This window comes from Paenibacillus sp. FSL H7-689 (genome assembly GCF_000517905.1).
Classification (GTDB): Bacteria; Bacillota; Bacilli; order Paenibacillales; family Paenibacillaceae; genus Paenibacillus; species Paenibacillus amylolyticus.
In genome coordinates this window covers 1-57,671 of record NZ_ASPU01000057.1, presented here as the reverse complement: position 1 = coordinate 57,671, position 57,671 = coordinate 1, and the positions used below count along the sequence as shown (strand labels likewise).

The 57,671-nt window shown below is 43.1% G+C and carries 55 protein-coding genes, 1 pseudogene and 1 riboswitch (1 of these 57 running past the window's edge); of the genes and pseudogenes, 37 read left to right on the top strand and 19 right to left on the bottom strand.

Features of this window, described 5'->3' with window-relative positions:
- Positions 1-951, top strand: the 3' portion of a protein-coding gene (locus C170_RS25265) for a glycoside hydrolase family 13 protein (protein ID WP_036615435.1). Its footprint begins 717 nt before the window's first position; 951 of the gene's 1,668 nt are visible here — the last part of the coding sequence; the start codon falls outside the window, past its left edge; the stop codon is at positions 949-951.
- Between the two features lie 97 nt (positions 952-1,048).
- Here C170_RS25265 and C170_RS25260 read toward each other — a convergent pair whose 3' ends face one another.
- The 4 genes from C170_RS25260 to C170_RS25245 form a co-directional block, all read right to left on the bottom strand.
- A complete protein-coding gene (locus C170_RS25260; RefSeq protein ID WP_036615433.1) occupies positions 1,049-1,330 on the bottom strand; it encodes a GNAT family N-acetyltransferase in 282 nt (93 codons plus the stop codon).
- Positions 1,323-1,574, bottom strand: coding sequence for a (4Fe-4S)-binding protein (locus tag C170_RS25255; RefSeq protein ID WP_036616061.1), 252 nt, complete (start codon positions 1,572-1,574; stop codon positions 1,323-1,325). Before C170_RS25255 ends, C170_RS25260 begins: the two co-directional genes overlap by 8 nt.
- Positions 1,575-1,844: 270 nt before the next feature.
- A complete protein-coding gene (locus tag C170_RS25250) occupies positions 1,845-3,599 on the bottom strand; it encodes a methyl-accepting chemotaxis protein (protein WP_036615431.1) in 1,755 nt (584 codons plus the stop codon).
- 242 nt (positions 3,600-3,841) lie between these two features.
- Entirely contained in the window at positions 3,842-4,681 is an 840-nt protein-coding gene (locus C170_RS25245) for an alpha/beta fold hydrolase (protein WP_036615429.1), read from the bottom strand.
- Positions 4,682-4,832: 151 nt separating this feature from the next.
- On the opposite strand from C170_RS25245, the gene C170_RS25240 reads away from it, so the two are divergent.
- Complete coding sequence (locus C170_RS25240) at positions 4,833-5,696, top strand: LysR family transcriptional regulator (protein ID WP_081746048.1); 864 nt, start codon at positions 4,833-4,835, stop codon at positions 5,694-5,696.
- A gap of 18 nt (positions 5,697-5,714) precedes the next feature.
- On the opposite strand, the gene C170_RS25235 is transcribed toward C170_RS25240, so the two are convergent.
- Positions 5,715-6,119: a VOC family protein gene (locus tag C170_RS25235; RefSeq protein ID WP_036615426.1), complete on the bottom strand. Its 405-nt coding sequence runs from the start codon at positions 6,117-6,119 to the stop codon at positions 5,715-5,717.
- A 307-nt stretch (positions 6,120-6,426) separates the two neighbouring features.
- On the opposite strand from C170_RS25235, the gene C170_RS25230 reads away from it, so the two are divergent.
- Complete coding sequence (locus C170_RS25230) at positions 6,427-8,166, top strand: ABC-F family ATP-binding cassette domain-containing protein (RefSeq protein ID WP_036615424.1); 1,740 nt, start codon at positions 6,427-6,429, stop codon at positions 8,164-8,166.
- Positions 8,167-8,236: 70 nt separating this feature from the next.
- Here C170_RS25230 and C170_RS25225 read toward each other — a convergent pair whose 3' ends face one another.
- On the bottom strand, positions 8,237-8,623 hold the full coding sequence (locus tag C170_RS25225) for a hypothetical protein (RefSeq protein ID WP_036615422.1): 387 nt from the start codon (positions 8,621-8,623) through the stop codon (positions 8,237-8,239).
- 335 nt (positions 8,624-8,958) lie between these two features.
- On the opposite strand from C170_RS25225, the gene C170_RS25220 reads away from it, so the two are divergent.
- The 5 genes from C170_RS25220 (at position 8,959) to tenA (ending at position 17,350) form a co-directional block, all read left to right on the top strand.
- Positions 8,959-10,917 carry a beta-glucoside-specific PTS transporter subunit IIABC gene (locus C170_RS25220; protein ID WP_036615420.1) on the top strand — a complete coding sequence of 653 codons (1,959 nt, stop codon included), beginning with the start codon at positions 8,959-8,961 and terminating at the stop codon, positions 10,915-10,917.
- Positions 10,918-10,989: 72 nt separating this feature from the next.
- Positions 10,990-12,432 carry a glycoside hydrolase family 1 protein gene (locus C170_RS25215; protein ID WP_036615418.1) on the top strand — a complete coding sequence of 481 codons (1,443 nt, stop codon included), beginning with the start codon at positions 10,990-10,992 and terminating at the stop codon, positions 12,430-12,432.
- Positions 12,433-12,449: 17 nt separating this feature from the next.
- The gene (locus C170_RS25210; RefSeq protein WP_036616055.1) at positions 12,450-13,301 is read left to right on the top strand and encodes a PRD domain-containing protein; all 852 of its coding nucleotides are present in this window, start codon (positions 12,450-12,452) and stop codon (positions 13,299-13,301) included.
- Positions 13,302-13,597: 296 nt separating this feature from the next.
- Positions 13,598-16,270 carry an endo-1,4-beta-xylanase gene (locus tag C170_RS25205; RefSeq protein ID WP_036615417.1) on the top strand — a complete coding sequence of 891 codons (2,673 nt, stop codon included), beginning with the start codon at positions 13,598-13,600 and terminating at the stop codon, positions 16,268-16,270.
- A gap of 206 nt (positions 16,271-16,476) precedes the next feature.
- A riboswitch (TPP riboswitch) is annotated at positions 16,477-16,574 on the top strand.
- Positions 16,575-16,687: 113 nt separating this feature from the next.
- The gene (gene tenA / locus C170_RS25200) at positions 16,688-17,350 is read left to right on the top strand and encodes a thiaminase II (RefSeq protein ID WP_051447394.1); all 663 of its coding nucleotides are present in this window, start codon (positions 16,688-16,690) and stop codon (positions 17,348-17,350) included.
- A 210-nt stretch (positions 17,351-17,560) separates the two neighbouring features.
- Here the strand turns inward: tenA and C170_RS25195 are convergent, their stop codons facing one another.
- The 5 genes from C170_RS25195 to C170_RS25175 are packed head-to-tail and all read right to left on the bottom strand — an operon-like array spanning position 17,561 to position 19,874.
- Positions 17,561-17,857 (bottom strand): spore coat protein, encoded by a 297-nt coding sequence (locus C170_RS25195; protein WP_036615415.1) that lies wholly within the window; start codon positions 17,855-17,857, stop codon positions 17,561-17,563.
- 11 nt (positions 17,858-17,868) lie between these two features.
- Entirely contained in the window at positions 17,869-18,069 is a 201-nt protein-coding gene (locus C170_RS25190; protein ID WP_036615413.1) for a hypothetical protein, read from the bottom strand.
- A 31-nt stretch (positions 18,070-18,100) separates the two neighbouring features.
- Complete coding sequence (locus C170_RS25185) at positions 18,101-19,237, bottom strand: zinc-dependent alcohol dehydrogenase (protein ID WP_036615410.1); 1,137 nt, start codon at positions 19,235-19,237, stop codon at positions 18,101-18,103.
- Positions 19,234-19,620 (bottom strand): spore coat protein, encoded by a 387-nt coding sequence (locus tag C170_RS25180; RefSeq protein ID WP_036615408.1) that lies wholly within the window; start codon positions 19,618-19,620, stop codon positions 19,234-19,236. Before C170_RS25180 ends, C170_RS25185 begins: the two co-directional genes overlap by 4 nt.
- A gap of 11 nt (positions 19,621-19,631) precedes the next feature.
- Entirely contained in the window at positions 19,632-19,874 is a 243-nt protein-coding gene (locus C170_RS25175; RefSeq protein ID WP_036615405.1) for a hypothetical protein, read from the bottom strand.
- 188 nt (positions 19,875-20,062) lie between these two features.
- Here C170_RS25175 and C170_RS25170 point away from each other — a divergent pair, with 188 nt between their 5' ends.
- The 5 genes from C170_RS25170 (at position 20,063) to C170_RS25150 (ending at position 25,700) form a co-directional block, all read left to right on the top strand.
- On the top strand, positions 20,063-20,347 hold the full coding sequence (locus C170_RS25170; protein WP_036615403.1) for a hypothetical protein: 285 nt from the start codon (positions 20,063-20,065) through the stop codon (positions 20,345-20,347).
- Positions 20,348-20,600: 253 nt separating this feature from the next.
- Positions 20,601-21,686 carry an L-dopachrome tautomerase-related protein gene (locus C170_RS25165; RefSeq protein ID WP_174806471.1) on the top strand — a complete coding sequence of 362 codons (1,086 nt, stop codon included), beginning with the start codon at positions 20,601-20,603 and terminating at the stop codon, positions 21,684-21,686.
- Positions 21,687-22,030: 344 nt separating this feature from the next.
- The gene (locus tag C170_RS25160) at positions 22,031-23,491 is read left to right on the top strand and encodes a spore germination protein (protein WP_036615397.1); all 1,461 of its coding nucleotides are present in this window, start codon (positions 22,031-22,033) and stop codon (positions 23,489-23,491) included.
- Positions 23,488-24,603 (top strand): GerAB/ArcD/ProY family transporter, encoded by a 1,116-nt coding sequence (locus tag C170_RS25155; protein ID WP_036615394.1) that lies wholly within the window; start codon positions 23,488-23,490, stop codon positions 24,601-24,603. Before C170_RS25160 ends, C170_RS25155 begins: the two co-directional genes overlap by 4 nt.
- Before the next feature lie 2 nt (positions 24,604-24,605).
- The gene (locus C170_RS25150) at positions 24,606-25,700 is read left to right on the top strand and encodes a Ger(x)C family spore germination protein (protein ID WP_036615391.1); all 1,095 of its coding nucleotides are present in this window, start codon (positions 24,606-24,608) and stop codon (positions 25,698-25,700) included.
- Between the two features lie 118 nt (positions 25,701-25,818).
- Here the strand turns inward: C170_RS25150 and C170_RS25145 are convergent, their stop codons facing one another.
- Together C170_RS25145 and C170_RS25140 are read right to left on the bottom strand one after the other, a co-directional pair.
- Positions 25,819-26,160 carry a nuclear transport factor 2 family protein gene (locus C170_RS25145; RefSeq protein ID WP_036615388.1) on the bottom strand — a complete coding sequence of 114 codons (342 nt, stop codon included), beginning with the start codon at positions 26,158-26,160 and terminating at the stop codon, positions 25,819-25,821.
- 28 nt (positions 26,161-26,188) lie between these two features.
- Entirely contained in the window at positions 26,189-26,983 is a 795-nt protein-coding gene (locus C170_RS25140) for an SDR family oxidoreductase (protein WP_036615385.1), read from the bottom strand.
- Between the two features lie 176 nt (positions 26,984-27,159).
- Here C170_RS25140 and C170_RS25135 point away from each other — a divergent pair, with 176 nt between their 5' ends.
- From C170_RS25135 to C170_RS25125, 4 genes are all read left to right on the top strand, one after another.
- Entirely contained in the window at positions 27,160-28,041 is an 882-nt protein-coding gene (locus C170_RS25135; protein WP_036615383.1) for a LysR family transcriptional regulator, read from the top strand.
- A gap of 226 nt (positions 28,042-28,267) precedes the next feature.
- Positions 28,268-28,414, top strand: a complete 147-nt coding sequence (locus C170_RS31205) for a hypothetical protein (RefSeq protein ID WP_200868520.1) — start codon at positions 28,268-28,270, stop codon at positions 28,412-28,414.
- Positions 28,415-28,809: 395 nt separating this feature from the next.
- On the top strand, positions 28,810-30,402 hold the full coding sequence (locus tag C170_RS25130; RefSeq protein WP_081746047.1) for a glycoside hydrolase family 32 protein: 1,593 nt from the start codon (positions 28,810-28,812) through the stop codon (positions 30,400-30,402).
- 66 nt (positions 30,403-30,468) lie between these two features.
- Entirely contained in the window at positions 30,469-34,272 is a 3,804-nt protein-coding gene (locus C170_RS25125; RefSeq protein WP_051447393.1) for a GH32 C-terminal domain-containing protein, read from the top strand.
- A 136-nt stretch (positions 34,273-34,408) separates the two neighbouring features.
- Here C170_RS25125 and C170_RS25120 read toward each other — a convergent pair whose 3' ends face one another.
- Positions 34,409-36,067, bottom strand: a complete 1,659-nt coding sequence (locus C170_RS25120) for a PucR family transcriptional regulator (RefSeq protein ID WP_036615380.1) — start codon at positions 36,065-36,067, stop codon at positions 34,409-34,411.
- Between the two features lie 202 nt (positions 36,068-36,269).
- Between C170_RS25120 and C170_RS25115 the strand changes: the two genes are divergently transcribed.
- From C170_RS25115 to C170_RS25090, 6 genes are all read left to right on the top strand, one after another.
- Positions 36,270-37,529, top strand: a complete 1,260-nt coding sequence (locus tag C170_RS25115; RefSeq protein ID WP_051447392.1) for an amidohydrolase family protein — start codon at positions 36,270-36,272, stop codon at positions 37,527-37,529.
- A 23-nt stretch (positions 37,530-37,552) separates the two neighbouring features.
- Entirely contained in the window at positions 37,553-38,773 is a 1,221-nt protein-coding gene (locus C170_RS25110; RefSeq protein ID WP_036615378.1) for an amidohydrolase family protein, read from the top strand.
- A 333-nt stretch (positions 38,774-39,106) separates the two neighbouring features.
- Positions 39,107-40,039, top strand: a complete 933-nt coding sequence (locus C170_RS25105; protein ID WP_036615375.1) for an ABC transporter permease — start codon at positions 39,107-39,109, stop codon at positions 40,037-40,039.
- A 17-nt stretch (positions 40,040-40,056) separates the two neighbouring features.
- The gene (locus tag C170_RS25100) at positions 40,057-40,938 is read left to right on the top strand and encodes a carbohydrate ABC transporter permease (RefSeq protein ID WP_036615373.1); all 882 of its coding nucleotides are present in this window, start codon (positions 40,057-40,059) and stop codon (positions 40,936-40,938) included.
- Positions 40,939-40,994: 56 nt separating this feature from the next.
- On the top strand, positions 40,995-42,488 hold the full coding sequence (locus C170_RS25095) for an ABC transporter substrate-binding protein (protein WP_051447391.1): 1,494 nt from the start codon (positions 40,995-40,997) through the stop codon (positions 42,486-42,488).
- A gap of 16 nt (positions 42,489-42,504) precedes the next feature.
- Complete coding sequence (locus C170_RS25090) at positions 42,505-43,467, top strand: amidohydrolase family protein (protein WP_036615371.1); 963 nt, start codon at positions 42,505-42,507, stop codon at positions 43,465-43,467.
- A gap of 736 nt (positions 43,468-44,203) precedes the next feature.
- Here C170_RS25090 and C170_RS25085 read toward each other — a convergent pair.
- On the bottom strand, positions 44,204-44,584 hold the full coding sequence (locus C170_RS25085; RefSeq protein WP_051447390.1) for a hypothetical protein: 381 nt from the start codon (positions 44,582-44,584) through the stop codon (positions 44,204-44,206).
- 367 nt (positions 44,585-44,951) lie between these two features.
- On the opposite strand from C170_RS25085, the gene C170_RS31200 reads away from it, so the two are divergent.
- From C170_RS31200 to C170_RS31195, 7 genes are all read left to right on the top strand, one after another.
- On the top strand, positions 44,952-45,101 hold the full coding sequence (locus tag C170_RS31200; protein WP_179086457.1) for a hypothetical protein: 150 nt from the start codon (positions 44,952-44,954) through the stop codon (positions 45,099-45,101).
- Between the two features lie 578 nt (positions 45,102-45,679).
- A complete protein-coding gene (locus tag C170_RS30945) occupies positions 45,680-45,847 on the top strand; it encodes a hypothetical protein (protein WP_155985137.1) in 168 nt (55 codons plus the stop codon).
- Between the two features lie 21 nt (positions 45,848-45,868).
- Positions 45,869-46,393, top strand: a complete 525-nt coding sequence (locus tag C170_RS25080) for a DUF3841 domain-containing protein (RefSeq protein ID WP_036615368.1) — start codon at positions 45,869-45,871, stop codon at positions 46,391-46,393.
- A gap of 329 nt (positions 46,394-46,722) precedes the next feature.
- Positions 46,723-47,205 (top strand): MarR family transcriptional regulator, encoded by a 483-nt coding sequence (locus C170_RS25075; RefSeq protein WP_017688279.1) that lies wholly within the window; start codon positions 46,723-46,725, stop codon positions 47,203-47,205.
- Positions 47,206-47,225: 20 nt separating this feature from the next.
- On the top strand, positions 47,226-47,801 hold the full coding sequence (locus C170_RS25070; protein ID WP_036615365.1) for a nitroreductase family protein: 576 nt from the start codon (positions 47,226-47,228) through the stop codon (positions 47,799-47,801).
- A gap of 17 nt (positions 47,802-47,818) precedes the next feature.
- A complete protein-coding gene (locus tag C170_RS25065) occupies positions 47,819-48,304 on the top strand; it encodes a nitroreductase family protein (protein WP_036615363.1) in 486 nt (161 codons plus the stop codon).
- Positions 48,305-48,488: 184 nt separating this feature from the next.
- A complete protein-coding gene (locus C170_RS31195) occupies positions 48,489-48,635 on the top strand; it encodes a hypothetical protein (RefSeq protein WP_179087923.1) in 147 nt (48 codons plus the stop codon).
- A 506-nt stretch (positions 48,636-49,141) separates the two neighbouring features.
- On the opposite strand, the gene C170_RS25060 is transcribed toward C170_RS31195, so the two are convergent.
- The gene (locus C170_RS25060; RefSeq protein ID WP_036615361.1) at positions 49,142-50,086 is read right to left on the bottom strand and encodes an NAD(P)-dependent oxidoreductase; all 945 of its coding nucleotides are present in this window, start codon (positions 50,084-50,086) and stop codon (positions 49,142-49,144) included.
- A 177-nt stretch (positions 50,087-50,263) separates the two neighbouring features.
- Here C170_RS25060 and C170_RS25055 point away from each other — a divergent pair.
- Positions 50,264-50,566, top strand: a pseudogene (locus C170_RS25055) (MFS transporter); the annotation flags it as partial.
- 52 nt (positions 50,567-50,618) lie between these two features.
- Here the strand turns inward: C170_RS25055 and C170_RS25050 are convergent.
- From C170_RS25050 to C170_RS25040, 3 genes are all read right to left on the bottom strand, one after another.
- The gene (locus tag C170_RS25050; RefSeq protein WP_036615358.1) at positions 50,619-52,175 is read right to left on the bottom strand and encodes a glycine betaine uptake BCCT transporter; all 1,557 of its coding nucleotides are present in this window, start codon (positions 52,173-52,175) and stop codon (positions 50,619-50,621) included.
- A gap of 260 nt (positions 52,176-52,435) precedes the next feature.
- Positions 52,436-52,861 (bottom strand): MarR family winged helix-turn-helix transcriptional regulator, encoded by a 426-nt coding sequence (locus C170_RS25045; RefSeq protein ID WP_036615356.1) that lies wholly within the window; start codon positions 52,859-52,861, stop codon positions 52,436-52,438.
- Between the two features lie 132 nt (positions 52,862-52,993).
- Positions 52,994-53,632 carry a nitroreductase family protein gene (locus C170_RS25040; protein WP_036615355.1) on the bottom strand — a complete coding sequence of 213 codons (639 nt, stop codon included), beginning with the start codon at positions 53,630-53,632 and terminating at the stop codon, positions 52,994-52,996.
- Between the two features lie 285 nt (positions 53,633-53,917).
- Between C170_RS25040 and C170_RS25035 the strand changes: the two genes are divergently transcribed.
- The 6 genes from C170_RS25035 to C170_RS31545 all read left to right on the top strand — a co-directional run.
- Positions 53,918-54,853 carry an NADP-dependent oxidoreductase gene (locus C170_RS25035; RefSeq protein WP_036615353.1) on the top strand — a complete coding sequence of 312 codons (936 nt, stop codon included), beginning with the start codon at positions 53,918-53,920 and terminating at the stop codon, positions 54,851-54,853.
- A 240-nt stretch (positions 54,854-55,093) separates the two neighbouring features.
- A complete protein-coding gene (locus tag C170_RS30940; protein ID WP_155985136.1) occupies positions 55,094-55,246 on the top strand; it encodes a hypothetical protein in 153 nt (50 codons plus the stop codon).
- 24 nt (positions 55,247-55,270) lie between these two features.
- Positions 55,271-55,396 (top strand): hypothetical protein, encoded by a 126-nt coding sequence (locus C170_RS31550; protein ID WP_268748595.1) that lies wholly within the window; start codon positions 55,271-55,273, stop codon positions 55,394-55,396.
- The gene (locus tag C170_RS25030) at positions 55,389-55,922 is read left to right on the top strand and encodes a DUF1572 family protein (protein WP_036615351.1); all 534 of its coding nucleotides are present in this window, start codon (positions 55,389-55,391) and stop codon (positions 55,920-55,922) included. Before C170_RS31550 ends, C170_RS25030 begins: the two co-directional genes overlap by 8 nt.
- An 88-nt stretch (positions 55,923-56,010) precedes the next feature.
- The gene (locus C170_RS25025) at positions 56,011-56,295 is read left to right on the top strand and encodes a sensor histidine kinase (RefSeq protein WP_036615349.1); all 285 of its coding nucleotides are present in this window, start codon (positions 56,011-56,013) and stop codon (positions 56,293-56,295) included.
- 242 nt (positions 56,296-56,537) lie between these two features.
- Positions 56,538-57,671 (top strand): beta strand repeat-containing protein (locus C170_RS31545; RefSeq protein ID WP_036615346.1); only part of this gene is annotated, 1,134 nt, incomplete at its 3' end.

Here is a 57,671-nt window from a genome sequence, read left to right as displayed (position 1 = left end):
GAAATGAAAGAGAATACATTATCCAGATATGACGTCGTGACTGTTGGGGAAGCGAATGGAGTTAAGGTGGAGGACCAAGAAGATCTGCTGGATTGGATCTGTGAAGTCAGAGGGAAATTTAATATGGTCTTTCAATTCGAACACCTGGACCTTTGGAAAAACAGTACAGACAGGCAACTGGATGTTCCCAAATTGAAAAACGTCTTGACCAAGTGGCAAAAATCACTGGAAGGCGTAGGCTGGAATGCTTTATTTATTGAAAATCACGATCAGCCTCGTAAAGTTTCATCTTGGGGAAATGATACGGAGTATTGGTATGAAAGTGCCACAGCACTTGGAGCCATGTACTTTTTCATGCAAGGAACCCCTTTTATATATCAGGGGCAAGAGATAGGCATGACAAACGTAGCTTATCCTTCCATAGCGGATTATAACGACATAGCCGACCGGAATTTATATCAGATCAAACGCGATGAGGGGATGTCGCATGAGGAGATCATGAACATCATCTGGGCTTCGAGTCGCGATAATTCCAGAACGCCGATGCAATGGTCTTCGGCCAAAGAGGCCGGGTTTACCAGCGGTGCGCCATGGCTAAAAGTGAATGACAATTACGTCCATATTAATGTAGAGAAACAACTCCAGGAACCAGGTTCCATCCTTCACTTTTATAAACAAATGATTCAGCTGCGAAAAGAGCATGATACATTGACTTATGGTATCTATGAGCTTCTGATGCCGGATCATCCGAGTGTATATGCATATACACGTACACTGGCAGATCAACAGGTGCTGGTAGTAATCAATCTTTCTGAACACATGGTGGAGCTTGAGGAAGATGAGCTTGGCCTCGACTTCTCAGAGATCTGGCTTACCAACTATGAGAATGGCATGCTGCCACTGATGTTGCGACCGTTTGAAACCATTGTTGGATTAAGCGTTAAAGTTTAAGTAGGATACGTAAAAAGGCGCCTATATCATGGTTTGAATGATATAGGCGCCTTTTATTGTTGTGTAATCACATGAAAATCAACTGCGACTATTAGTTTTATTGATGGAGAACATCCGCGTATTCAGAGATACGTTCGAAACGTCCCTTGGCAAACGGACATAGAGGTAAAATCTTAATACCGTTTTCCCGCGCGTATTCCACCATAGCTTTGATAAGTTCATCGCCAAGCCCTTGTCCTCGGTAAGCATTTTCCACCAAAGTGTGATCAATGATGTATAGCTCTGGACTCGAGATTACATAGGTCATCACCGCAGCAATGTCACCGTTATCTTGAATAAGAAATCTTTTATTGGCAGGTTCATGTTCTACGTTATGCATGTTCATCCTCTTTCTTTGTTGAATATTCACCGTCCAGAAGCTTATACGTCAATGCTCCGCTTGGACATGTGTCAATATGCCGGGCAATGGCCTCCGAAGTGTCACCATCAGGATCAACCCAAGGACGCTTGCTTAAATCAAAAACAGCAGGAAGGCCCTTTACACAAATACCGGAATGAATGCAAACATCCGAGTTAAACATAACCTCGATATCTTTACCGTAATATAATTTCTCTTTAACCATAATGCATTCACATCTTTCACTGTTGAGTTTGAGTTTGTTTACAGATCGATATCCCAGGCATCCATGGTAAGTCATGTCTGGCAGGCTCTTAATGTTCGAATTATAAATGAGGAATCATTATTAAGTCAACGTGATGAATCTCCTAATTCGTTGGTGGAAGCTGCTGATCAGAACCCTGAGTCCTCCGAAAAATTAACGCTCCAAGAAAGTTATGTTTCCGGCGGCGATTCTAACTTGTCATCTAACAACACCCTTAGCAAGATTGGGAACTTATTTAGTGACTTCGATCTGAAATTGATCGGAATATGATTTTAGGTTGCCTGCAAGACCAGCGAGTTCCCCGGAGATGTTCGACAGTTCGTTTGCCGATCGCTGCTGCTCCACAGCACTAGCCGTGACTTCTTCGGCCATGGCTGAAGTTTCCTCGGTTGCGGAAGCAATATAACTGAGATTCTGTTCCAACTCCTGACGAATAGAGTGCATGTCCATCGTCCGGCTGTCTAAACTCTGAGCCAACTCATGCACTTCGGTCGATAAGCGGCTAACCTGTCCAAATGCCTGGAGACAATCAGCGATCTGTTTCTCCTGTTCCTTAACAGCTACCATATTTGCATCAAAATGACTGCCCATCCGATGTATCTCTTGAACAAATGAACCCAGGATCTCATCAATCTCTTGGATCGAACGTTCGGATTGTTGAGCGAGCTGTCCCATTTCACCTGCAACGACTGCAAAGCCTTTACCCGCTTCTCCAGCTCGGGCAGCTTCAATTGAAGCATTCAGGGATAGAATTTGAGTTTGTTTTAAAATGTTGTGAATTTGACCGCTAATAGAGGAAGCGAGTTCGGATTGAGTCGTCAGAGACCTGGAAATATCCTGTTGATGCTCAACACGCTTGGCATTCTCTCTGCCCTTCTCAAGCAGAACCTCATGTTCACGTGTAACTTGTACTTGAACAGAAGATAGCTGCTCTGAAGTATAAGTAAACTGTTTCACATATGAACCTACTTCATCCATTATTTTGCCCAGATTCTCTGAATGCTGGACGGAGTGTTCTGTCTCTTCAGCCTGTTTCATTGAACCTATGGCAATCTCCTCAATCGCTCTGGAAAGTTCTTCGCTCTGACGCTGGTTTGTCTGAGCGGTTTCCGAAATATCTTTTGATGACTGCTGTAATGTATTTGAACCTTGCTGTATTCCCATCAGAATGTTCGTCAATTGGGCAACCATGATGTTAATCAAATCACTAATGTCACCGAGTTGATCATTGGACATGTGTGTGGATACGACTTTGAGATTCCCATCAGCAACCTGCTCGAGACTTGACTTAATATCGCGTACTTGTCTAAGAATACCTCGTACTACGAATAACATCATGACCAAAGAAAGAATCAGTACAACCACAAAAATCGGGATAATGGTCTGATAAGCATTATTCACAGATGTCGCGGAGACTTGATTCACTGCTCCAGCAGAAATATCAATGCCCAGATAGCCAATGACAGCACCTTGCGAATCCTTGATTGGTGTAAAGGAGGACAATAGCTGTCCCCAAGTTGGATCATCTACAATGCCTGTTGTGACGACTTCACCGCGTAACAAGCGTTCCTGAATCTGGGGATTGAATTCCATTGCAGTGCCGTAAGGACTATATTCCGTATCGTCCCAATTCGCTCCATCTACGGTGTAGATCCACCCGTCCGAAGTTTTGTTATACATATAAACATACAAGGCTCCCGATTGAAGCCTAACTTTAACGAGTTCGTCCCTAAGACTTTTATATTCGTTGCTCTCCTCTGAAGCAGGAGAAGATAATGTCTTAATTAATTCCGACTCCTGACCTAGTTGAGAGGCGGTATTCACAGCCAGCTGCTGATTGTTATGCTGCATGGTCATTAATGATGCATTTTCACTGGAGTCGATGGTTGCCCATATGATTAGACCGCCCATGGCCAGTAGCGGAACCAGAATAATCAAATACAGTTTGAACCTTAAATCCATCTTTTTTTTGCGAGTCTGTTTCACGTACGGTTCCCCCTTGGATGTAATAAAGTAAATATGGCTATTCGTATAACCCCATACTATTTATCGTAATATTGAAGGGGGAAATGAAGACTAATCCTAAATTTGTATATACATATACGCAGATTATAAACTAACAGTATGCAAGGACACCTTGCCATTAACCAAAAAAAGGCTCCACCAGCTTTATGCCAGTGGAGCGCTTAATTTTTCTCTTAGAGATTCTGTTCAATATACAAACCTACTCACGGATGTTTATTGCAGAAACGGTCGATATAATCTGAACATTGCCCCGGTTCATCTTCCATGACAAAATGACCAGCTTTGGGAATGACATGTAGGCAGGCATGGGGAATATCCTGGACAAGCCTCTTTGCGTACATGAGGGGCTGCCATTCATCTTCTTCACCCCATAGAATTTGAACAGGGACCTTCAGCTTGGGTAAATCTGTTCCATAGGATTCAGTATATTTTGCATTATAGTGAGCTACCTGATGGGAGAAAAAAGAGGCTTTGCCCAATGAACCTGCATGGGGTTCCAGATACGCATCAAGTGTATCGCCAGTCATAAGCTCTTTATTATACACTGCCATGGGTAATTGTTTCTTTAGCATGATATCAAAATCTGCACGGGGCATTTGTTCAACCTGTTCAAGCTGTTCTTCAATAATTTTCTTCCAGGTTGGTGAGGGCCACGAATCATAGCTGGGCATGTTGAGTAACGTAAGCGATTGTACACGCTCAGGCTGTTCCAAGGCTAGTTGGACTCCAACAATTCCACCCAGATCGTGGGCTGCAACATGTAAACGATCCATTCCAAGTTCGTCTAAAAGCTGACTGAACAGCGTATATTGTGCTGCCACAGAAGTATCTGCTTCGAGTGGTCTTTCGGATGCTCCATATCCCAGAAGGTCATGTACGTAGACTTTATACCCTTTTTGAACCAGCGCGGGTATTACTTTTCTCCATTCATAGCTATAAGAGGGTGTTCCGTGAAGGAGCCATATGGGAGAGCCTTCTCCGTATTGCTCATAAGCGATTCGATATCCATTGATCAAGATGGATGACGTTGCTGCTGTTTGCATAGTGATTACTCCCTTCCATAAACGTTTGAGATTAAAAATGAAATGGGCTCTTAATGAGCTACATTGAATATAAACGATTGCTTTCCATTAGTGAAATTGATAGTTTATATGTAAACGATCAGTTTTAATGATGTTAAAAAGAAGGGAGCCAATGATGGAAATACGTCATTTGGTCACATTTATTACAATTGTGGAACACGAGGGATTTACCAAAGCTGCTGAACATCTTGGATACGCGCAATCTACAATTACATTGCATATTAAGGCGTTGGAAGAGGAGATTAACTACCCTTTATTTGATCGAATTGGTAAGCGGGTTATTTTAACAGAGACTGGGAAAAAATTGTTGCCACATGCCCAAAAAATGCTTGATCTGTATCATATGATTAAGGAAGTGACTGCTGCACAAGGTGAATTAACGGGTAATATCGTGATCAGTATTGGGGAAACGTTATTGATCTATCGTTTTCCTCCTATTATTGAAGAGTTCAAAAAATTGCATCCTCATGTCAACATCGAGTGGCACCAATTAGATTCCGTACATTATACAGAGAATTTGATGCAAGGCAAAAGTGATATTTCCTTCATGTTGGGGACAGAGGTTCATGATCCCAATCTGTACAGTGAGAAATTGGCTGAGGAGCCCATGATGTTGCTGTACCCCAATTCATTTGAGCTACAACGGGACATTGTACGAAGCAATTTACTTTTTACCGAAAGAGGTTGCGGTTATCGCACATTGTTTGAACAATGCATTGAAGAGTATCAGATTGGGATTACTTCCAATATTGAATTCTGGAGTATTGAAGCTGTGAAACAGTCGATATTGAGCGGTATGGGCATATCCTTGTTACCTCGAATTACGGTAGAGAAGGAGCTGAAGGAAGAAAAACTTTCAGGTCAGCAGTACAAACAAAATCTAGCTACGCAGTTGCTGTATCCCAAAAACAAGTGGATCTCTCCCCAAGTAGAAGCATTTATTGAGATCGTTAGAAAGCATGCCTCCCTTTGGTAAGCTCATTTCAACTGTCCTTTATAACCTACCACTGAACCGTTGGATTGCTTCCTCGGTCACCGGCGTGAAGAGATTAACCAGATTACCGTCAGGATCGCGAAAAAGCACAGCACGATTCCCCCAGAGCATTGTGGTAGGTTCCTTTACCCACTCATCAACAAACGGCTTCAAGCGCTCGTATTCGGCATCAACATCGTGGACGTGGAACTCAATAATGACAGTACGATTGTTGGCCGCCACAGCGGAACCAGCGCCAAACAGTTGCACCGTTTGGGAGTGGCCGATCGCTAGAGTGCACGATGGCATAACGAGTTCGGCAAAGACAGGTGCAGGGCGTTCTGCTGAAACACCCGTAATTTTCTCATAGAACTCGACAAGACGATCCACGTCATCAGTAATGATACGCACAGAAGCAAAATTCACGAGATATCATCCTTCCTATAATAAGTAATACATTTTGGATCAAAAACACTTCGCATTTACTTTTACTCCTTTACAATTGCTTACTCCAACTATACAAATACACTACTGACAACAGTATGTCAGTAGTGTTTTACGAAGAAACCACCGTCCACTAGCCATCATTCTATAGAACGTATTAGAGTTTCAAAGTGAGGGTAAGTGCTAAAAATCGATTGTACTTGGTGGTAAACAGTGTTACTCTAAAAGTCTGTGTTCGACAATATATTTAATATTAGCCACCAATTTAGTTGTAAAGAAAGGTAACACTATGATAAAAGTTGAAAACCTATCCTTCTCATTTCCACAAAAGGAACTATATAAAAACATTTCATTTACGTTTGAAGAGGCACAACATTGTGCTTTTATCGGAACAAGCGGCAGTGGAAAAAGTACATTGATCGATATCCTGATGGATCCGGAACGATATTTGTTCGAGGGCAAGTTAGAGATAGACCCCGATTGCAGAATCGGGTATGTGAGTCAGTTTTTGCAAGTAGACAAAACAAAAGAAATGACCGTTTTTGAATATATCGCAGAAGAATTCATCAAGATACAAGATGAAATTACAGCGATTTATGCGGAGATGGCCACCACATCGGATATGGATTCCCTGATGGAAAAGCTTCAATTGGCTTTGGATGCATTCGAGGCGATGGATGGGGATAATTACGAAAAAAACATCAATAAACAGTTAAACCTTGCCAACCTCATGAAGCTCAAAGATCTTAGTATATCCGCCGTAAGCGGCGGGGAATTCAAACTTATTCAAGTGATGAAGGAAATGCTGAATCGTCCAGACTTCATGATTATGGACGAACCTGATGTATTTTTAGACTTTGAAAACCTGAACGCGCTTAAAAAATTGATTAACACACACAAGGGAATGTTGCTGGTCGTTACGCACAACCGATATCTGTTGAACCATTGTTTCAACAAAATCATACACCTAGAAAACACAGAGCTCCAAGAGTTTGACGGGCGATATATCGATTACAACTTCTCACTGCTTCAGTCTAAGATCGAACTGCAAGAAATCGCAGTTGCTGAAGCTGAGGAAATTGAGAGATACGATCACATCATCGACAATCTTAGAGAGATCGCCACATATAATTCCGAAGCCTCCAGAGGCAGAGCGTTAAAAGCCAGAGTCAAGTTTCAAGAGAGATTGGAAGCACGTCGAATAAAAGAGCCATTTGTCGATATCAAACAGCCGAATATCCGTTTTGGAATCGATAAGGAAATGGAAGACACCGTTGTGGTTAACGTCAATAACTATAACGTTTCCTTTGACGAGTTGCTTTTGGAAAATGTGAACTTTGAGATCAAATCTACAGATAAAGTAGCCCTGATCGGTCCTAACGGTACCGGGAAAACGACTTTACTCCGAGAAATCTTTAAAAATAATCAGGATGCCATTGAAATAAATGCTGATGTTAAAGTGGCCTATTTATCTCAGGTTCAAGGCGAAATGCTAAAAGATTCGAATACCATCCTAAATGAATTCATTGATTCCGGCTTTCAAACGTATGATGAAATTAGATCGTATCTTCCAAACTATGGCTTTGAAGGAGAAATCCTTGATCAAAAGATTGAATCGTTATCTGGTGGAGAAAAAAACATGCTTCAACTGGCTAAAGTTTCTGCCAGTCAAGCCAACGTATTGCTCCTGGATGAACCGACAAGCCATTTAGACATCTATACACAAATCGCATTGGAGAAAGCCATTGAAGACTACAAAGGTGCGATTATCATGATTTCTCATGATTTCTATTCGGTTGTAAATGGTATGGATTATGTTTTAATTATCGAGGACAAAACGATTAGTAAAATGAGTATAGAAGAATTTAGACAGATGATTTATGCGAGTCATTTTGATGAAAACTATCTAGAAAATGAACAAAAGAAAAAGTCTGTTGAAATGAAAATTGAATTGGCTTTAAAAGATACTAATTTTGAACTTGCAAAGAGTTTGGTTGATGAGCTAGAAAAGCTGATTAAGTTGCTTTAGACAAGGTGAATATTCCAAAAATCTAAATCCCCCTGTATGTGGATTAATCCGCATACAGGGGGATTTACTTCTAGAAACAGCTAAACGAGCTGATTCGCTGCAGATCAATGCCGGTGTATAGCCAGAAGAAGCCATTCCAACGGAAGCCAGCCACCGAGTTTCTACCTACAAATACCGGGTACATCCAGAAGCCGGGACCACGATCCGGCCAAATATATGTGTAGCGAAACAGGCAGCCGGATATGGCTCTTGGATCTACCGCATATAACGAAGCGGGTTGCTGTGGAACGAATGATGGTGGCGGTCCGGTAGGTGCCTGCACGCCTTGTGGTCCGCCACCACCTCCACCCCCGGGGAACGATGGCGGACCAGGAAATCCGCCGGGTCCTCCTGGTCCTCCGGGACCCCCAGGTCCGCCAAACCCTCCACCAGGTCCAAAAGGAGGTAAAAATGTCATATCACATCACTCCTGTTCATTAGTCTAATGTATTGTATGTAGGCAAATGAGAAGGGGAATGGGTGGAAGCCTATAGAAGGCTGCTAATAATCAAGTCGAATCAAGCAAATTAAAATGCAGAAAAATGTCGAATAAAGTGATTGCTAACTAATTTATTGTGTGATATTATGATCCAGTAAACGTTTACATCGATAACGAATTGAATATTAGCAGTGTTTGGCTGTTACTGGTAAAGCAGGCATGACCAAAATGATTTTGCATTTTCCTTATGTGAGTAGGGGAGGGCATATCGTTTTGGTCTTTTTTATATCCAAATTCAGAAATGAGGCATTGGTATGGATTATCGCAAGTTGGGACAAGAGATAACGGAATTGGTTGGGAAGAAAGAGAATATCGCTCGGCTTACGCACTGCGCAACTCGACTTCGGTTCGAACTGCACGACATCTCCAAAGCGGAGACAGAAAAACTCAAAGCACTTCCAGGTGTCATTACCGTTGTGAACAATGGTGGACAATACCAGGTCGTTGTGGGCAATGAGGTGCAGCAGGTCTACCGAGTTATCACTCAGCAGATGGGTTCGGCTACCCGAAGTGCGGACTCCAAATCGAATTCTGGCAAAAATAACGGACCAAAGCAAAAACAGAGCTGGATCTCCAGATTCATCAGCGTGATCTCAACAACATTTACTCCGGTAATTCCGGCAATCATTGGCGCAGGTATGATCAAAGCGATATTAGCCGTACTTGTGCTGACAGGCCTCGTAACGACGGAAAGCCAAAACTACTATATCCTTAATACCATTGCGGACGCGGCTTTTTATTTCATGCCTATTCTGCTGGCTTATGGAGCTTCCATTAAATTTGAAACAAGTCCCATTCTGGCGATGACAGTTGCCGGCGTGTTATTACACCCGGGATGGAGCGCCCTGATGGCGGAAGGAAAAGACGTGTTTTTCATCGGTGTGCCAGTTCGACTAACCGATTACGCGGGCTCCGTACTGCCGATTATTATCGTCGTTTGGCTCATGTCCTATATTGAACGTTTCGCGGATCGGGTATCGCCCTCAATGATCAAATTTTTCACGAAACCAATGATTGTACTATTGATTACAGCACCACTTGCATTGGTGGCGATTGGGCCTTTCGGAACGTACCTGAATGATCTGGTTGCGATGGGTGCAGAAGCGATCAATGCCAGAGCCAGTTGGCTGATTCCGTTGTTAATGGGAACTTTGCAACCATTCCTGATCGTAACAGGTACCGCATGGGCCATGACGCCGATTGCAACTAGCCAACTGACCAAAAATGGATATGAAATGATCAACGGTCCCGGAATGCTCGCGTCCAATATTGCTCAAGGTGGGGCCACCCTTGCTGTAGCATTGAAAACCAAAAACAAAAAACTGAAACAGCTCGCTGCTTCATCCGGTTTCACCGCTGTGCTGGGCATCACGGAACCATCCTTGTACGGTGTAACGCTGAAACTGAAGAAACCCTTAATTGCCGCAATGATCGGTGGTGGTGTAGCAGGGATATACGCTGGTCTGACCGGATTAGTACGTTATGCCTTCGTGTCTCCAGGGCTTGCCGCGTTACCTGCATTCATTGGCAGCAATCCGATGAACATCGTTCATGCCATTGTGACTTGTATGATCGCTTTTATCGTTACCTTTGCTCTGACATGGATCATTGGTTTTGAAGATCCAGTGGAAGATGAAGAAGAAGGAACTACCAACGTTAACGATGACAAGACACTTTCCGGGCAGCCTGTTCAAGACAACAGCCCAAGCACACAGTCTTCTACAATAACAAATGCAAATGTACCGAGCCAAAATGAATTACGTCCACTTACGATCGCCAGCCCGATGCAAGGGGAATTAGTCCATCTAGACCGTGTACCAGACGATGTCTTCTCTTTGGGATTACTGGGTAAGGGTGCTGCCATTATTCCTGCCAAAGGAGAACTGTATGCACCAATCGCAGGTGAAGTTACGGCTTTCATGGACTCCAAACATGCGGTCAAATTAAACGGTTATGATGGAGAAGAGGTGCTCATTCATATTGGAGTGGATACCGTCAACCTAAAGGGGAGACATTTTGACTCTTCCATTAAAGTAGGGGATCGCGTACAACGGGGTGACTTGTTGATCCGCTTTGATATCGATGCCATCAAGGCAGAAGGGTATGAAGTCATAACCCCGATCATTATCGCCAATTCGGATCGTTTCTCGGATATTAAGCTGGAGAAGCAGAATCCTGTGGAGGTTGGAGCAACCATTATCCATCTTTCGTAACAAACGTAATACGATACTTCATATGGTCCGTCATATATCATGATCAACATTTAAAATGAAGGAGTGCTTGAGATGTTATATCAACAGATCAAACCATTCCCCAATGAATTTCTGTGGGGAGGGTCTACCTCGGCCTATCAAGTGGAGGGAGCCTGGAACAAAGATGGCAAAGGCCTGTCCGTCATCGATATGTGTGATCATCCGGCTGGAACCGCCGATTTCACGGTTGCGAGCGATCACTATCACCGGTTCAGAGAAGACGTGAAGCTTTTTGCAGAGCTGGGCCTCAAAGCATATCGTTTTTCAATTGCATGGACTCGAATCTTGCCTTCAGGCACAGGGACTGTTAATGAGAAGGGACTCGATTTTTATCACCAATTAATTGACGAATTGCTGCTCCATGGTATTGAGCCCATTGTGACCATGTACCATTTCGACTTACCCTACGAGCTTGAGAAAACCGGAGGATGGAACAACCGGGGGACGATCGATGCCTTCGTCGAGTATGGGCGTATCTTGTTTGAGCATTACGGGCATAAAGTGAAATATTGGTTGACCATTAATGAGCAAAATACGATGATTCTTCATCCAGGTGCTATTGGTACACCAAAAGGCGGGCGTTTGCCATCCAATAAGGAACTGTATCAGCAAAATCATCACATGTTTGTAGCTCAAGGCAGAACGATGCGACTATTTCATGATATGCTCCCGCAAGGTAAGATCGGACCTGCTTTAAACATGACTTCCATGTACCAGGCAACCTCCAGACCAGCCGATGCAGTCGCTGCTCATAACTGGGAGACGATTCGTGGATGGGGTTTTCTCGACTTATCGGTGTGGGGACGGTATAATCCATTATTCTGGAGTTATTTACAGGAACGCGGCATCGAGCCGGTTATTGAGCAGGGTGACATGGAAGATATCCAGTTTGGCCGCCCCGATCTGGTAGCAATCAACTACTACTCGACGGCAACCATTGCCGCCAGTATGGGCGATGCGTCGGATGTTACAGCTCGTGCGGGTGATCAGCAAATTATGCTTGGCGAGCAGGGAGTATACCGGGCCGCGGAGAATCCTTATACGGAAAAAACGAAATATGGTTGGGTCATTGACCCGGTTGGCCTAAGGCTGACATTGCGTAAGGTATGTGAACGATATGGTCTCCCTATTCTAATTACGGAAAATGGTATTGGAGCCCCGGATGTACTTGAGGCAGATAACACCATTAACGATACGTACCGGATTGATTTTATCGAGAAACATCTGGAACAGATCAGACTGGCTCTAACGGATGGAGTAGATGTGATTGGTTATTGCCCTTGGTCCGTTATTGACTTGGTAAGCACACATCAGGGGTATGGGAAACGTTATGGAATGATCTATGTAAACCGCGGTGAACAGGATCTGAAAGACTTGAAGCGTTTGAAGAAGAAAAGCTTCTCGTGGTATCAAGAGGTCATTAAACAGAATGGCAGATGTATCGGAAATTCGGATCAGGCGGTCACGAAAGAATAAAGGATCGTGATGAATGCATGAGAGTAATCAAAATATTAAATAACAGCTTGCTTCTGATCAAAGATGAACAGGGGCAAGAAATGATTGTCATGGGAAAAGGGTTGGCATTCAAAGGCAAAGTCGGCGAGCGACTGGATGAAGAACACATCCAGAAACGATTCATTTTGCAAAATAATCCGTCTGCCCAGGCTTACGTACGAACCATCGAAAACATGCCAGATAAACATGTGAATGTCATAAACAAACTGATTACCAATGCAAAAGAAAAGCTGTCTCTTGACGATCAAATCTTCTTCACGCTTATGGATCACTTGTCATTTGCCATTGAACGATGGAAAAAAGGTGTAGCATTACAGAATCGCATGTTATGGGAGATCCAGAGGTTTCATCCTGTCGAGTTCGAACTGGGGGTTGAAGCTGTTCAGATGCTGAATCTAGAATTGGATATTGAACTGCCGGAGGAAGAAGCAGGGAATATCGCCTTTCATTTCGTGAATGCCCAAACACATGAGCAGAATATGGAGCGCACGGTGCAATCCGTTAAGATGTTAAAAGATATTTTTAACCTGATACAATACACCTTTGATATGCAATTGAACAAAAATTCCATTCATTATGTAAGACTTGTCACACATTTGCAATTCTTCATCCAGCGTTTACAAGAAGGACGTCTGGGCAATTCGGCGAAAGATTTTATATTTCAACACATGGTGAAGGAGCATCCGTTTGAATACAAATGCGCGGAGATGATTAAAACCTACGTGCAGAATATGCTGGATATCTCCATATCAAACGAGGAATTATTATATTTGATGATTCACATAGCTCGAATTGTGCAGGAGGATCAGGGTCACGAGGGACGATTATAAAACAAAGTTTATATGCCTGTTAGCAGACAGGAAAAAAGATACTTTCTAACGATGACCGTTTTCTCGTATTTTATCGGGAAACGGTCTTTTATTTTTGCAAATATGTAGCGGTTTTTTGATATCCCTTGCGAACGAACTCCAGCTTCCTAAACCCACATGAGATTACCAAGTGATAACATTTTATTGTAATTATTGTAAATTTGTTATATGTAAGCGTTATCCAAAGAGCTATAATCTATTTATCTGGATGTTAATCCGTTCAGAAATACTTAGACCAAATCAAGAGGAGGAATTGTATGAAACGGTTAGGTCAATGGAATATAACGGCCTTGGTTCTTGTGCTCGTACTCGCCATGCTTCCATTTACGAATGTCTCACATGCAGCCAAAGCAGTTACGGAAGTGGAGGGAGGTCATTTGAGTACAAACTTTGAAGACGGTACACTTCAGGGGTGGACTCCACGTACAGGTAACGAAAGGCTGACAGTGACACAGCAGGAAGCACACGAAGGTCAGTCCAGTATGCTGGTCGCCAACCGTGAGCGTTCCTATCATGGACCGATGTTATCCATGAAGGATCTGCTTAAGCGTAACCAAGAGTACGAAATTGCGGCATATGTAAGACTTACTCAGGAGCCCACCACGGATCAAACATTACAGCTCACCACATATAAAAAAACAACTGCCGAAAGCTGGAACCCAATCGGTAGCGTGAAAATTGCCAAAGCAGAATGGAATACATGGCACAAAATCACCGGAAAATTTCAGTATAGCGATGATCCCACTGAATTGAATTTGTTCATCGAAACACCCTACATCTCTGAAGATAGCGTAGATACGTTATCGTTCTATGTGGATGATGTATCATTTACTCTGGCCGAGCAACTGGAGATTGAAGAAGGGATTCTGTCTCTGAAAGACCTGTATCAAGATGATTTCCCCATTGGTGCAGCGGTGTATCGCTGGCAGTTGGAAGGCGCATATGGACAACTGCTCACAAAGCACTTTAACAGCTTGACCGCAACCTACGAGATGAAACCGAAGTACATGTCTCCTTCCGAAGGTGTTTATGAGTTCGAGGCAGCCGATCAATATGTTCAGTTCGCCGAGGAGCATGGTATGGGCGTACGCGCACATGCGTTGTTGTGGCATATTGATGCAGCAGAGTGGATGTTCAAGGATCCTCAGGGTAACCCTGCGAGTCGAGAATTACTACTTGCCCGGATTCAGGATTACGTTGAAACCGTCATGACCCGATACAAAGGTAAGATCTATGCCTGGGATGTGGTAAACGAGGCGATTGCGGATAGCAATGGTGATGCCAACGGTTTACGTAAAAGTCCCTTTTATGAACTAATTGGTCCGGATTATATTGAGAAAACCTATGAATTCGCTCGTGCAGCCGATCCGAATGCCAAATTATATTACAACGAATACTTCACGGAAATCTCTGAGAAAAGAGAGCATATGTATCAGTTGGTCAAACGACTGAAAGAGAAAGGGCTCATCGATGGTGTGGGTTTGCAATCCCACTATAACCTGGAATCCCCGCCCATCAAGGAAATTGAAAAAACGATCAGCATGTTCGCCGAACTTGGATTGGATATTCAGATCACGGAACTGGATGTGGATAGCGGAATTCCATTTGGTGAAGAGATGTCCGATGAAGTTGCAGTAAAGCAGGCGTATCGATATAAGGAACTGTTGGATTTGTACAAAAAACACAAAGACCACATTTCTTCAGTTACCTTATGGGGACTCCAAGATGAGAAGTCTTACAACAACCAGGCTATGCTGTTTGATTCAGCCCTGAAGGCCAAAAAGGCATACTGGGGACTCGTGGATGAATCCAGTTTGCCTGTGTTGACGCAGAGAGCCGTCTCACTTTCGGGTAAACCGGATATCAAAAAACAGACACAAGATCCGCTCTGGAACAAAGCGGTGTCTACTCCACTGAAGGGTGACTCTTCGGGATCAGCCAGTTTCCGCACTTTATGGGATCATAGTAACCTGTATATCCTCGTGGATGTACAGGATGCAAAGGCAGATGTGAATGACAGAGTAGATATCTTTGTTGATCTCAATAATGGCAAGACCACTTCATATGAAGCAGATGACCGACACGTAATCATTAAGCGGTCGGGCAAAGCTGAGGGTGTGGAGCAGCGTTCATATCGTGTACGCGAGACAAAAGCCGGATATCAGGTTGAATTGTCCATTCCGTGGGGTGGTATCCAAGTCGGATCAGAATATGAAGCCGGATTGGATATCCGTGTGACTGATGGCGGTTCAAGTGGGACACAACCTTATAATCCACTGTACTGGAATGATCGAACACAATCTCAGGAACAGGATACAAGCAAATACGGCGTGATTCAACTCGCCCCTATGCCCAAATCTGCACAAGCTGTGCAAGGGATTGTTCAGATTGATGGGAAGAAAGACACATCATGGAATAAGGCTGCACCATTTGAAGTAAAACGGTTGAACCAGAGCGAAGGTGCAGAGGCAGTGGCTCGCGCAATGTGGTCAGGTGAGTATCTATACCTGCTGATCGACGTCACTGATCCAAACATCATTACAGATAGTATCAACCCATGGGATCAGGATTCGGTTGAGATTTTCCTGGACGAGAATCACCAGCGCACACCGTATTTTCAATATGATGATGCCCAGTTCAGAATCAGTGCAGACAATGTGGGAACCTTTGCAGGGGGTGCCTCACCTGGACGCCTTGTAAGTGCTGTGAAGAAAACAAATAAAGGATATCTCGTAGAAGCCAGAATTCATTTACAATCATTGACGCCCAAAGCAGGAAATGTTCTCGGTTTCGAGCTCCAAATTAACGACAACCAGGGCGGAGGTAAGCAGAGCGTAGCCAAGTGGAATGATACGACCAATGAGAGCTGGAGAAATACTTCCCAGTACGGAATACTCACTTTTGTCGGAAAGAACAAACTCGGGCATTAAACCATCGGCAGTAGTTGCAAGAATAGAAACCATCATAACAGTGGCTGAAACTCAACCATTGTTGTGATGGTTTTCATCGTTTACATACGTCACCAAAGGTGATGAGGGGCGATACAATCTTCCTTGACTATATTTAACAGCCCTTGATATACTAAATGGATGTTATTTTATCTTTTATGGGAATAGGAAAGTAATCAACTACATACAACCGTTTGCGAGGGAGCCTTAACCGGCTGAGAGGGTGTTAAACCGACCTTACCTGATTTGGATAATGCCAACGTAGGGATGCAACGATGAAACACTGTACTTGGGTAGCTCATGCGAACCCCCTTGTTTTAGTGTATTTGTCTGCGAAACATCCATAGGATGTTTCGTTTTTTTGTTTTTAAATACGTACATTATGAATTGGAGGAACACATGTTGACTATTTCAGAGAGACTATATCAGGCAGCACAGCCTGTGTGGAAGGAATGTCTTGAGCATCCCTTTGTTAAAGGAATCGGAGATGGTTCCTTAACGGTTGAACAATTTCGTTATTATTTGCTGCAAGACTACTTGTACCTGTTCGATTATGCCCGCGTATTTGCACTAGGTATTGTCAAGTCGCACGACCCCAAATTGATGCAGTTTTTTAGTGAAAACGTAGATAACATCCTGAATGGTGAAATGAAAATTCATCGTTCTTATATGGAGCGATTAGGAATTACAGAGGATCATGTTTTCCAGGTAAAACCTGCCCTGAAAAATGCAGCCTATACTAACTATATGCTCTCTGTTTCCCATGCGGGTGGCATAGAAGAAGTACTTGTATCCATTCTGGCCTGCTCATGGAGCTATGCAGAGATTGGTCAAGTCCTTGCCCAAAAGCCAGGTGCAGCTGAGCATCCTTTTTACGGAGAGTGGATCACAGGATATGCTTCCTCTGAATACAACAGCAACAATCAATCCCTAGTGACGTTAACTGATAAGCTATTAGAAGGCTGTAGCGAGGGAACGTACCAACGGATGGAGGATATTTTCGTGATGTGCAGTCGCTTTGAGCTTGATTTTTGGGAAATGTCATGGAAGCTGGAGCCTTAAGTTCACTGTAGTCAATTAAAGTAGAGAGCAGCGGCCATAAACAGTCTCAGGATAGAAATAAGTAGAATACGTAAAGGAACGCTTGCAATAAGCGTGTTTCGTGACGATGCCAAAAAAAGGGCGGATAGTATCCGCCTTTTTTCATTGTTGAAATTCTTGACACAGGGACATTTTGTTCTCTGAAGTCTCTGGCTAAAATCAAAAAGGGTGTCAGGACGGAATGTTCATAGCAGTCTGAATGTTTTTCAGATCGAGCTGAATTTGCTCTGCAATATGGTAAGGGTGGTATAAACCATGCTGCACCATGTAATTTGATATCTTTTCATGAGAATCTATGGCTTCATCGAGCTGTTTCATCAAAATTTGTTTGATTTCGGGGGTGGCACATTCGGTCACAGCCATGGCGTAGTTTCTGACACCGCTCTTGGCGTTCATCAAAAAATCCATTGCGATCACGTCATCGGTCAGCGTATTAAGACCAGTCATGTGTTCTAATATTGGGTTCATTTTTTTATCTCCTATACAGTCGCTTTAGACAGCACTCCACCGAGCTCCTGAAGCTGCTGTTGTGATAAGATCGCATCTTGTTGCAAAATTTGCTTGAGCTCCGGGTCGGTTACCAGAGCTTGCATGGTCTTGGATTTAGTCATACAAACCGTCTTGAACGCAGCTATTTCATGTACCTCGAGAATCTCATGCAAAGCGTATGTGGAATCCATTCAGATTGTCCTCCCATGTATCTATTCATATTTAAGGCTTTAAGATGACTTTAATGCAATCGTCCGTTTTTGTATCGAACACTTCATAGCCCCGTTTGGCCTCGCTGAGCGGAATGACGTGCGTAACAATGTCGCCAGGGTCCACTTTGCCAGACGTAACCAACTCGTACATGTATGGCATGTAGTGAATGACCGGAGCTTGTCCGGAACGGATATTCACGTTTCGCTGCATGATATCACCGAGCGGGAATCCGTTATAACGTCCGCCGTATACCCCAGTGACTTGAATGGTGCCACCTTTGCGAACAGCCTGAGATGCAATGATAAATGCGCTCATGGTGCCGCCTTGCAGTTTCATACCGCTGGCTAGAAATTCAAGATCGCTCATCTTGCCGTCCATTCCTACCGCATCAATGACAACATCGGCGCCGCCTTTGGTCATTTCCTTGAGAGTGTTCCCAATATTCTTATCCTGTTCGAAGTTTACTATTTCCACATTGTTTGTTCGCTTCGCATGCTTTAAGCGGTAATCGACATAGTCGACGGCTATGACCCGCTTAGCTCCTTTCAGCCAGCAGAACTTCTGGGCTAGGAGTCCGACCGGGCCGCAGCCGAGCACAATGACCGTATCTCCATTTTTAACGCCGGCGTTATCTACGCTCCAGAATGCCGTCGTCATGGCATCGGCGATCAAGCTTAGCTTTTCGTCCGGTTGTTCGCAGTTTTCAGGGATCTTAAAGTGGGTAAAATTAGCAAATGGGACCCGTAAATACTCCGCTTGCCCGCCGGGATATCCGCCGGTCGTTCCGGAGTAGCCGAAATATGCGCCCATATCCCCGTGTTCGTTGGAATTGTCACATTGGCTTTCCAGCTGATTTTTGCAAAAAAAGCATTCTCCGCATGCGATGTTAAACGGGATGATTACGCGGTCGCCTTTTTTTACCTTGGTCACGCCAGGGCCCACTTCTTCTACGATCCCCATCGGCTCATGTCCGATGACATAGTTTTCCTGAAGGTTAGGGATCATCCCGTGAATAAGATGAAGGTCAGAACCGCAAATCGCGGTACTGGTGATCTTTACGATCATATCGTCCGGTTTCACAATCTTCGCATCCGGCACCTCTTTGACCACGACATTTTTAACCCCTTGATACGTTACCGCCTTCATGCTTTATGTCCTCCAATATGTTCATCTGGGGTCCGATCAAACATCCCTTTACGTGACGTATCACCCGGGAACAGATTCATCTGCCCGATCATCACCGTATTTTTCGCCGAAAGCTGATCGAGTTGGTACTGTTCGTTCAGCTCATAAGGATGAAACCATTTTTTGCGAATCATGAGCTCCGAAATTTCTTGGTGCATTGAAATTCCCTGCTTCAGATGAGTATGCAACAGGGCTCTTACATCCGGTGAAGCCGTTTCCGTCAGGGCGATGGACAAATTACGTACACCCTCCTTGGCACGAAGAAGGAAATCCATGGCAAAAGTCATATCTGCCATTTCCGGCATATTCAATGAATTAATCGGATCTAAATAATCGGTATTCATCTGAGTTCCCCTTAATGTGTTATAGGTGTCGGATTATTCGGAACGGGTGCTTGAAAAGGAGCTCTTGCGTAGATTGCTTGCAGCTCAGCAATCTGTTGTATGGATTGAATTACGTCTTTCTGCATTAATGCTTTTAGCTCTTGGTCAAAGACCAGGCCTTGCATAAGTTTCGACTTAGCGATGCAGAGCGTTTTGAAGTTTAACGCTTCATGCAGTTCCATCGATTCGTGCGGCGCTAGCGTTGGATTAGCCATTCAGAAATGATCCCCTCCTTTTTCATCAAGATTAGATTTTCCAATGCATCGGATCTTATACTAATATGGATCACCGGAGAGGTAAGATCCGAATATTCCCATACAGTCGCAGGGATATATACAAAATCTCAATCCCATACTTATTTCTGTTTAAATGAATGATCTTACTCATGGAAGGAGGAGTCACGGTGCCCAATAAAAACAAAATTGATCTAGCAACCGAAAACGCAAGAAAACCAGCAGAAGATGCACTTAACTCGAGTGGTAGTAATACGCTGGAGCAGCATGCATCTAACGCGGTTTCTAAGGTGCAGACGGCTTTAAATCAGGCAATAAGCTCGTTAAGTGAATCTAATGCGGCAACAAATTCACAAGCGTTGGAGATTGCCAGGCAGCAATTGACCCGAGCAGAGGAATTTTTAGATCAAGCGATAACTTCAGCCAATGCATTAGGTTTACCGGACCAACAATAAAACGGTTTTGGTACTGATAAGCTTGGCAAAGTTTTGCGTTGACGATCGGAAGAAGCATTTTTCCTAGAGCACATATAGTTAACGTCAACATGCTTCGGCTTACGCCGAAGTTTTTTTGTATTTTTAAATGTATCGGACAATTTCAAAATCGAGGTTAAAAAAGAATGATTAAGGGCCAGGCATTAGAAAAAGTCTTGAACATAATTATAGGTAATATCTATTCAACTATGTTGAGGAGGACATCATACAGCCTATGTTACCTATGGAAGAATATTTTGGTAAGTTAGAACTCGTTCATTCCTTTTACGGGGCTATGCCTACAGGCGTTAGTGTATCCGAAACCGGGCGTACCTTTATTTGCTTTCCAAAATGGGGAGATGACGTTAGATTTACGGTAGCGGAAATTGTTGATGGTCAGATGCAACCTTATCCTAATGAAGAAACGAATTTGATCAACCCATTGAATATCGTTATGTCCTTCATTAGTGTCCAGAGTGTTGTTGCAGATGGAAGGGGAACCCTGTGGGTACTGGACACGGCTGCACCAAATTTTTCAGAGCCTATTAAAGGAGGGGCAAAATTAGTCGCGGTAGATTTAGAAACAAATACAATTAGAAAAGTATATACATTTGCAGATGATGTAGTCTTGCCGACAACGTATCTAAATGATGTCCGATTTGACTTTCGTGTAGGAAAAGCAGGTTACGCATATATAACGGATTCTTCTTCCAATGGTCCAGGCGCTATTATCGTCGTAAATTTAGAAAACGGAAATGCGTATAGACGGTTGCATGGAGCAAGCTCGACCTCACCCGATCCGTATTTTGTGCCGAAAGTGGAAGGTAAAATTTTGATGAATCGAAACGCGGATGGTTCGACATCTCCGTTTCGATTGGCCTCTGATGGTATAGCGATTTCCCCTGATGGAAAAATGTTATTCTATTGTCCATTAACCAGTCGCCAGTTATTCTCTATCTCAACAGAATCGTTAAGAGACAGAACGATACCGGATTTTAAGTTAAGTGATCTTGTGCAGTATTGGGGAGAGAAGGGTGCATCTGATGGGATGATCACAGACGCTAAAGGAAACGTTTATGCTGGAGATTACGAAAACGATAGTATTCGAAAGATATTGCCAAATGGAATCATGGAAACCATCGCCCATGATCCCCGAATTTTATGGCCGGATACTTTTTCTATTGGTCCGGATCAATACTTATATGTAATTGTGAACCAATTACATAGGCAGGCCAGATTTCATTACGGAAAAGACCTGCGACAAAAACCCTATAGTCTACTACGCATGAACATTGATGAATTACCTGCTCCTACCTTTTGATACATCCCACTTTTCAAAGCAGATTTTAATAGCAGATTATTCAGTTCATTTTGCGGGACCGTAGGCCCTTTATCTAAGGGCAATATAGTAATTCTAATGAACTTAAGATAGGGACAGGTATCAGTTGATGCCTGTCTTTTTGTTTTTTGTCGCCCAAGAGGAAAGCCGGAGACAGATACAAAGGGTAGGGTACCATAATACACTCATTCGATTAAGATTAATCTGGTAGCATGTTGTTCCCGATATTGCTGTTAAACTACAAATTGCCGGTCGTATGATTTTTCGATTACAGGACAAGATATTAACCTTATCACCATTTTATTACTTTGATAAAGGAGACGACCATGGTTGAAAAACACGAGCCTCAAATGAAAAATCATCAAAAGTCTACATGGCTTGATGATTTAAAACAGATATTAAACCATATGGAAGATGCCGAAATCATTGAGCACAAAATAGGTACGAGTGCTTCAGTCCATCTTTTATTTATAAAAACATTAATAGATCAAGAGCGTTTAAACGAGGCGATTATTCAGCCACTTCATCAATCAGGCGGAAATTCGCTTCCTTCATGCATAATCAATTCTGATGTTTCAGAAGTTATATCGATCGAAGATGCTGGGCAAAAAATAATGCAAGGATATATTCTTCTATACGATTCAGTCAACGATCAATGGCTAGGCATACAGTTGGAAAATCCTCTTGGCCGGGCAATTGAACCTTCCCAAACGGAAACGGTTATATATGGAGCGAAAGATAGCTTCAGCGAACAAATCGATAATAACATTACAATGTTGCGCAGACGTTTGCCTATAACGACATTAAAAACGGAAAGCTTCACTATAGGATCACTGAGTAAAACAAAAGTTGTGTTAATGTACATAGACGGAATAATTAATCCGGAATTTGTTTCCCTTGCAAGAGAGAAAATTGAAAGTGTGGATTTCGATCAGTTTTTAGACTCCGCACAGCTTGCAGCTTTTATTGAAGATCATAACCATACGGTCTTTCCCCAGTTTCTACAAACGGATCGGCCGGATGCCTGCGCCTTCGCCTTAGGTGAGGGTAAGCTGACTTTATTAGTCTCCAATTCACCGTTTGCTTTAATTTGTCCCATTACATTATTCCATCTATTCCAATCGCCAGAAGACTACTTCCTTCGTTGGCCGGTAGCCAGTTTTTTACGTTTAATGAGGTATGGAAGTTTTATTATTTCTTTGACGATGATTCCTTTTTATGTTGCGTTAACGACATTTCATTACCAAATGGTTCCGCTGCCGATTCTCTTCGTATTATTGGAATCGAGAAGCAAATTGCCCTTTACTCCGTTTGTGGAAGGAATTTTCATGATCGTAACGCTGGAAATCATCAAAGAAGCAAGTTTGCGAATGCCGACCAAAACCAGTCAAACTCTAGGGGTTATCGGTGGTATTGTCATTGGACAAGCGGCTGTAGAGGCAGGCTTTGCAAGTAAAGTATTAATTGTTTTGATGGGTATATCCGCTATTGCTTTCTTTTTAGTTCCCAATTATCAAATGACAAAATCCATGGTTCTGTTGCAATTGCTTCTTCTTATCCTTGCATCGTTTCTTGGGCTGCCAGGAATCGTGGTCGGGATAATCGGCATTCTTGCGCATCTCCATGCATTAACGTCATTAGGTCAACCTTATTTAGCGCCGCTTTCACCTTTTTATGGGAAGGATTGGATTGACCTCTTTATTCGCGGGCCTTTGATTTGGATGAAAACGCGTCCGCATAATCTAAAACCACTACAGAAATGGCGACAGGAGAAGATGAAGAAATGAAGACTTTATCCCTATTCAATCAAACTTCCACCCTTGGCGGCATCCATTTCCTTTTATTAGTTAATCGAACGCAAATGCATTATTTTATTTTAATCATGCCGGTTTATTTGGTTCATTCCTATATGGTTTGGGGAATTGTCGCCTTGGGGCTACTGTCCCAACTTAATTTGATGATGCTATCCAAATGGTTTACTTCCAGTTATGCATCGAAAGGCTATCAAGGATTTGTACAGCTTTTTGGGAAACGGGCGGTTCAAGTTTTCGCGATACTTGGTTTTGTAATAATACTGTTAAAAATTTCAATCATCACACTGGGTTACGTTGAAATGCTCCATAATTTTATATATCCATCAATGAATAAAAAGTGGCTGATCCTAGTTATCCTTTCGATCAGTTTATTTGTGGCTTCACATGGCATGGAAAAAACATTGCGTTTTGTCGTTATCGCCTTTCTTTGCGGGGCGTGGATCTTAATCATGTTTATTCCCTTTTTCTTTCCAACGATTGCAAATTACCGCGATTTGTATCCTCTAATCCCCACCGAATGGTCAGGACATTCATGGCAGGGCTTGTTGTTTATTTGGTCGGCATTTTCCGGTCCAGTATATTTGGCCTTTATGGTTCCATGGTTAAGCTCCAATAAAAAAATATCAAAATATCTTGTCATTGGAAACATGCTGACGATTATGGAATATTCATTATTGTTCATTGCTTCGGTATTGTTTTACGGTTCAAACTTTTTAAGCAAGATCAACTTTCCGGTAGTATATATGGGAAGTTACATTCAAATGAGTGGTTTAGAACGAATCGATTACATCCTTATCTCTTTCCATATGTTTAATTATGTATTTGACATTTCAATTCTTTTGTTGTGTTTATATGGAGCTGGAAGAGTCTTTATGAAAAAAATGAACAAAAGCACAACTCGGCTCGGATTATTGTCGAGTTGGTTTGTCATTTTGATAAGTATTATCATAATGGATCAATGGTTATGGCAAACGGTTCCGGGTCAAAAGATGTTGCTGAACATTCAAATCTGGCTTGGTGCATTCATTTATTTACTTGTTCCTACGATCCTTTTCACTATGGTTAAACGAAAGGAGAGTGTGTAGGCATGATACCATACAAGCATTATGGTTTATTGGCGATTGTAAGCCTTATGTGGATGGCCGGTTGCTCTTCACCATATGCCGAGAACAATATCATCGAAGAGATCGCTCCGGTAGTTTTCTGGTCGGTTGACAAGGGGACGGAGGGGAAGTTTAAAATCAGCACTTTAGTGCCACCACTCATCAAAGAAAAAAAACGCTTTCTCTCCAAGGAAGTTGATCTGTTAAAACAGGGGGGCAAGGAGTTTAATTTAATTTATTATCGGGAATTAAAGCAGGGGCAGCTGCGAATGTTATTAATCAATGAGGAACTGGCAACAAAAGAAGGCATTGAAAAGCTGATCAATACGATATTGGTTGATCCCGATATTTCAATGCATGTCTATTTATTGATTGTCAGAGGCGATTTTGATGAATACATAAAAAATCAATTGACGAAGCAAGAAAACCAAGATTATTTTCTTTATCGGATGTTAAAGCATTACGAGGAACATAACCAAGGTGAAATGAGCATTGTCAATATTCATCAATTCATGAAGATGTTATATTCCCCTCTTAAGGATCCGATCCTGCCGGTTTTTCATGCGGATAAAAACAATTTCAATTACGTAGGAACGGCCTTTTTCCAAAATGATAAAGAAGTAATGGTTACTCAAGACGTAAGTGATGAAATTTTTCAACTTCTGGATAACGATCATTTCTTAAAAGTCTTGGCCATTCCAAAGTTATCTATCAGTTTGGGACGTGTTCGATCCAATATTCGCATGAAACTATCAAGTGACTATTCATCCTTGTCTTTACATGTGGGATTGAAAGGAAGAATTGAGGAATATCAGGGAGAAAAGAATATTCAAAGCGAGGAACAATTGGAACATTTAATTCATGAGATTGAGGTATACCTTGAGGAACAAACGTCAGAATTATTAAAAAGTATGCAACGGTTGAGAGTGGATCCCTTAGAGGTCGGAACACATTCACTTAAGCCTTTTTCTAAACCAATAACGGAAGAGCAATGGTTGAGATATTGGGAAAATATGAAAATTAATGTTGACTTCGACATCAAAATACAGCCTTTGATTAATGTTGAACGGCTGTCGTGATTTAAAAGATGCCCCCTACATGATCAAATACATCATTGTGGGGGCATCTTTTTGTTCAAATCATGTACAAAGAGAGCTTATTACTGCAGCCCGTGGCGGACAAGCCATTTGGATATCTTTAGAAAATGGAAAGTCTAATGATCTTATCGTCAACAATAACAAAATGATAATCCAATAATAGCGGATCGGGTAGACCCGTCTTATCGTAGGTACCATCCAGCTTGCATGTTAACACAATTTCATCACCTATTTTTTTGGCTTTTGTTGGCTCTAACGTTACATTCGCCGCGAAATGGTTTTGATCACTCCATTTCCGAATCGCCTGTTTGCCATTTCGCTTTTTTCCTTCATCCATCACAACGGCATTTTCTGAAAAACAATCTACAAATACTACTGGGTCTGGCTTGTTAGATGCAGTAATGTATTTGGCAATTACAGACGGTAAATGATTGAGATCCATATTGTTCTCTCCCTTTATTAATTAATTATTAGACGGTAGGGATAGTTCCCCCATCTATGACATATTCACTACCTGTAATAGATGCTGCTCGGTCTGAGACCAGAAATGCGACCAGCTCAGCGACTTCTTCAGGAAATCCTGGCCGACCAATTGGAATACCTCCGAGTGAAGTCATAAGTTGTTCAAGGGCACTTTCTCGACTTCCGGTTTCAGTTGCGATCCGATCAATTAATGCGTCAGCTGCTTCTGTCTGAATAAACCCAGGAGACAACGTATTTATGCGAATTCCTTGTGGGGAAAATTCATTTGATAATCCCTTGCTATAATTAGCCAGCGCGGCTTTGGCAGACGCATAAGCCAGTGTAGTTTCATATAAAGGCAAACGTCTCTGGATGGAAGTGAAATGAAGAATAACGCCTGAATTATTTTCTAACATAAGTGGAATTAAGCCACGATCAAGTCGAACTGCTGCGAGTAAATTCCAATTTAATGTATGAAGCCAATCCTCATCACTCAATGCAAGTGCGCCTCCTGGTGGTGTCGTTGATCCACCTACGCAATGGACGATAATATCGATACCTCCAAGTTGCTCTTTTACTGCTGTAATTATTTGCTCTACACCTTCAGGTGTGGCGACATCTGCTTGCACAAATTTGACCGAATTTGGCAAGTCAGCAGATAGGGAACGGGCAGTAGTAAGAACTGTAGCTCCGCCGTTTGCAAGTCTTTTCACAACTGCTTGCCCCATTCCCTTTGTTCCTCCGGTTACAAGCACCCTTTTACCTTTAAATTCTGATACAGAGAACTCAAACTCTTTATGCATAACTATTCCTCCTAGTGATGGTATTCAATGATTAATTTGAAATTGCTCTGTCTCTAAACCTTAATGTGTAGTTCGAGAGGAGCTAGAACTAATACTACACTTGCTACTTTCATAACGTCCAATTTATTATAATAATAGAAATGATGAATATTATTAATATATGGAGGGGTGTTTTAATGGAACTTACACAATTGGAATACTTTATGACCGTTGCACAGCTTGAACATATGACCTTAGCCTCCAAAAAACTCGGTATTACTCAGCCAGCGTTAAGTCATGCAATTGCCAAGCTTGAAAACGAGATAGGAGCTCCTTTATTTGAGAGAAATGGACGAAATATTAAGCTGAACCGCAACGGTACTATGTTCTCTAAATGGATTGGTAGGGCCCTACATAATATTGAAAATGGTCTAAAGGAAATCGAAGAGTGGTCCAACCCGGATACTGGTGTGATTACGTTGTCTTATCTAAATATTCTCGGTGTTGAATTGATCCCTAGCCTAATTCGGAGTTATCAATTGAAGTATCCCAAAGTTCGGTTCGAATTGACACAAGGGAACTTAGGAGATATTGATGAACATCTGGAGCAAGGATTCTCGGATATTATGATTACATCGAGGGAATCTACTTTGGATAATCATCACTGGAAGACGATTAAAAATGTTCCTTTATACATTGTTGTTCCCTCCCAACATCGTTATGCAGATTGTAGCGCTCTTAGTTTGACAGAGCTGTCTGGCGAGCCTTTTATTGGATTGAAAAACAACTGTGGATTAAAAGCAACGATCATATCCCGGTTCCGACATACCGGATTTTTTCTTGCTTCGGCTTATGAAGCGGAGGACCTGATCACTGTAGCCGGTTTTATAAAGTCGGGTCTAGGTGTATCAGTACTGCCTAAGACGCTGGGGTTGATGTTAGATGAATTGGTCTGGATCCCTATCATTGATGAAGGATGGTACTGGGAAATAGGATTAAAGTGGAGAGATGATCATAATATTTCCCCAGCAGCGAAAAGGTTTATTGAATATGTGGATACTTTACATCAAGGAGAATGACCGCCAAATTTTTTAGTTTTGAAAAGAAATTCTGAGAAAACAATCATACTTTATTGTATTTGAACACAAGGAAAAAATCCTTTTACAATCATTGGCAGTGCGTTATAATACAATCACCAGGTAGATAACAAACAAAAAAGTGAAATATTGTAATACCAGTCACACTCGGCTCATCATAGTTCTTTGAGCCGCTTATCACAACATAATAGATATCGGAGGTATGGTTATGGTCAAGAAGAAAATTTCCACAGCCCTCAGTGCAGCTTTAATCGTTTCTATGCTGGCTACTGGCCTAATAGTCACTATCCAAGGTAACACAACGTTAGAGGTAGCGAAGTCAGCAGGGGATAAAAAGGTTGAAGTTATTAAATGAAGGCAAGACGTTAATTAATTAACCTGCCGCGGGAAATGAACATATTCCTATTGAAGTCGCTATTTTAGCGGCTTTTTTTGTTTTATCGGTAAAATTGGGTTTAATACTAACGAATATTTTGTTGAACAAGTAAAGAGAAGTTTAGATGCAACCTTTTTTACATTTGTAAACCATTAGGTTTAAAGCAATAAAAAAATGATTAAGTCAACTTAAATAAAAAATTGTTTTTTTCTATAATCAATCATAAAATGTGCAAATGTAAACTAAAACGGATATATACATAAATAATAATGTTCATTTAAACAAAAATACTTTGACAAATGAAAACGAGTGGCTTATTTTGTTAATAAGGAATGCAAATTACTTTTTTAGATTTTAAATAGCCTTAAGGGAGCGTGAATAAAATTAAAAAAGTACATCTATCAGGTGAAAATAATATCAGCAAAGATCCAGAAAACTTTATTTATAAAAATGAATACCGACCGCAAATACATTATTCCCCTAAGGGAAATTGGATTAACGATCCTAACGGAATAGTTTATTACGAAGGAGAGTATCACCTTTTCTACCAATATACTCCCCATGATACGCAGCCTGACTTCGACAGAATGCATTGGGGACATGCAGTAAGTAATGATTTAGTACATTGGGATGAACTCCCACCAGCCATCTCACCTGGGGAAGATGGAGCGATCTTTTCGGGAAGTGCGGTAGTCGATAAGAACAATACAAGCGGATTCTTCAACGAAGCAGGATCAGGATTGGTTGCAATTTATACTAATAATGGTAACAACGCTCAACCCGGTAAACCGCAGGTTCAAAGCATCGCTTACAGTAAGGACAATGGTCGAACCTGGACAAAGTATGAAGGTAACCCTGTTTTATTCCCCACGGAGACGCTAGACTTTCGAGACCCAAAAGTATTCTGGCATGAAGAATCCTCAAACTGGGTAATGGTTCTTGCTGTAAGTGACCATGTAGAATTTTACACATCTTCGAATCTTAAGGATTGGTTTTTTGCAAGCGGTTTCGGTTCTGATATTCCAGGCATACATCGTGGGATTTTTGAATGTCCTGATGTTTTTAAACTCCAAGTGGATGAGGACCCTAATACCACTAAATGGATTCTGACACTAAGTATCGGAGATAGAAATGGCGTAAATCCAAACGATTCAGAACCACCCGCAGGCGGTTCTGGCATGATGTATTTTATAGGTCACTTTGATGGTAAGGTTTTTACACTAGATGAAACATTGGAATCATTCGATACAATCCAATGGATAGATTACGGATCTGACTTTTACGCGGCCGTGACCTGGGATGGTATACCGAATGAGGATGGGCGAAAGATTTGGGTCGGCTGGATGAATAATTGGCGTTATGCTTCCACTCTTCCTTCTAAAGAATGGCGTGGCCATATGTCCATCCCACGAGAGATTCAGCTCAGGACGTATTCGGAAGGACTTCGCTTAATTCAAGCACCCATAAGTGAGTTAAATCAACTTAGAAGATCAATTCTGTCTCTACAAGACATTACGATTAAACCAGATATGAACGTTTTGTCTGATGTTTCTGCTACAAAGATGGAAATTATTGCGGAATTCGAAATCGGTAATGCAATAGAATTTGGGTTCAAGGTGCGAAAGTCTTCCTCTTCCAACCAGGAGACAGTCATCGGATATAATGTCTTGAATGAGGAGTTGTTTGTCGATCGAACGAAGTCAAACGCTGTTGATTTCCATCCCGATTTTGCTACAAAACACAAGGCCCCTATGAAGCCAGAGCATAGACGGATACAGTTGAGCATCTATGTTGATTGGTCAAGTGTAGAGATCTTTGGCAACAATGGGACAACTATCATTTCAGACACGATTTTCCCCGACTTGGGAAGTAGAGGGCTGGAACTCTATGCCATTGGCGGAGAACTAAAGGTCGTGTCGCTTCAAATCAATGATCTCGTAAGCATTTGGGAAAATCAACCGAACTGAACTGGTTGTCCAAAACCAATTAAATTTGAACCAACTTCACAATATTATTAGAAAAGAGGGTATGGAATGAAAGATAAATCTAAATTCGCAATATGTCTTCTGATGGCAACGGGATTAGCTCTGACTTCAAACGGGATTTTTACATCTAAATCAATTGCGGCTAGTGCTGTACTTGCAGATCAGGAAACAAATAAACAGGCAAAGGAGGAGCTTGATATTTTTGAAAGCGCATCCAAATCAAATACCAATCTGATAGGCTGGCAAGTGAAAGGAAAAGGAGGATTAGAGGATACTTCAGAAGGAATCTTGCTAACTTCACAGCCTAAAGAAAATGTAATGGCCATCTCAGAGACAGTGTCCGATGATTTTATCTATGAAGCTGATGTCATGATCAGGGATACGAAGGCGGATGCAACATTGTTGTTTCGATCTAATGAGGATGGCTTTAGCTCGTACATGCTGCAAATCGTTCCGGACGCAGGCCTGATTCGGTTAAGAGATGCAAGAAATGGAGATGGGAAATTAAAGGAGGAGCGTAAAGTTTCTGTTGAAATGGGGCAAATCTATCATCTCAAAGTGAAGGCAGTGGGTTCCTCGCTAAAAGTATATTGGGGCAATCAATATAAACCATTAATTGATGTTCAGGACATTTCGTATCAAAGCGGAAAGCTTGGACTCCATGTATGGGATGGATCCGCCTTGTTTTCGAACATCGTGGTGAGTGATCTGAAAGGTAATTTGGGGCCGGTGATTTCTAGCAAGGGAAAATGGCAACCTGATATCAACGGCAAAAGAGGGACGGTAGAACAGGGGAGCATAGCACAGCAAATCTATAACAAAGAGGCGACTGATATGGTCTATGAAGGGAATATTACCCTTCGTCCTGATTCTATTGCAGCTCTCGCATTTCGATCTTCAACCGATGGAGCTGAAGGATATGAAGCTACTCTTACGAAGGAAGGAGATCAGGTCCGTGTAAGTTTGACGAATACAAAAGGAACAGTAATTGCAAGTTCGCAACGTACTTATCCGAGTCAGATGGGAGCCAAACATCATGTGGAAATCAAGGCAAAGGGAGATCGAATTCAGGTCTTCCTGGACGGATACACTACAGCCGCGATTGACGTGAAAGATTCAACCTACAGGAGTGGAAGTACCGGAATCGTCGTAAAAAAGGGGACGGCTTACTTCCAGGATACTTATGTGACGGAATTGAACCAATATTACAATGAGATATATCGTCCACAATATCACTACACGCCAATACGTGGTTCAGCGAGTGATCCGAATGGACTTGTCTACTTCGAAGGAGAATATCATCTCTTTCATCAGGATGGAGGAACATGGGCGCATGCGGTAAGTAAAGATATGCTGAACTGGAAACGGCTTCCGATTGCACTTCCCTGGAATGATCACGGACATGTCTGGTCTGGGTCGGCTGTTGCGGATATGACAAATGCATCTGGTTTATTCGGAGATTCAGGAGGCAAGGGCCTTATTGCATATTACACTTCCTTTAATCCGGATAGCCCGAATGGAAACCAGCGTATAGGTCTGGCTTACAGTAAAGACCTAGGTCGTACTTGGGAGTATTCGAAGGAACGCCCGATTGTGATCGAGAACCCAGGTAAGAGCGGAAATGAAGTTGGGAATTGGGATTTCCGCGATCCGAAAGTGATCCGTGATGATGAGAATAAACGATGGGTTATGGTTGTGTCCGGAGGAGATCATATTCGTTTCTATACGTCAACGAATTTACTTGACTGGAAATTGACGGATAATTGGGGTTATGGGGATTACGTCCGTGGAGGCGTATGGGAATGTCCTGATTTGTTCCAGCTTCCGGTAGACGGAACGTCACAGAAGAAGTGGGTTATGATGATCAGTACAGGAGCGAATCCCAAAACAGGCGGATCAGATGCCGAGTATTTTATCGGTCATTTAACAGCTGATGGTAAATTCGTGAACGATAATCCGGCGGGTAAGGTGTTAAGAACAGATTTTGGTAAAGAATTTTACGCTTCGATGTCTTTCGCTAACATGCCTGATCATCGCACAGTGATGATGGCGTGGATGACGAATTGGGACTATCCGTTCGCTTTCCCAACGTCCAATTGGAAAGGTGAACTAACCATTCCTAGGGAAGTATCATTGCTAACGACCAAAGATGGAATTCGGATGGTGCAAAATCCAATCAAAGAATTGGAATCACTGCGTAAACCTTTGTATTCTGCTTCTAACAAGTCGGTGAGTCCTTCTTCCGGTAATCTGTTAAAAGGTATTATTTCAGGTGCTTACGAAATTGAAGCTGAAATTGAAATCCCTGAAACCAGCACAGTGACCGAGTTTGGCTTTAACATTCGTGAGGGTGCAAATCAGAAGACGGTCGTGGGTTATATGGCAAGCGATAGTAATATGTTTGTGGACCGAACTGCATCCGGTGAAACGGATTTTTCTAACCTTTTCAGTAAGAAACATGAAGCGCCTGCGCAAATGGAGAATAACCGGATCAAGATGCGTATTCTTGTGGATGAGTCTTCTGTTGAAGCCTTTGGTAACGACGGCAAAGTCGTCTTTTCAGATGTAATATTTCCGGATCCTGCTAGTAGAGCGATGAGTTTTTACGTGAAAGGTGGGAATGTGAACGTTGTTTCCTTGAAAGTGCATCAACTTCAATCTGTCTGGAATGAGGACATTCCTTCAAAAGCTCAAATAAAGATGGATACGAGGGTTCGGGAACTGGGGGTAGGCGAGTCGGATACACTGCAAGCGATGGTCGAGTATGGACCAGGTTTAGGCGTTCAACCACTTAAGTGGAATTCCAGTAATAACGACGTAATCGCCATAGAGTTGGTAGACAATTCACATGCAGTTATTAAGGCGAAAAAAGAAGGGGAGTCCACAGTCACCGTATCTACTCCGAATGGTAAAACTTCCAGTAGTGTGCTCATTAAAGTCTCAGGTGGCGAGTTCCGGACAAACCTGAGTGGATGGACTAAAGATCTGTCTGCTGCTTCATGGTTAGTTAGTGAACATGGGATTCGTGGTAAGTATTTTAGCGATGCGAATTATATTGCCAAAGAGAAGGCTGGGAACTTTACGTATGAAGCAGACATGATGCTCGGTGAAACAGGAGGGGCAGGTTCTATTTTGTTCAGGGCTAGCGAAGATGGTCGCAGTGGTTATTATCTGAATCTAGACCCTAACATGAAGGCCATTCGTCTTTTCTATAAAATCAATGGAGGATTTGAAGAACGTCAGGTTCTTGCAAAAGTACCAACGTTCATTCAGCCAGGTCATACGTATAAGGTGAAAATAGAAGCGCATGGTCCGCATATTGTCGTTCACGTGGACAGTCAAAAAGTGATAGATATCATGGATGGTACTTTTGCAGAAGGCCACTTTGGACTCCATGTTTTTGGCGGCTCCGCATCTTATCAGAACGTCAATGTGAGCAACGGTGAACCTGCAAACATCACCAAGTCCAGTCTTATAAATGCCGCAACACAGAAATCCATTTACACCGTGAACCTTGTCAACGGGGAGCCGGTTACCTTGCAGGATGCAAGTGCAGCTTCCGTCCAGAGGTGGGTATTTGTTCCGACAGGCGACGAAGCAGGTTCGTATTCGATTCGTACTACGGCCGGTCAGACGCTTGATCTGGATATAGGGCAAAACAAACTTCAGCTATATCATTACTTAGGGTACAACAACCAGCGTTGGATCCTTCACGAGAACAAAGACGGATCAGTTCATATTACTTCAGCTCATCATCAAAAAGCATTAGAAGTATCGGAAGATGGGACCGAACTTTTCCTAAGTGAACTGAATCCATCACTTGATCGACAAAAATGGATATTAACAAAATAATTAAAATTTATTCCATGATGGCGTATCTCATAGATATTCCAATAAAGAAGTGTCGCGAGACAGGAACATGTTCAATTCAAGTCGCTATTATAGCGGCTTTTTTTGTTTTAAGCTTGTCCCAAGGCAAGGACAAATTTTATTGAAGAAGCAGAGGTTCGATGGCTATCGCTATGCGGATTCGTAAGCTTTCAGTTGGATCTTTGAGTTTCACACCCAGGATTTTTTCACACTTTTCCAGTCGATACACCACCGTATTTCGATGAACGAAAAGTTGTTTGGATGTTTCGACAAGCTGGCATTGTGTATCGTAAAAAGCGTTTAAGGTGCGCAGCAACTCTTTTTTTTCATGTTCGTCTGCAATCTGCAGCAGTCCGTTTAAGGTCGCGTCGTAAAATTGTTTCAGTTCGTTGTGGGGAAGCATGTGGAATAAATATCCGATGTCCTTGGCTTGGTAAGATTGGACAAATTGCTTTCGTTTTAGCCAGTAGCCGAATTGCAATGCATTAACTGCTTCTGTATAAGAATGACGAACGCCGAGTACATTTGTTGCAGGTTTGCCAATGCCGATAGACAGACTCAGTCCTGTCTCAACATGTAGCTCTTTAAGCATTCCCGACAACTGCTCGGTGATTTTCACCTCATCCCACCCCGACTCAGGGATAGATAACAGAAGACAGTAGGTATCATGTTTGGTAAACATGACGAAGGATTGATCTAACCCACCAAAAAGACGTTTGATGTGCTCGTATTGCTCCTCTTGCTCCGTGATATTATCTCCTTTCGGAGGCGCCGAACCTTCGTGATTAGGAAATCTTTGATGCATGTGATGCACCTCGTCATTACGCATGGTCAGCACAACGCTTGCACGCCCCTTGATAAGCCCACATCTCTTGCCGCGGTTCAGCGCCTCCTGCTCAGAAGTGATATATCCCTCAATCAGATCGGAGAAGAACTCGTTTTTGTGCCTGCGGGAGCGCTCTTTGACAGCCTGTGATTTGGTCAGCTCCATTCCAATGACGTTGGAGGCCTGTTCAAGCGTCAGACCGAAAAGCCCAGTCCATTGATCCGGTGAATGAAAGGATAACAAATAGCCTTCGTGGCGGTAAGTTTTTACTGGATATACCAGCATGCAGCAACGCTCTCGGACTGATGAGTTGATGAAGCACAACGAAGTGGGACTAGAAATATCGGACAAGTCTTGAAGTGTATTTACAGCGGCTGCAGTGAGTTCAGCAACACTTGTATTCTGGCTGGAAGCAGAGATAGTTTGCCATTTGTAGTTTAACAGAACGACTGGGGATGAGAACAGTTTGGACAGAGAATCGATAATGCTGGAAATTCCTTTGCCGCGCATGATCATCTCGGAGAATTTTTTGTGGATGCTGAGTGCATATTGCAGTTCGTCGCTCTTGTTATTCAGAATCACACTGGTCGATCGCTGCAAAATTTCGCCAAGGGATAGACGGACATCGGAAATTTCGATGATGGGAAATTCGTTCTGATCCGCTTCCCAAAGTATTTCATCAGGGATTGGTAGTTCAAAGCGCTTGGTTTTGATGGCCAACCCCGAGCACTGAAGACGCTGCATGTCCCTGATTAGTTGAATAAACATCTCTGGTTGCTGCTTCATGAAAAAGCCGTTGGTCAGCAAGAGCTCGTTCGGCCTTAGAAAGCGAATGATATCCGGACAGTCCATAATGTTGACCGTTTGAACCTCACGTACTAGCCCCTTATGCCCCGTAATCACTCTAGCATCATCGTAAATGCCGTTTTTCAGCAAATCTGTCAGCAGCACATCGACCCATCCCTTTCTGGAACAAGTTATTTTATTGTTAAGTAATATAACACTACGATCATGTGGAGTAAATATCTTTGGTTTGATCATCCAATATTGCTAATTATTTTTATCCTTTTCATCCAATGATTTCTCAGAAGGAGTGAATTATGCTTAAAGTGTTTCTTGCGTGTAATAAAAGCGTACATGAACGGAGGATGTAATGATTGATCTACTTATCACAGATACGGTGATTTCCGGGGATGAAAGGCGAATGGATGTCGGGATATCCTCAGGCAAGATTGCATTTGTCACGCCATGCGGGGAAAGGAAAACCGAAGCTTCTCGTGTAGTGCAAGGCAAAGGGGGCTTATTGCTACCCGGATTCGTCGAGCCGCATATTCATTTGGAAAAAGCATATTTGCTGGATTCCATGGATCGGGAGGCGGAGTCTCTCCAGGACGCGATTCAGATAACATCCAAACTGAAAAGTTCGTTCACAAGGGAGGACATGTATCGTCGCTCGCTGGTTGTCATTCGGGAAGCCGTCAGGAATGGTGTAACCCATATGCGTTGCCAAGCAGAGGTCGATCCGGTTCTTGGACTCAGAGCTGTCGAATCTGCTCTTCGTCTCAAACAATCCTTAAAACATCAACTGGATTTACAGGTAGTTGCCTTTCCGCAAGAAGGGGTGTTCAAGAGTCCGGGGACTGTTGAGCTGATGGAAGAGGCCGTTCGTATGGGAGCCGATGTGATTGGAGGAATCACTTATCAGGATGCAGACCTGGGGGAGCACTTGGATTTTGCATTTGGTCTGGCAGGGAAGTACGGAAAACCGTTGGATTTTCACGCGGATTTCTCGGTCGATTTCAACGACCGTGCCGTTGTGGAAATTGCAAAAAGGACCATTGCTGCAGGCATGCAGGGGCATGTAGCCGCCGGACATGTAACCTCGCTCGGTTCCCTCCCTGAACACGAAGCTTCGGCTATCGGGGAGCTTCTGTGTCTTGCCGGAATCAGCGTCATTACGCTGCCGATGACGGACCTCTTTTTGAATGGAAGAGAAGGTCCAGAAGGTTATCATAGAGGTCTGACTCCTGTGAAACTGCTCCAGGATTGTGGAGTGAATGTGGCAATTGGCGTCAATAATGTGCGCAACCCATTCACGCCGTTTGGCAAAACAGACCCGATTGAGGTTGCCTGGCTATTGGCGATTACTTCTTACATGGGCGGCAAACGGGATGCGCTCATCTTGACCAACATGCTGACTCATAACGCAGCACAGGCGTTAGGCATTGATAATTATGGCGTTAAGGTTGGCGCTCCGGCTGATATGGTATTGTTCCGAGAGCGGTCGGAGAGGGAAGTGCTGCTTAATAAACCGGAGGCCCGCACGGTTTGGAAATCGGGATTACAGGTAGCTTGTACTGACTCAAAACTTTTGGAATTACCGTGGTTGTCGGATGGGATGGAAACAATCTAATTATGAAGTAAGGGGATGGAGTTATGGAGAAAGGCTTAACACTCGTGAAAAATGTCAAATGGTCGGAAAACCTGTTTGATCTAACGATTGATCAAGCAACTGGACTTATTGTCAGCATTGAGACTGCCGGAACGGATGCGGATCTCACATCTGTAAATATTGCCGGTAGGGCGACAACCGTCATTGACGCGGATGGGCTGCACTATGTACCGCCAATGACAGATATGCATACCCATCTGGACAAGCATTTTATTGGGGAGCCGTGGAAGTCTTTGCAGCCGTTTGTCACGCTGCCCGGCCAGTTGGAATTTGAGAAAAGTATGTTGGGAGAACTACCGACCGGAGCGGGAGAACGTGCGAAACGAATGTTGGATTTAATGTTAGCCCAAGGTACAACGGCAATCCGCACACACGTTGACGTGGATCCGCAAATTGGTCTCTCTCATCTTGAGGAGGTCTTGGAAGTGCGCGAGATGTACCAAGGACGCATCGATATGGAAATTGTGGCATTTCCCCAGCAAGGCCTGCTTCGATCCGACTCCGTTTCCGTCATGCGGCAAGCGCTTCGTGCTGGAGCCAACTATGTTGGTGGTGTGGATCCGGCCGGATTGGACCGCCGAGTGGATGCCAGTCTGGAAGCCATGTTTGAACTTGCGACAGAATTCTCTGCTGGCATCGACTTGCATCTGCATGACCCGAGTCATCTCGGAATATACACGATCAGGAGCTTCGCCGAACTGACAGAACAAGCCGGTATACCCGGCCGTACCGCGGTAAGCCATGCCTATTGTTTGGGCCAGGTTGGGGAAACAGAGGTGCGCTCACTCGCGGAAAGGTTGTGTGCGACCGGCGTAGCCATCATGACGAGTGTGCCCATTGACAGGCCTATGCCCCCCATCAAACTGTTGATGGAAACGGGAGTGTCCGTTCATATCGGTTCCGATAACATTTTGGATTCGTGGAGTCCATTCGGAAATGGCGATATGCTCTCCCGTGGGTCACGTCTCGCTGAAGCATCCGGTTGGGTGGAGGACTTCTGGTTGCTAGAAACGTACAAGCTTATTTCCAATGCGCCATTAACTCCAAAAGTGGGTGAACAAGGCACTTTCTCGTTGGTAAATGCCATAAATGCGATGCATGCGTTGGCTGCAGCACCTCCACGCGAAGCTGTATTTTCGGGTGGTGTGCTTGTTGGTGGTCGAATGTTTCCCAACAGCAGACAGATGGCAGCCATCCATTCGTAACAATCTTTAATTATACATGAAGCAGCGCATCCTTTTTCAGGTGCGTTGCTTTTTGACATGAAAAGGCTGATCACAGGGCTTATAATACGTTGCTTAATGCAGTGAATGTGATAATACATAACATTAAAATTTAGACAGGCTTTTCTTTTGGTGTAATAATCCAAATTAAATCATTTTTTTTAGTGAATCACACCAATGACTGAGGCTTACTTACATCGTATTATTCATATAAGAACAATTTTGAGTCATATAAACTGACATTCATAGAATAGGAGGGATGTTGGAGGAGTTACACAAACCAAACATCATTGTTACGAACAGGGGGAGAGAGACATGCGTCGAGGTTTCCATGCAAACCGCATCCAAAACATCAGAAAGCATGGGCTGTTATTGGTCATGATTTTGCCAGGCATCGTCTATCTGTTCATCAACAATTACTTGCCCATGTTCGGCATTGTGATTGCGTTCAAAGATATCAATTTTGCAAAAGGAATCTGGGGAAGTGACTGGGTAGGCTTCGATAATTTCGCCTATCTGTTCCAAACGCAGGATGCTTGGGTGATTACCCGAAACACGTTACTTTACAACGGCGCATTTATCGTGCTTGGAACAGTGCTCTCTATAGCTGTGGCCGTATTGTTGAACGAGGTAAAAAAGCGATTTGCCTCCCGACTGTATCAAAGCATCATTTTGCTGCCCTATCTGATCTCGATGGTCATTGTCGCTTACTTGGTTCTGGCATTGCTCAACGAGGAAAACGGATTCGTTAATCATTACGTGCTTCCTTTGCTGGGGATTGACCCCGTGTCGTGGTATGCGGATTCCGGCAAATGGCCCTTTATATTAAGTGTGGTATATCTGTGGAAAAACGTCGGTTATACATGCATTGTTTATCTGGCCTCAATTGTAGGCATCAGCCAAGAATATTATGAATCCGCTACGCTGGACGGAGCATCCAAGTGGAGGCAAGTCTGGAGCATTACCCTTCCTTTGCTTAAACCCACGATGGTCATTATGGTGCTTCTTGCAGTGGGACGCATCTTCAATTCCGATTTCGGATTGTTCTATCAGGTTCCGCTGAATTCGGGTGCACTGCAAACGACTACCGATGTCATTGACACATACGTTTATCGTGGATTGATGACATTTGGGGATTTCGGAATGTCATCCGCTGCCGGACTTTATCAGTCCATTGTCGGTTTTCTGTTAGTATTAACGACCAATGCGATCGTTCGTCGCAAAAACCGGGATTTGGCGCTGTTTTAGCTAAGGGGGAGGACAACATGTATTCAAATAGGATATATCAAATGGCTGTTCACCTCGTGCTCATCATGATGGGAATCGCTGCAGTGTTTCCGTTTATACTTCTGATATCCGCTTCCCTAACCGAGGAACAAGCCATTATCAGGGATGGTTATCGTTTGTTACCGGCTCAATTCAGCTTCGATGCTTATGTGTATCTGTTTAATCAGTATTCGTTGATTCTGCGGTCGTATGGAATTACGACGTTCATCACGGTCGTGGGCACGATCGTTGGATTGTTGATCACAACCCTGGTCGCTTATCCGCTATCCAGAAATGTGCTTCCATTTCGTTCGTTCCTGTCATTCTTCGTATTTTTCACCCTGCTTTTCAATGGGGGGCTGGTGCCGATGTACCTGGTTTATACGGACCTCTTCCATTTGAAAGATACCATCTGGTCGCTAATCATCCCGAATTTACTGACCAACGGGTTCTACATTTTGTTGATGCGCAGTTTCTTTTCCACATCAATTCCCGGCGAAGTCGTGGAGTCAGCCTATGTGGATGGAGCCAACGAATGGGGTATTTATTGCAAAATCGTTCTCCCGCTTGCTCTCCCAAGCCTGGCAACCATTGGTCTGATGCTCATGATCTCGTATTGGAACGATTGGTTTAACGGTCTGATCTTCATCAATGACGGAAGCCTCTACAGCATTCAAAACCTGCTTAATCGAATGTTGTCTGATGTCCAGTACTTGCAGCAAAGCAGTTTGTCTGGTCAGACAGCAGTTCTCTCATCCGTACCTCTCGGCAGTGTGAGAATGGCTATTGCCGTAATCGGCGTGTTGCCGCTGATCGCAGCGTATCCGTTTTTCCAGAAGTTCTTCGTCAAGGGATTGACTATTGGTGCCGTAAAAGGTTAGTTATGCTTCGTATCCAAGATGTCTTATCCAAAAGCAAACATGGGGAGTGAATGAAGATGTTCAGAAAAAGATTGCCTGTGGGTTTCATAAAGGTAATGTCCTTAATTTGTGCGGCCCCTCTATTGTTGACGGCATGCGGAAACCCAGACAGTAAGGAGGGGGCAGAACTTGGAAAAGCTTCAGGAACAGACATGTATGAAGTGGTCATGACGTATCCGGCTTTTGGGGATGTAACGGATGTTAAGGAAATTCAGGAAGCCATCAGTGATATTACAGCGGAAAAGGTAGGCGCCACCGTGAAGCTCTTGCCTGTTAATGGATCGAACTATGCCAATCAAATGAACTTGATGCTGGCGGGCAGCGAGAAACTGGATCTGGTGTATACCAGCGTTTGGTTAGGCCTTGAATCCCAAATCGGCAGGGGACAGTTAATGCCCATGGACGAATCGCTGAATGAATTCGGTAAAGAGATACTGGAGGCTGTTCCAGAAGAAGCCGCAGAAGCCGGGAAGATGAATGGTGAAACATATGGCGTTCCCAGCATTAAAGCTTGGACACTTTCCCCCAGCTTTGTGATGGACAAAGAGCTTGCCGATAAACATGCTATTGACCTTAGCGCCATAAAAACCTGGAATGATATCTCTGCTGTATTGCAGCTTATCAAGGACAATGAGCCAGGTATCACGCCGATTGTCAGCTATACCTCGCAGGAAACACCCGGACAAGCCATGCTGAATTTTGATCCATTGGGAACAGCACCTGGCGTACTGGATTTTGGCGGGGAGGACTTCACCGTGCAGAACCTTTTTGCAACTTCGCGGTTCTCCACAATGGCTGACCTGATGCGTGATTGGTATCAAAAAGGTTATTTCAGCAAAGACGTCGCAACGTCACAGGAAACGGGCTCCAATCTGATCAAGGCAGGCAAAGCCTTCTCGTATATCCGGAATATCAATGAGTGTTACTCGGAATCACTTGCGGCTGGGACTGAACTTGTATGCGTACCCCTTGAGGACTCGTATATGACGCGTAATAGCGTAGCTTCCAACATGATGTCTTTGGCAAGGAACAGTGAGCAGCCGGATAAGGCGATTCAAGTATTGGAACTGTTTTACTCGGACGAAGCAGTCATTAATCTGTTTACCAACGGAATTGAGGGCAAGCATTATGTTAAGCGGGATAATGACCTGATCGGCAAGCCGGAAGGTGTTACCGCAACAGGATACGATTCAAACCAATATGCCGTGGGGAACAATTTCCTGTCCTATATATGGGAAGGGAACGATCCTGACATGTGGGAGCACTTGAGGGGCGAAAACGAGAGTGCCGTAAAATCAAGGGCGATGGGTTTCAGCTTCGACATCAATCCGGTTAAAACACAAATTACCTCGGTGACCAACGTCCAAAACCAGTATGATGCAGGCTTTCAGACAGGAACTTTTGATCCGTCAGAACTAGGCGCTTATCTCGACAAACTAAAGAATGCAGGCGTAGAGAAAATATTGACGGAAAAGCAAAACCAGTTAAACCAATGGCTTGAAAATAAATAGAAGGAGCTGATCACGCATGTTTAATCCTGTCATTGATGTTCACCACCATATCATCTCTAAAGAAATGCAACGAAAGCAGCGGGAGTTGGGAATGGAGATTCCAAGTTTTATGCCAAAGTGGACGCCCGAGATCGGGATGCAAAAAATGGATGTATGTGACATCTCGTTTTCATTCCTTTCAGCCCCGTCAGACCTGACGTTCATCGACCAATCTTCTGCCAACGCATTGGCACGTAAAATGAATGAAGAGCTCGCATCGTATGCTCAACTTCATCCTGAGCGGTATGGTGCGTTTGCAACGCTTCCACTCCCGGATCCCGCAGCAGCCATGGAAGAAACATTGTATGCACTTGATGTTCTCGGGATGGATGGTGTTGCAATGCTGACAAGTTATCAGGGGAAATATTTAAGCCATCCAGATTACACCGAATTGTTAACCGAATTGGATCGGCGCAGTGCTGTTGTGTTTCTGCATCCCATCCTCATACCGCAAAAAATCGCTGGGCTTAGTCCTGCATTGCTTGAGGGCACCTTCGATACGACGCGGGCTGTCACTACGATGGCTGTTCATCGCATTTTCGACCAATATCCATCCATTACGTTCATTCTTCCCCATACAGGGGGCATGGTGCCGTATATCAAATGGAGAATTGCGCTTGCCGCCATCGGGCAAGATTCGATTCAGGTTGAAACAACACCGGAACAATTTCAAGCTGAAATAGCCAAACTGGACCACCTTTATTATGATTCCACGTTGAATCTCGGCACGATCCAAAAGTTGATTGCACCTGATCGGATTCTGTTCGGAGCGGACATACCTTGGCCAGCGGACAGCGTCCTTCGGATACAGCGGGAGTCGGTATTCCATGAAGCACAGCAGATCAGCGAAGAAAACGCGAAGGCGATCGCTTATGGCAATGCCTTTCGTCTATTCCCCCGCATTTCTAAGCTTTTTGATATAGAGAAAAAGTTAATTTAAAGTGACGGGAAGCGATAAATCAACATTACAAAACAATAGTTTAATCTTTCATGACAATGTAACAACAAAACAATCGTTCTTGAAACGGTTGTTTTGTTGTTAACACCCATTAGTTACATTCTGGTTCCTATCTAATAAAAAGGTGCCTACTTTTCAAGTAGTATGAGACATTTTAAGATTAAACGAAAGGTGGTTAAACAGAGGGCGTATGTAATGAACAAAAGTTATATGCAACGTTGCTTTGACGTAATAGAGATCATCCCGAAGGAGTTGCAGAGAAGATAGATCGCACCATTACTTTTTAGAAGATATGCATAGTGTGATCGTCAAATTAACCGATTAAGTGGGAGATTCATTGAAAGTAATTGAGGGGATGGTAGCGCCATGCCAATTGAAATCAAAGACATTGTAGTGTTTTAATGAGTAAGCTTCAAGATCATAGTTTAAACTTTAATTTTAATCTAGGTATTCTTCGAGTTGCTGACGAGTTGAAGACATTAACTGGCGAAACCATCTTTATCGGTGTCTTGAATGATGATTACTTTTATTAAAGAGCTCGAGCAAATTAAAAAATCGGGTTTTGCGGTAGATAACGAGGAAGCCGATCAAGGAGCAAAGAAAACAGAATAACCCTTCTCAGAAATGAGGTGGGTATCCTGTTTATAGATGTTGGCATTTTAAAGTGCCCTCAATCATCATGGAGAGCCTTTTTTTGGGGGAGTAGTATAGTTTAGTGTTAATCATCTGAACTAGTGAGTAGAAATTTTCCGATAATATTCTCGTTGCTATCGTACAAGTTTATATACTTATCGACTTTTGGTTCATTCATACTCTGAATTGCTTCTTCGGGAGTTTGTGGCAAATCTTGATTCATATCTGAAGTCTTGATGTAACCTTCAGTTCCGTCTACACCAAAAGCCTTAACTAGATCTAATTCTGTTTCATCATGATAAATAAATGAACCATATGTTTGACCGTTATCATTGATTTTTATTTCCATTTGATCTTTAGAGGGACTAGTATCGGCAGATGCAGCTCCCCAGCCATAAACTCCTATTCCAATCCCTAAAGCACAAGTCACACCAACTGTAATTAATTTTAGTGATTTTGTTTTCATTAGAATATCCTCCTAATGTTGAATGAATGGTGTTTTAGAACCACCGTCATATTCATACTTACCAGACTGTCAAACGGCAAACACTGCCTCAGTTTCGTAATCCCCAGATCCTTAACCCCAGTCGAATCTATTAAATTACTCATTTTCAAATTAATGTAACATTTAATGTCGTAATTGTAAACCGTTTTTAGGTTATTTAGATTCTTATGTAACCACGGAAAATTCACTGGCATATTCAGTCGCAATAGAGGGCAACCGGAGGAAGGAACAAATCCTTTTACAATCATTGTCAGTACGTTATAATACAATCACCCGATGGATTACCCAACAAAGTTAAATATTGTAATTAGACATTGGAGGTATGGTTATGGTCAAGAAGAAAATGTCCAAAGCCCTCAGCGCAGCTTTAATCGTTTCTATGCTGGCTACTGGCGTGATAGTCGCTATCCAAGGTAAAACAACGTTAGAGGCATCATCAGGTGATAAAAAGGTTGAAGTTATTAAAGCACAAGCGTGACCTTACTATGAAGAAGCTTAGGTGCGACTATATCGTCCTAATTAGGGCATATTCGAAGCACCTGATGCGAATACCTCAGCTCGGTTAACCGAGCTGAGGTTTCTTCATTATCATTATGAATTGATGTCGAGGGACAAGATCATGGTGCGCAATTACCAATTATACATTGGCACCTCGTGCAGGTACCTGGGCAATTTTACGATGGCATTCAGCCACCACTTGGCATGCCTTACGGATGGATTCAATTTCATAATCACTTTTTAAAATGATCATGTTCGTATCAGGCCCCATTCGTAATAGCTTGCATAATTTGTTCACAGTTTGTCATGTCAGCTAGAAACCGTTACGATGTGTTATATGGAATTTATCTTTGAGGCTCAATCAGTTATAGAAAAGAGAAAGGACAAGCGGCATGATACAAAGAGAAGGGAATGTAGCTTGGAACGCCAACTCAGAATATATATGGTGAGCAACGGGACTTGTTTAAGGAATTAAGCAAAAAAAGATGATTTATCTGTACTTCAGAGAGATCCAAAACTTATCTTAGTTGAACTATATTTTATAAGGAGACACGTAAGATGGAATTAAAATTTAGGGAAAAGGCTCTGTTATTTTATTTGATCGAGGCTAGATACAATGATTTGGAGTTACGAGAGGAGCAAGTATATCAGGAAATTGAAGATCTATACTTTAAATTTAAAGATGAGTTAGAAAGAGAATATGGGGAAGACTGGCGAGAAATTTAAAGCAAGGAGGTACCCAAGAAAATGATTTATTGGAGTATGCAGACATCAGAGGTTTGGAAACAAGCTCAAGAAACAGGTTACTTGGAGGGAAGCTCTGAACACTTAATGTTTCCAAAACAATACATATGGATGATGGAACAAATGAAAACAAGATTACCTAATTATAAAGGTGAGTATCCAATCTGGCTATGGATCAAAAAGCCGGATATGAGATCTACCGGACATTTTGAGGGAGGAACTAAATGCGTAAGATTGACCATTGATCTCAAGGAGACAGATGTACTAATATCAGATCTTGATAGATGGAACCTGGTACTGAACAATGGATTTTGCTCTGATAATGAACATGAAGAAGGTGAGTTTAATAAGGGGATACTAGAAATGACGAAAGAAGAAAGTTGGGAGCGGATTTTTGATTTAAATCGAGCGGTTGATGTTAATTGGACAGGTAATGGTGCATGGCTTCAGGGAACTACGGGACGAATCTACTTAGAAAAAGTGAAGAGAGTAGAGCAATATATTAGTCGTAAATCAAAGTTATACTAATAACAATTATAACAATAAGGTAAATAAGACATATCATGACCTCTTTTCAAATGTTGTTGGGGGAACATTGAAAAATCCTTCCTTTTAATCGTTACTTACAATTCCAAGTTAGGATATGGCCAATAGCCTAAATGTGTGAGGGCTAAAGTCATTAATCTGGTGGTTTAGTACTCTAAACTCATCATTCATAATGTCAGAGAATATAGTTGATAAGCATTATCATTCATGGTATATTGTTAACCAGTAAACTAAATATTAGAATTTATTTAGAATAACTCTATTTTTAAAAGAATATTTTTGTTTACAAGTAAATAAGGAGCGATCAAAGAATGATCTCAAAAGATCGAACAAAACAGTTGCTTTATGACCAATTTATCCGTTTTTTACATGTGTATGAGAACCACAAGGATACAGAAATCGAGCATTTCCTAAGTATCGCCCAGCGTGAAAGCATCGAGAAAATCCCTCAGCATTTGACCGCGGTTCATATGATAGATTGCATAGGCAAGCATGAGCCCATTAACAACACGGGTATTGCCGAGGCAATGAATTTGTCCAAAGCAAGTATCACCAAAATTGGCAACAAACTGCTGGAGGAAGGATTCGTCAAACGTACGAAAATGAACGACAACAAAAAGGAGAGCTATTTCCGGTTGTCACCGCAAGGCAAAAAAATCTTTGAATTGCATGAACGTCTGCATATACATGAGGCTGAGCGCTTCTATCGTACTCTTGACAAATATTCGGAAACGGAGCTAAAAGTAATCCATCAATTTCTACAAGACAGCAGTATAAATATTGAATCCAGATAGAACAAAGGAGAGTGAAGCATATGAGTCTGGCGGAATTGATCAGGGAGCGCAGGAGTATTCGTAAATGTAACTCTACGCCGGTGGACCAGGAGTTGGTTGTTGAACTACTGCGTAAGGCTATACGGCTTCAACCATATCTTGAGTCTGGCTCATGGCGTGTAGTATATGCCGGAACGCCAGAAGCACGCAAACGGTTGGTGGACTGCATGCTGGAACAGATGTCACAAAGCAAGCTCGGCAAGCTGATTCCAGGGAAACTTCTGGATGTTTTTAAAAAGAGATTTACCGATATTCCTGCGCACGTCATTGTTATGTCGACTGTAGGACCGAATCGTCTGACCAATGACCGTAATTATGCGGCTGCCTGCGGGGTGATGCAGAGCTTCCAACTGCTGGGCTGGGAACGAGGGTTAGGAATGTTGTGGGATACAGAGTCCATGATTCAGCATGAAGGGTTCTTCAATGGAATTGGCTTACGTGAGGATGAAAGATTTGTTGGTATTCTTCATATAGGGTATTACGACAAAGCGCCAAGAAGTCGGAAAAGGACACCAGCCGAGCAGAAGTGGACCGTATTGCGAGGGCAGCCTACATAGAAGAGGAGGATATGAAAATGAAATTGTCAGATTTGGAAGGAGACATGGACGGTCCGATTGAGTTTTTGGATCAACCGGTATCGCAGGACCTAATCCTTGAGTTGCTCAATCATGCCGTATGGGCGCCAAATGATGGCCTCCGAGAGCCGTGGCGATTTATCTTTGCTGATAACCGGTATGGGGACATCATGCAGGGATTACAGAACCAGGCTCCTGCGTATCTTCTGGTCTTGGTGAAGGAAGAGGCGGATCAATATAAGCGGGAAGAGGACTTTGCAGCTGTCTGTTGCCTAATTCAGAATTTCCGCTTGCTGGCTCATGAGCAAAGTCTGGGTGTGCGCTGTACCTTGCATGACTGGATGTACGACCCGAGCCGTACTGAAATGTTTGGTGTACTAAGTAACGAGCGCATTGCTGCGGTTCTGGAATTGGGATACGGTGCAAATCAGTGGAAAGGAAATACGAAGTTACCTGAGACTCAACTTCATTTTGAACTGCTGTAAGGTGGGAACGATGGGATGAGACTCCAAATGGAAAAAATTGTTTTACAATCATTGTCAGTACGTTATACTACAATCATTAGGTGAATTACTCAATAAAAAAGTGAAATATTGTAATTGATTAGTCACCCACGGCTCGTCATCGTCTTGAGCCACTTATTACTTAATAAATATAGGAGGTATGATTATGGTCAAGAAGAAAATGTCCACAGCACTCAGTGCAGCTTTAATCGTTTCTATGCTGGCTACTGGCGTGATAGTCGCTATTCAGGGTACAACAACGTTAGAAGTAGCGAAGTCAGCAGGGGATAAAAAGGTTGAAGTTATTAAATAAAGCATACGTGAGAGACCTGCTAGAAAGTTAAAAGAACCTCATCTCGGTTAACCCGGCTGAGGTTTTTTTCTGTATCATTAGGCATTGAAAAAATGCAGACCTAAGTCCGTGAACGCTTGACCACCATTTACCTTGACGCAAAGTCCAATCTAATGTACACGGAACTGGAAATGACCAACCAGGAAAAACGGCAATCCAAGCAGTCACAATTAGTTGCTTACTACAAAACACCAGATAACGAGTATTAACAGCTCAACATTACGAGAGGTGAGGGAACGCTTAACGCAGGGAAAGATATTAACACTTGGTACCGATTTAACCGTTGGCAATAATAGATCAAACTTCATGAACTTGAATACCAACTTAAGCAAAATCATAAATAGTGGGACAGTTCGAATCAATCTGTATGATGTACCTCTGTCAAGAAAGTGGACACTTACGCTACGGATCTTGCGGTAAATTGCTGTGCAAAACGGGCAGGGGAAAGGTACCCCTACACCAAAACATCATAATTGATTGAGCTTGCTTTCAGGCTCTTCACCATTTTCTACACGTTTTATATTCTTTATAAAGAAATCATATCTTGTTTTATGAAATTTCCGACCATCAGGCATTCCCGCTGTATGGGGAGTAAGTATCACATTACCCAGACTCCGGAGCTCACTGTCAATCGGAAGCGGTTCAGATTCAAACACATCCAGGCATGCGCCTGAAATATCCCCGTTTTTTAATGCATCAATCAAGTCTCTTTCGTTGACAATGCCGCCGCGTGCTGTATTGATAAAAAGAGTGGTGTTTTTCATTTTTTTGAATGCCGCTTTGTTGATCAGTTGTTTGGTTTGCTCATTCAAGGGTACATGTACACTGACTATGTCCGATGTACTTACAAGAGTATCGAAATCCGTCATTTTCACAAAACCATCAGATTGTACAATGGCATTTCTCGCATACGCCAGCACATTCATGTCAAAAACCCTGGAAAACGCAGCTACTTTTTTTCCAATAGCACCCAAACCGATAATCCCAATCGTTTTGCCCTTTAATTCACTCCCTGTATAGTCCAATTGATTTTCATCCATCTTGTTTTTCATGAAAGTATCAAGAAACGGTATGTTTTTATAATAAGACAATATCAGTGCCATGACGTGCTCGGCCACTGCCTGTGCATTCACTCCTCCAGCATTGGCCACCCAAATGCCGCGCTGTGTACAGGCAGGGACATCCACATTATCAAATCCTGCACCTGTCTGTACCAATTTTAATTTTTTTGCGTTAGAAAGCAGACTGTGATCCACTTTAATATGTTCAGGAATGATTACTTGGCAATCTTCAATATGATGCAGCATTTCTTTTCCGGGCGGAACAATTACAACGTTCCAGTCTTGCGGAAAACACCTTGCAATATTTGATTTTGAGGTCTCGCTAAAATAGCCAACGATGAGAATTTTCATTGCTAAACCACCTTTCATAAGCTATACCATTTTTCAAATAAAACCGTTGATGCTCGTCATTTTATCCTTTTAATACAATTTTATCAATAAAATCTCATCACGTTCTATTGAACGGGAATGGAAAAGAATCTAGATAAACAATATACTAGCTATATAGTTTTTTTTGTTGAGGTGAATAGTTCTAATGTCATTCTGTTGTGGATCGTCATACTCGGAATTGGTGGAGGTTTCGCCTTTAGTTTGGCCATGATGTTTTTCGGGTTGCGTACTGAAAATGCGCATCAAGCAGCGGAACTATCTGGCATGGCCCAATCGATCGGATATCTTCTTGCCGCAATCGGTCCAGCCCTTATAGGATATCTGCACGATGCAACAAATAGTTGGAACCTGCCACTTTTCATTCTTCTTGGGGCTTCGGTGTTACTCTTTGTAGTTGGTATAGGAGCAGCAAGTAATCAAAAACTCAATACCATGAAATAATAAAAAGCCCGCAAGGACGCGGGCTTTTGTTAGTTTTAACATCAAGTATACATTACCTGCCGGAAATTTCCTTCAACGAGATTTCTTGTTCCTCCAGCAGTCGTTTCAGCTTTTGGCGCTGCCGTTTTTCCTTCTGACGGCGCTCTTTGTCCTCAGCCTTTAGAGCCTTGAGCAGGGAGAAACACATACCGATAAGGACAATAGCGAACGGCAATGCGGTTACAATGGATGCCGTCTGGAGGCCAGTTAACCCCCCGCTGATTAGCAGTACTACCGCGATGGAGGACTGCATAATTCCCCAGGTTAATTTCACTCTTGTACTTGGGTCCAGTTTGCCATCTGAAGTGAGCATGCCCAGTACAAAGGTAGCTGAATCAGCCGACGTAATAAAGAAGATCATGATCAGCATTGTGGCGATGAATGCCACGATCGTGCCCAAAGGCAGCTGCTCCAGCATTAGGAATAAAGCGGTTGTCGTATCTTCCTTGACAGCCTCCGCCAGATGAGCGGCATTGAACAATTCCATGTGAAGTCCTGTTCCGCCAAAGACGGAGAACCAGATAAATCCGAAAAGACTTGGAATAACCATGACGTAAATTACAAATTCCTTTATGGTTCTTCCTCTGGATACCCTTGCGATAAAAGTGCCGACAAAAGGAGCCCACGAGATCCACCATGCCCAGTAAAATAACGTCCATGCTCCAATCCAGGTTTCTCTTGAGAACGGCGTCAGTCTCAAACTCATGTTAATAATATTCTGCATGTAACTGCCCAAGGTTGTTGTGAATGTGTCAAATATAAAAGAAGTCGGTCCAGTCACCAATACAAACAACATCAATAACAAAGCTATAACGAGGTTGACGTTGCTCAGAATCTTAATACCTTTATCCAGACCGGAGGTTGCCGAGATTAAAAACAGTACGGTTACAACGATGATAATGACAACCTGAGACAGAGTCGAGTTAGGAATACCGAATAAGTGATTCAGACCCCCGCCGATCTGAAGAGCACCCAATCCAAGCGAGGTCGCAACACCAAAGATGGTGGATATGACCGCCAGAATATCAATAACCTTACCAAGCCAGCCAGCAGCAAGACGCTCACCGATCAAAGGAATAAAGGTTGAACTGATCAGCCCTTTGTATCCTTTCCGGAACTGGAAGTAAGCAAGTGCTAAGCCGATGACGGTATAGATAGCCCAAGGATGCAGCCCCCAGTGGAAAAAGGAATAACGCATTGAAAGTATGGCTGCTTGCGTTGTTTCGGGTACCGCCCCCTCAGGTGCAGATAAATAGTGGGATAGCGGTTCAGCAACTCCCCAGAAAACCAGCCCAATGCCCATACCCGCGCTAAACAGCATGGACAGCCAGGAAATCGTAGAATACTCCGGCTCATCATCGTCATCCCCAAGCCTAATACCCCCAAACCGGCTGAACGCCAGATAGAAAGCAAAGATCAGGAAGAACAGTGTCGCTAGCAAATAAAACCAGCCAAAATTCTGAATAGAGAAGTTGTAGGCAACATTAGCCACATCCGCTAGCTGATCAGGAGCGACGGCTCCCCATATTGCAAACAGTGCAACGATGATAATTGTGATTGTAAATACCATGATGAGACCTCCATTATGTAAGCTTCAGCCAACTGTTCCTTAGTATGTGCTAGTCCAACTTGTAATATTTCGAAAAGCTAGCTGTTGATAAATTAAAACAAACCGCCATGTAATGAAACACTCAGCGGTTTGTTTTGATCTTGCATGAATAATATATGGTCTATATTCTCTTGTTAATCTGAGATATTGTATCATCTCATCTAACTAGTTTTATTCATTTATGAAAAGAAATCTGAAGAAGGCTGACTGTCATCGTAAATTTACAGATCCTTCAGATTATATTGCATGCGAGTAAGCATGTCGGTCATCATTGCAACTTCTTCTTCACTGAAATCCAGTATCATCTGATGAAGAAACTGGTTTCGATCCTGTTTGAAATTGGCGATATGCGTTAGCCCTTGTTCTGTTAACCGGACGAAGGTTTCCCGATGATCGTCGGGGTTTCTTCTTCGTGACACCAAACCGTCTGCTTCCAGTTGCTTCAAATGGCGTGTAACAGCAGCACTGTCAATATGAATGGCCTTCTGCAAATGGCTTTGTGTAACTTCTTCATGAAGATAGAGATGATACAGCAGAACGTATCGTGAGGAGCTGATCCCCGTACAACGTTCAAATTTAGGTTTCAACTGATTGCTTATATTTTTAAGTAATATTAATAAGGTTTCTTGTTCCAGCGAACAATTCATGTTTGCCCCTCCTTGAATGGTGCAGAATGTCTTGAAAAGCTTCATGTAACAAGGGCAGATTCCTTCCAAGACATTCAGCAACTAAAGGCAACTATATCACAATGTGGAGACTACTCGCACTATCGCTTTGAATCATGCCCAAAACGTGGTCTCTTCGGCTGGCATACGGTAGGAGGTGTATCCCTCGCTTGCAGCTTTTCCAATTGTCAGTAGCATGACTGGTACATAACGTTCTTTATCCAAGCCAAACACTTCAGCAATTTGATCTTTTTCATAACCACCGACTGGATTGGTGTCATACCCATGTGCACGGGCAACCAGCATCAATTGCATGGAAACCAGACCGGCGTCAAGCATAATGACATCGTTCATTTCAGCATCGGACATGTTGTTATATATCGGTTTGAATGCCTTCAACTGAAAGTCCTTAACATCTTGTGGCATTAAGCCATGCTCAACAGCTTTTCCATAGATGTTTTCTGCATAATCGAAGTTGTTTTTGTCCGCAAACACGGCAATGACAGCAGAAGCTTGAGCGACTTTTTCTTTGTTAAAGCGAGACAGTGGGACGAGTTTTTCTTTTCCCTCTGGAGTATCCACCACAAGGAAGCGCCAAGGCTGCATGTTGATGGAGGAAGGGGCAGTGCTAGCTTCATTGATGATTTGAGTCATTTCTTCCCTGCTGATTTTTACGGATGAATCGTATGTCTTAATGGAGCGGCGTCCATAAATAATTTCGTTAAAATCGTTTGTTTGTTGGTATGGTTTCATAATAGTTACTCTCCCTTTATATTTAGTTGAGCTATCAATGTTTGACTAGTCAATTGTTGATAAGTCAAATATAAACTAAAACTAAGTCCATTTCAATAGTTTTTTATGTAAAATTATAACAATAAAAGCAACATTTCTAACGATTCCAACTTAACTTTTGCATAATTTTATCCTGGTTGTTTAAAAATGAGTAAGCATAATATGCATGAACCCCAGTGACTAGATACAAATAAATAATCGGGAATAACATGTAAAAGGCTATTAGCATAGAGGAGTGATACAAAAATGAAAGCAGTTGTGATTAATCAATATGGAAGTAAAGAAGAGTTAGTTGAGCAGGAAGTGAATAAACCGAGGGCAGAAGCCAATCAAGTGGTTGTAAAATTAGAGGCTACATCCATTAATCCAATCGATTGGAAATTAAGAGAGGGTTACTTAAAAGAAATGTATGATTGGGAATTTCCTATTATCTTAGGCTGGGATGTAGCCGGGGTCATAACTGAAATCGGTTCAAACGTTAGCAAATGGAAAGTTGGAGATCGAGTATTCAGTCGTCCTGATACAACACGTTTCGGTTCGTATGCTGAATATACAGCAGTTGATGAGCACCTTCTGGCAAAACTACCTGATTCAATCTCATATGAGGAGGCTGCGGCTGTACCTTTGGCTGGTTTAACAGCATGGCAGGTACTGTTTACTCATGGCGATCTAAAAGAAGGTGAAACCGTACTTATTCACGCTGGAGCTGGTGGTGTAGGTATGTATGCCATTCAATTAGCAAAGCATGCCGGCGCTCATGTTATTACAACAGCAAGTGAAAAAAATCATGAACTTCTTTATTCGTTAGGTGCTGATCAGGTGATTGATTACAAAACGGAAAATTTTGAAGAGATTCTAAAAGATATAGATTTAGTGTTTGACACGATGGGTGGAGAAGTAGCTGAGAATAGCTATAAGGTGCTTAAGCCAAATACCGGAAGACTGATTACCATTGTTGGTGAACCCAATCATGATACTGCTAAGTCTCACAATGTATCGGCAAAGGGGATTTGGCTACAGCCAGATGGTGATCAATTGGAGAGAATGGCAGATCTGATGGAAGAGAAAAAGATAAAGTCGATTGTAGGGGCCACATTCCCGTTTAGTAGACAGGGGATTTATGATGCACATGCTTTGAGTGAAACTCACCACGCTGTAGGTAAGATTGTCATTACATTTTAAAAAAGAAGACTGGAAAAAACCGCTAAACATTAAAATTGGCATCTGTCGAGGGACAAAAACATATTCCCATTAAGTCGCTATCTTAGCGGCTTTTTTATATTATCAGTACAAGTTCGTGTCCCGAGCCAAGCACTTGTACCGATTGCGATTTAAGAGATTTATGTAAGCAAACTTTGCGTCTCTTTAATAAAAGCGGCGATAGCAGGAGAACTCGCTCCCAGGGAGGGGACTGCCAATCCTATGACACGGTTAATGGAAGGGGTTAACGGTTTTAGCAGGATATTAGCTGGTACAGCCGGTAGTATCATCAAAGGCAATCGTATGGCTAACGCCCGATTGGCTGGTATTTTTCATTTTACACTCGAAGGGCAATTCATTATCATGGATCAATAGAGCAGATGGAGGTGGGTTACGACGATGATAAATTTGCGAGTCGTTCATTTTATACATACAGGTTTCTCCATTCAAGTTGGAGAATTCGCGCATGTAACCCTTGAAGATTATTTGCGCCTGACCGAGAATTGGGAGGATGTTCATGATTGAACTGATCAGACACGTTATGGAAGACATGAACAAGCAGCTTGACCGTATCGAGAAGAGTTTGAACTTGCTGAATGATGAACTCATTTGGATAAGAATAAAGGGCTCCATGAATAGCATCGGTAATCTTTGTTTGCATTTGGCAGGTAACGAATATCAGAATTTCGTTAGCGCGATCGGCAACAGACCGTTCATCCGGACGCGAACCCGTGAATTCACGAAGGACGGGGGAATATCGAGAGAAAAGCTGATTCTTCTTCTTCGGGAAACCAGAAAGGAATCGGAAAATGTTGTAGCTGCGTTATCGAACGACGATTTGTCCCGAGAGGTTATCATTCGCTATGACCGTGAGGATTGGAACCGAATGCATCGAACGAATAGGTGTACTGAAGAAACCTACGATACAAGAGTAATCGGTCGTCTGCTTATCCAGGTATCGGCACACTACGGATATCACGCAGGACAGATCGTTGTGCTTGCCAAGATGCTGCAAGATACGCAAGAACATGTCACGGGTCAGTACCATTGAGGAGGGCATAGATGGTCATGATCAGACTTGAACCGTTCAAACATCCCGATTCGACAAGGCTGGTTCTAGCGAACTGGAAGTCGAGAAAATGGAGGATAAGCTTCTGACGAAAGTCCACGCCAACGTGAATCCAATGCTGATGTCCCATGCGATCGCCAACCTTGTGGACAATGCCATCAAATATTCAGGCAGTCCATCGCTAATCGAATTGAAGTTGGAACATACGACAAGCGAGATAGTTATACGGATACGTGATCAAGGTATCGTTATCGCGGGCGATGAGCTGGAGAGAGTGCAGGAACGTTTTTACCGGGCGAAAAATGCAAGCACAGCGAACGGTTCAGGTCGATGTAAAAGAACGAATACCCTTTAAAGTCGCTATTTTAGCGGCTTTTTTTGTTGTGAAGAAAAGGTACAAGTGCTTTCCAGAGTCAATTAGTTCCCTTTAATGAAAAAATAAAAGCACAACATTAATGGATACAAATATGCGGCACAGAGAAGCGGATGACCAAACCGTTGAAATTGTCGGTCTATAGGAGTGAGAGAAGGATTAGGATATAAGGAATGCAAATTTCTCTCCTGTTCCTAAAACGTAAAGAAAGCGGGGTGAAATAAATGGCCATTTTATCAACTGGACCGATTGAGAATAATCCGGTCAGTGGTGTAAGACCAACACAACAGCTGACCATTAATATTGATAATAGAAATTTGGTTACGAATGCAATTGTTTTGATTCAGGGTTATTACCTAAACGGAACCAGAACGGAATATATACTCGAATTAATTAGCGTAAATCCAAATCAAGCCATAAAAAAAGATTATTTTGCAAACCTAGACGTATTTGAATTTGTCTTTACAACGAGCGGTTTAGCAGAACAACAAGTAGAAATTTCAGTTTGGGGAAAAAACTCCATGGGACAGCTCGTAACGCCTCACCGTATTGTATCTTCAGAATTGTTAGAAGACAATGGAGCCACGGGAATCACAGGCTCAACCGGCGCAACTGGGGCCACGGGCGTAACCGGAGCTACGGGCATCTCAGGTGCAACCGGCCAGACAGGCGCAACGGGTGTAACCGGAGCCACGGGGATCTCAGGTGCAACTGGCGAGACAGGGGCTACGGGGGCAAGCGGAGCCACAGGCATCACGGGCGTAACCGGCGAGACTGGTGCTACCGGCGCAACCGGAGCCACAGGCATCACGGGCGTAACCGGCGAGACTGGTGCTACCGGCGTAACGGGAGCCACAGGCATCACGGGTGCAACTGGCGAGACTGGGGCCACGGGTGTAACCGGAGCCACAGGCATCACGGGTGCAACCGGGGAGACTGGTGCAACGGGGGTAACGGGAGCGACAGGCATCACGGGTGCAACTGGCGAGACTGGGGCCACGGGTGTAACCGGAGCCACAGGCTTCACGGGTGCAACCGGGGAGACTGGTGCAACCGGGGTAACGGGAGCCACAGGCTTCACGGGTGCAACTGGCGAGACTGGTGCAACGGGTGTAACCGGAGCCACAGGCTTCACGGGTGCAACCGGGGAGACCGGTGCAACGGGGGTAACTGGGGCCACAGGCTTCACGGGTGCAACCGGGGAGACTGGTGCAACGGGCGTAACTGGAGCCACAGGCATCACGGGTGCAACCGGGGAGACTGGTGCAACGGGGGTAACTGGAGCCACGGGAATCACGGGTGCAACCGGGGAGACAGGCGCAACGGGCGTAACCGGAGCCACGGGAATCACGGGTGCA

Bases quoted from the DNA above. Each gene is read 5' to 3' on its own strand.
- C170_RS25240 (WP_081746048.1), top strand. From the start codon at position 4,833: ATGATGGAAATACGTCATTTGGTCACATTTATTACAATTGTGGAACAC.
- C170_RS25105 (WP_036615375.1), top strand. From the start codon at position 39,107: ATGCGTCGAGGTTTCCATGCAAACCGCATCCAAAACATCAGAAAGCAT.
- C170_RS25150 (WP_036615391.1), top strand. From the start codon at position 24,606: ATGATACCATACAAGCATTATGGTTTATTGGCGATTGTAAGCCTTATG.
- C170_RS25215 (WP_036615418.1), top strand. From the start codon at position 10,990: ATGTTATATCAACAGATCAAACCATTCCCCAATGAATTTCTGTGGGGA.
- C170_RS31205 (WP_200868520.1), top strand. From the start codon at position 28,268: ATGGTCAAGAAGAAAATTTCCACAGCCCTCAGTGCAGCTTTAATCGTT.
- C170_RS25115 (WP_051447392.1), top strand. From the start codon at position 36,270: ATGATTGATCTACTTATCACAGATACGGTGATTTCCGGGGATGAAAGG.
- C170_RS25245 (WP_036615429.1), bottom strand. From the start codon at position 4,681: ATGCAAACAGCAGCAACGTCATCCATCTTGATCAATGGATATCGAATC.
- C170_RS25075 (WP_017688279.1), top strand. From the start codon at position 46,723: ATGATCTCAAAAGATCGAACAAAACAGTTGCTTTATGACCAATTTATC.
- C170_RS25080 (WP_036615368.1), top strand. From the start codon at position 45,869: ATGATTTATTGGAGTATGCAGACATCAGAGGTTTGGAAACAAGCTCAA.
- C170_RS25175 (WP_036615405.1), bottom strand. From the start codon at position 19,874: ATGGCTAATCCAACGCTAGCGCCGCACGAATCGATGGAACTGCATGAA.
- C170_RS25035 (WP_036615353.1), top strand. From the start codon at position 53,918: ATGAAAGCAGTTGTGATTAATCAATATGGAAGTAAAGAAGAGTTAGTT.
- C170_RS25180 (WP_036615408.1), bottom strand. From the start codon at position 19,620: ATGAATACCGATTATTTAGATCCGATTAATTCATTGAATATGCCGGAA.
- C170_RS25050 (WP_036615358.1), bottom strand. From the start codon at position 52,175: ATGGTATTTACAATCACAATTATCATCGTTGCACTGTTTGCAATATGG.
- C170_RS25205 (WP_036615417.1), top strand. From the start codon at position 13,598: ATGAAACGGTTAGGTCAATGGAATATAACGGCCTTGGTTCTTGTGCTC.
- C170_RS30940 (WP_155985136.1), top strand. From the start codon at position 55,094: ATGACACGGTTAATGGAAGGGGTTAACGGTTTTAGCAGGATATTAGCT.
- C170_RS25165 (WP_174806471.1), top strand. From the start codon at position 20,601: ATGTTACCTATGGAAGAATATTTTGGTAAGTTAGAACTCGTTCATTCC.
- C170_RS25090 (WP_036615371.1), top strand. From the start codon at position 42,505: ATGTTTAATCCTGTCATTGATGTTCACCACCATATCATCTCTAAAGAA.
- C170_RS25110 (WP_036615378.1), top strand. From the start codon at position 37,553: ATGGAGAAAGGCTTAACACTCGTGAAAAATGTCAAATGGTCGGAAAAC.
- C170_RS25030 (WP_036615351.1), top strand. From the start codon at position 55,389: ATGATTGAACTGATCAGACACGTTATGGAAGACATGAACAAGCAGCTT.
- C170_RS25190 (WP_036615413.1), bottom strand. From the start codon at position 18,069: ATGGATTCCACATACGCTTTGCATGAGATTCTCGAGGTACATGAAATA.
- C170_RS31195 (WP_179087923.1), top strand. From the start codon at position 48,489: ATGGTCAAGAAGAAAATGTCCACAGCACTCAGTGCAGCTTTAATCGTT.
- C170_RS25210 (WP_036616055.1), top strand. From the start codon at position 12,450: ATGAGAGTAATCAAAATATTAAATAACAGCTTGCTTCTGATCAAAGAT.
- C170_RS31550 (WP_268748595.1), top strand. From the start codon at position 55,271: ATGATAAATTTGCGAGTCGTTCATTTTATACATACAGGTTTCTCCATT.
- C170_RS25230 (WP_036615424.1), top strand. From the start codon at position 6,427: ATGATAAAAGTTGAAAACCTATCCTTCTCATTTCCACAAAAGGAACTA.
- C170_RS25085 (WP_051447390.1), bottom strand. From the start codon at position 44,584: ATGAAAACAAAATCACTAAAATTAATTACAGTTGGTGTGACTTGTGCT.
- C170_RS25100 (WP_036615373.1), top strand. From the start codon at position 40,057: ATGTATTCAAATAGGATATATCAAATGGCTGTTCACCTCGTGCTCATC.
- C170_RS25220 (WP_036615420.1), top strand. From the start codon at position 8,959: ATGGATTATCGCAAGTTGGGACAAGAGATAACGGAATTGGTTGGGAAG.
- C170_RS25095 (WP_051447391.1), top strand. From the start codon at position 40,995: ATGTTCAGAAAAAGATTGCCTGTGGGTTTCATAAAGGTAATGTCCTTA.
- C170_RS25155 (WP_036615394.1), top strand. From the start codon at position 23,488: ATGAAGACTTTATCCCTATTCAATCAAACTTCCACCCTTGGCGGCATC.
- C170_RS25070 (WP_036615365.1), top strand. From the start codon at position 47,226: ATGAGTCTGGCGGAATTGATCAGGGAGCGCAGGAGTATTCGTAAATGT.
- C170_RS25195 (WP_036615415.1), bottom strand. From the start codon at position 17,857: ATGAACCCAATATTAGAACACATGACTGGTCTTAATACGCTGACCGAT.
- C170_RS25065 (WP_036615363.1), top strand. From the start codon at position 47,819: ATGAAATTGTCAGATTTGGAAGGAGACATGGACGGTCCGATTGAGTTT.
- C170_RS25060 (WP_036615361.1), bottom strand. From the start codon at position 50,086: ATGAAAATTCTCATCGTTGGCTATTTTAGCGAGACCTCAAAATCAAAT.
- C170_RS25135 (WP_036615383.1), top strand. From the start codon at position 27,160: ATGGAACTTACACAATTGGAATACTTTATGACCGTTGCACAGCTTGAA.
- C170_RS25185 (WP_036615410.1), bottom strand. From the start codon at position 19,237: ATGAAGGCGGTAACGTATCAAGGGGTTAAAAATGTCGTGGTCAAAGAG.
- C170_RS25145 (WP_036615388.1), bottom strand. From the start codon at position 26,160: ATGGATCTCAATCATTTACCGTCTGTAATTGCCAAATACATTACTGCA.
- C170_RS31200 (WP_179086457.1), top strand. From the start codon at position 44,952: ATGGTCAAGAAGAAAATGTCCAAAGCCCTCAGCGCAGCTTTAATCGTT.
- C170_RS25140 (WP_036615385.1), bottom strand. From the start codon at position 26,983: ATGCATAAAGAGTTTGAGTTCTCTGTATCAGAATTTAAAGGTAAAAGG.
- C170_RS25040 (WP_036615355.1), bottom strand. From the start codon at position 53,632: ATGAAACCATACCAACAAACAAACGATTTTAACGAAATTATTTATGGA.
- C170_RS25255 (WP_036616061.1), bottom strand. From the start codon at position 1,574: ATGGTTAAAGAGAAATTATATTACGGTAAAGATATCGAGGTTATGTTT.
- C170_RS25125 (WP_051447393.1), top strand. From the start codon at position 30,469: ATGAAAGATAAATCTAAATTCGCAATATGTCTTCTGATGGCAACGGGA.
- C170_RS25045 (WP_036615356.1), bottom strand. From the start codon at position 52,861: ATGAATTGTTCGCTGGAACAAGAAACCTTATTAATATTACTTAAAAAT.
- C170_RS25025 (WP_036615349.1), top strand. From the start codon at position 56,011: ATGGAGGATAAGCTTCTGACGAAAGTCCACGCCAACGTGAATCCAATG.
- C170_RS25260 (WP_036615433.1), bottom strand. From the start codon at position 1,330: ATGCATAACGTAGAACATGAACCTGCCAATAAAAGATTTCTTATTCAA.
- tenA (WP_051447394.1), top strand. From the start codon at position 16,688: ATGTTGACTATTTCAGAGAGACTATATCAGGCAGCACAGCCTGTGTGG.
- C170_RS25225 (WP_036615422.1), bottom strand. From the start codon at position 8,623: ATGACATTTTTACCTCCTTTTGGACCTGGTGGAGGGTTTGGCGGACCT.
- C170_RS25160 (WP_036615397.1), top strand. From the start codon at position 22,031: ATGGTTGAAAAACACGAGCCTCAAATGAAAAATCATCAAAAGTCTACA.
- C170_RS30945 (WP_155985137.1), top strand. From the start codon at position 45,680: ATGGAATTAAAATTTAGGGAAAAGGCTCTGTTATTTTATTTGATCGAG.